Genomic DNA, 44,441 nt, shown 5'->3' with positions numbered 1-44,441 from the left:
CTGCGCCGTTTCGATGCGAGCAACAGTGTGGAAACCATCGATGGCGGTTTAGGCGCGAATATAATTGCCGGCACCAGCGGTTATGACACTATTGATCTGAGTGCGACCACGGTACTGAATATCGACCGCATTGAGGGTGGGGCAGGCAATGACACCCTGACTGGCACCGGTAACGATGATTTGATGATCGGTGGGTCCGGTCGCGATGTACTCAATGGCGGTGACGGTAACGACACCTTCCGGGTTGATGGTACAGATTCGGCCTACGACACGTTCAATGGCGATGCTGGCTTGGATACTATCCTCGGTGGTGACGTTGATGACACCATCCGCTTGCGCCGTTTCGATGCGAGCAACAGTGTGGAAACCATCGATGGCGGTTTAGGCGCGAATATAATTGCCGGCACCAGCGGTTATGACACTATTGATCTGAGTGCGACCACGGTACTGAATATCGACCGCATTGAGGGTGGGGCAGGCAATGACACCCTGACTGGCACCGGTAACGATGATTTGATGATCGGTGGGTCCGGTCGCGATGTACTCAATGGCGGTGACGGTAACGACACCTTCCGGGTTGACGGCACGGATTCAGCCTACGACACGTTCAATGGCGATGCTGGCTTGGATACTATCCTCGGTGGTGACGTTGATGACACCATCCGCTTGCGCCGTTTCGATGCGAGCAACAGTGTGGAAACCATCGATGGCGGTTTAGGCGCGAATATAATTGCCGGCACCAGCGGTTATGACACCATCGATCTGAGTGCTACCACCGTGCTGAATATTGACCGTATCGAGGGTGGCAGAGGCAATGACAATCTGACCGGAACAGGTAACGATGACCTGATAATCGGTGGGAGTGGTCGCGATGTACTCAATGGCGGTGACGGTATCGATACCTTCCGGGTTGACGGCACGGATTCAGCCTACGACACCTTCAATGGTGATGCGGGTCTGGACACCATCCTTGGTGGTGATGGTGACGATACTATCCGCCTGCGCCGTTTCGATGCGAGTAACAGTGTGGAAACCATTGATGGAGGTGCTGGTACGAATGTTATTGCTGGCACCGGCGGTTACGACACCATAGATCTGAGTGCAACCACCGTGCTGAATATCGACAGCATCGAGGGTGGCGCAGGCAATGACACCCTGACCGGAACAGGCAACGATGACCTGATGATCGGCGGTTCCGGTCGCGATGTGCTAAACGGCGGTGATGGTAACGATACCTTCCGGGTTGACGGCACGGATTCAGCCTATGACACGTTCAATGGTGATGCCGGGCTGGATACGATCCTCGGTGGTGACGGGGACGATACCATTCGCCTGCGTAGCTTCGATGCGAGTAACGGAATCGAGACTATCGATGGCGGCGCAGGAGTCAATGTTATTGCCGGCACCAGCGGTTACGACACCATTGATCTGAGCGCAACCACGGTACTGAATATCGACCGTATCGAGGGTGGCGCGGGAAATGACTCGCTTGTGGGGACTGTCGGCGCTGATACGCTTATTGGTGGCGCAGGAACTGATCAGCTTAACGGTGGTACAGGCGATGATACCTACCGGTTATCGCGTGGCGATGGCCGTGATACGATCTCGGACTATGAAGCAGTGCCAAACACAGACCGAATGGAGTTCGGTGGTGCGGTGGCCCATGACCAGCTTTGGTTTAGCCAATCGGGCAATGATCTGAAGGTACAGGTTATTGGCACGACTGATCAGATATCGATTCAGGACTGGTATCTTGGGTCAGATTATCAGCTTGAGATCTTTCAGGCGGGTGACGGTCTGACTTTATTCAGTGACCAGGTGGATCAACTGGTTCAGGCCATGGCTGCGTTTTCCCCGCCTGCCAGCGGTGAGCTGGATTTGTCTCCCGATTTGCAGAGTCAGTTAGAACCTGTGCTGGCAGCAAACTGGCAGAGTGCCTGAAGTAAGAGGTAAATGAGAAGGGGGCTCAGAATTAATTCAATTCTCGTTATTCTGGCGTGAGCCAGAATCTAGTGGTTTCAACAACATGGATACCGGCATGCGCCGGTATGACGAATTAGTCCGGGTTTGCCTAATGCGCAACGCGCGTATTCTGACCGCTGTAGATAACGCGTACCCGGTCACCCACGGAGAAGCGCTCATTGGGTGACAGCGCCTGAACGATAGCGACCGTCCGGCCATCTTCCATTCTGATGGTGAATTCCACGCCCTGGGTGCGCGTGACACCTTCTTCAATTGCAGCACCGGCTAACCCGCCTGCCACGGCGCCGATAACGGCCATCACCTGGCCGGTCTTGCGACCACCGACACTGCTGCCTGCAATGCCGCCGACGATGGCGCCGGCGCCGCTGCCGATCGGGGTTTTGGTGCCTTCGATCTGGACAGGTCGTAACGATTCTATAACGCCGTATTCAACCTGCTGGACGGTTCGGGCTTCGGCGCGGCTGTAGCTTTCGCCGGACAGGTTCGAGGCACAACCGGCAAGACCGAGTACGGAAATCAGGAATATTAATATCAGGCTGTTTTTCATGGGGTTTGCTGGCCTCCGGCCGTTCATTTCTGTCCAGTATGTGTATGACCTAATCATAGATCTTTCTGCTATCGCCCGCCAGTTTATGCGGCTCAGTCTTCCAGAATTTCAAGGTGTACCGGCTCGGGCTGGCCGTTCTCGAACCGGTATCCCCTCAGTTCCAGTACACCTTTTGTATTCAGTGACACGATCAGGTACAGCACATCCGGGTAGCCCGCCTGTTCGATATCGATGGCGGACGGTTCCGCCGGGCTGGTCGGGTGGGAATGGTAAATGGCGAACAGCGCCTCACCCTGTTCCCGCATCTGGCGCATGGCATCGATTTGCTGTTTGGGGTCCATGGCGAACAGCTTCCCGGGTTCGTCTGCGACATTGGCGACCGGGATACAACGTACGGGCAGGCCGTCGCGAGCACTGACCAGTCCACAGACTTCACGTTCCGGTTCGCGTTGCGCCAGGTGGAGTATCTGGTTGACGATGGGTCGGGGCAGGGTGACGTGTTTCATGTTGTTTGATTTCCACACACCGGGCAGGCCGGGTCGCGGCGCAGTTTCATGCTGCGCCATTCATTGTACAGGCCGTCGAACACCAACAGGCGGCCGCTCAGGGTTTCGCCCAGCCCGGCCAGGACCTTGATGGCTTCCAGTGCCTGGATGCTGCCGATGATACCGACAACGGGTGACAGGATACCGTTGTCGGCACAGGTCTGCTCCGGGTCTTCGCCTTCGCGGTACAGGCAGCGATAGCAGGGACTGTCCGGGGAGCCGGGCAGGAACACCGAGACCTGGCCTTCCAGGCGAATGGCGGCGCCGGAGACCAGCGGGGTTATCGTTTCGACGCAGGCGCGGTTGACGGCAAAGCGGGTGTCGAAGTTATCGCTGGCGTCGATGACAAGATCGGCCTGTGCAACCTCGGCGCGTAATGTTTCACCCTCCAGTCGGGTGTGCAGGGCAGTGATGTCCGTATCCGGGTTGAGTGCTGTCAGGGTATCTTTGGCGGACTCCACCTTGGGTTTGCCAATGTCGTTCTGCTGGTGAAGGATCTGGCGCTGCAGGTTGGAGAGATCGACCTCGTCATCATCGGCAATGACCAGCTGCCCGACACCGGCTGCTGCCAGGTACAGCGCGGCAGGTGAGCCGAGACCGCCGGCTCCAATGACCAGCACACGGGTATCCAGCAGGGCCTGCTGGCCTTCGGTGCCAAATCGGGGGAGCATGATCTGTCGGCTGTAGCGAAGTAACTGGTCATCGTTCATAGCGTGACGATACCGGCCGTGTGGCTAAAAAAACAGGGTGCAGGGATTTACAGGTAGCGGCGCCAGTGTTCGGGGCGTGCGTCACGGCAACCGTGGCGTTGGCAGACATAGCATTGCATGAAGATGTCGCGGGTGCTTTGGCCCTGGTCGCGGCGGGCAGAGATGTTTTCCAGCTCGATGCCTTCCGTATAGTAATACAGGGCACGCTTGATTTTGGTGAGCAGGTTATTTTCGAGATGGAAGCCAAGCTCGAACAGCAGGGCCTCGATCGTGGATAAATCAATCTGGCGCAGGTCGTAGCTGACACGAATGGCATTGCGGGAGGGGCCGGCCAGGGTGACATCCACTATGCCGTCGATATCCGTCAACGCCATGATGGCGTCGAGAGCCTGCTGCTGCCCCGGGAGTGGGTCGCGGAATGCGACTTCCCGGTGCTTTATGGTGTCCGGGTCGGGATGTTCCATGAGGAAATCCTATACCAAATACAGGGGAGTCGCGAGTCGGTTTTCAGGCGATTTTCAGGCGGTTTTCCTGGCGTGACTGACGCGTTCGTGTCCGGCCAGGTCGCGGATGCTACTGATTTCCGATAATTCGTTGTCTTTCAATAGTATGCGAACTGCTTCGGCTTGCTCGAAACCGTGTTCCAGCAGAATGTGTCCACCCGGTTTCAGTACGCGGGTGGCCGCGGCTGCCAGTTGTGTCAGGTCGTCCAGGCCTTCGCTGCCGGCACTGAGTGCGCTGCGTGGCTCAAAACGGACGTCGCCCTCACCCAGGTGCGGGTCCTGTTCGGCGATATAGGGCGGGTTTGAAACCAGTGCGTCGAGGCGCTGCCCGGCCACGGCATCACACCAGTGACCGGTAAAAAAGTGAATGTTACCCAGCCCCAGTCTTGCTGCATTGTGACAGGCCACCACCAGGCATTCCGGCGAACGGTCACTGGCGAAAACCTGCCAGTGCGGACGTTCGTGAGCCAGTGCCAGGGCGATGGCGCCACTGCCGGTTCCGGCATCGAGAACCTGTAACGGCTCGTCGGCGGGCAGCAACGCCAGTGTCTGCTCGACCAGCAGTTCCGTGTCCGGTCGCGGGATAAGGGTGTGTTCGCTGACCTCGAGTTGCAGTGACCAGAACTCGCGCTGGCCGGTCAGGTAGGCAACGGGTTGACCCGCGCTGCGCGCCTCCACCAGTGCAGTGAACTGTTCCAGTTGTTTCGTATCGAGTTGTGCTTCCGGCCAGGCGTGCAGATAGCTGCGGGGTTTGCCGAGTACGTGCATCATCAGGACTTCGGCGTCCAGTTGCGCAGTATCGCTGGTTTGCAGTTGCGCGCGGGCCTGCTGCAACGCTTGTGCGATGCTGGTCACCGGGCGTTCAACTGTCCTGGGCGCTGAGTTCCGCCAGCCGGTCGGCCTGGTCTTCACTCAGCAGGGGTTCAATGACCGGGTCGAGTGCGCCCTGCATGACGTCGTCCAGCTTGTAAAGTGTCAGGTTGATGCGGTGGTCGGTGATCCGGCCCTGCGGGAAGTTGTAGGTCCGGATACGCTCCGAACGGTCGCCGCTGCCAACCAGACTGCGGCGTGTCTCGCTTTCTTCGCTGTGGCGTTTCTCGTCTTCTGCTGCCTGCAGGCGTGAGGCCAGCAATGACAGTGCGCGGGCGCGGTTCTTGTGTTGCGAGCGTTCGTCCTGGCATTCCACCACCACGCCGGTTGGCAGGTGGGTGATGCGTACGGCCGAGTCGGTCTTGTTGATATGCTGGCCGCCAGCGCCGGACGCCCGGTAGGTGTCGACCTTGAGGTCTGCCGGGTTGATGTTGATGGCTTCGGTTTCTTCGGCTTCGGGTAATACTGCCACAGTGGCGGCCGAGGTATGGATACGCCCCTGCGATTCCGTTTCCGGTACCCGCTGCACACGATGAACACCGGATTCAAACTTGAGCCGGGCATAGACGTCATTGCCGCTGATGCGGGCAATGATTTCCTTGTAGCCACCGTGCTCACCTTCACTTTTACTGAGAATTTCGACATTCCAGCGCTGTGTTTCCGCATAGCGCGAATACATGCGAAACAGATCGCCGGCAAAGATGGCTGCTTCATCGCCGCCGGTTCCGGCGCGAATTTCCAGGTAGACGTTCTTGTTGTCGTTGGGGTCTTTCGGCAGCAGGTGTTTTTGCAGTTCCAGTTCGAGTGTTTCGCGGCGCTGGCGGGCATCTTCCAGTTCCTCGCCGGCCATGTCGCGCAGATCGGGATCCGGGTCTTTCAGCATCTCCTGTGCGGTGGCTTCGTCATTACGCGCCTGCTGCAGGGATTCGAAACAATTCACTACCGGGGTAATCTGTGCGTACTCCTGCGACAGTTCACGAAAGCGGTTGTTATCGGAGATGATGTCCGGGTCAGAGAGGAGTGCCGAGACTTCCTCTGCGCGTTCGACGACGGTTTGCAGCTTGTTTTCCAGTGAGGGGTTCACGGTTTGTCTTTGTCCAGATTGAACAGCGCCAGCGCCGCATCGAGCAGGTCGTTATCGCCGTTCTCGGCAGCTTCCCGAATGCGTACGCTGGGTGCATGAGTGAGTTTGTTGGTCAGTGTGTTGGCCAGATATTCCAGCACCTGCTGCGGATCCTTGCCACCCTCGAGCATGTGTTGTGCCTTTCGGAATACCTCATCACGTTGCTGTTCGGCATGTTTACGGTAGTCGCGGATCGTGGCCACGGCGTCCTGTGCACGCAGCCAGCTCATGAAGCGTTCTACCTGCACATCAATAATTTCTTCAGCCTGCAGTGCGGCCTGTTGGCGAGACTTGAGGTTTTCCTGAATGACATCCTGCAGGTCGTCGACCGTGTACAGGTAGATGTCTTCCAGTTCCGCGACCTCGGCGTCGATGTCGCGCGGAACGGCGATATCCACCATGAATACCGGTCGGTGTTTGCGATTTTTCAGCGCTTTTTTCACCATCGCCTTGTCGAGGATAGCCGTTGGGCTGCCCGTCGCCGTAATCACAATATCCGCTTCGGCGAGATGGGCCGGGATTTCGTCAAGCCCGATACCATAGCCATCAAAGCGTGCCGCCAGCCGGTGGGCATTTTCCGGAGTCCGGTTGGCAATCACCAGCCGCCCGAGTTGCTGATCGCGCAGGTGGCGGGCCGTCAGCTCAATGGTTTCACCGGCGCCAATCAGCAGTGCGGTTTGTGAGGTGAAGTCTCCAAAGATTTGCTTCGCCAGGCTGACGGCGGCGAAGGCCACCGAAACCGGGCTTTCGCCGATCGCCGTATCGGTGCGGATTTGTTTGGCCACAGAAAATGTGTGCTGGAACAAACGGCCCAGCGCGCTGTCCAGAGTTCCGGCATCAGTGGCTGCCTGGTACGCCTCTTTCATTTGTCCAAGGATCTGCGGCTCACCGATGATCATGGAGTCCAGGCCCCCGGCTACGCGTAACAGGTGCCGAACAGCGCTGTCGTCGGGAAAGCTGTACAGGTAAGGCTGGATCAGCGCCGGGTCGAGGTTATGGTAACTTGCCAGCCAGTTTGTGATGTCATCCAGCCCTGGCTCCTGCAGGCCGCAGTACAATTCGGTGCGGTTACAGGTCGACAGGATGGCAGCTTCTTTGACCGAGGGCAGCGCAGTAAGTCCGCGCAGGGCATCACTGATACGCTCGCCACTGATGGCGACCTGCTCCCGCAATTCAACGGGCGCGGTGCGGTGATTGATGCCGAGCGCGATCAGGGACATGATGTAACAAATAGCAACGGAAACAAAAAATTGTGCGGGATAGGCGGTTTGAATACAAGCATTGAACGGACAAAGTCGGCCAGCGGTAGTGCGTTGTAGCTTCCCGCGGCTTTGCCGTATAGTGACACGAATCCACTAATTTAAGGTTGAAAACCTGAAAAGATGATTGGTTTTACATGTAAAAATACCTTTTCCCGGGGTGGCGCAGCGGTTTTGGGCGCCCTGTTGTTGACGGCTTGTAGTACGGCCTTACTGAAGCCATCTGGTGAATCCACGGAACCTGAGGGAAAACAACCTCCCGGGGCCGAATCGGCGATACCTGCGCAGACAGACGAGCAGGCAGCCGTACCGGAACACACCGAGTCGCTGACGGCTGATTTGCTCTACGAGGTTCTGTTGGGCGAGATTGCCGGTCAGCGAGGCGTGCTGGACGTATCGGGCGCCAGTTACCTGCAGGCAGCCCGGGACAGTGATGACCCCCGTATTGCCGAGCGAGCACTCAGTATCGCCGTATACGGGAAACGTCCGGATATCGCACTACAGGCCGCGCGCCGCTGGGTGGAACTGGCACCTGACAAGCTGGAGGCACGTCAGGCACTGGCGGCACTGGCATTACGTAATGGCAAGATGGGGGAGGCTGTAGAGCAGTTTGATTATCTGCTTACGCAGCAGGAAGCCAACAACGGCAGCCCTTACCAGACATTGTTGACCCTGCTGGCACGTGAGCCGGATAAAAAACGTGCCCTGGCGGTGATGGCAGAACTGGCAAGTGCGCGGCCGGATGATGCCGATGCGCAATTCGCCTATGCCCGTCTCGCTGTACATGCCGAGGACTGGCTATTGGCTGCACAGCAGATAGATCGCGTACTGGCATTGCAACCGGGGCGTACCGATGCCCTGATATTACGTGCGCAGATTGCGCTCAAGCAGGGGCAGGGAGCGCTGGCCCGACAGCAGTTCACTACCGCCTTGCAGGAAAAACCGGATGATATTTTACTGCGTCAGGCCTACGCGCGGTTGCTGGTTGATATGGATGACTTCGATGCTGCGCGTGAGCAGTACAAGTTGCTCCTCCGGAAACAGCCGGATAATGCTCAAATTGTCTATTCGCTGGCCCTGTTGTCACTGGAAGCCGGCCAGATCGATGATGCCGTGGAAATGTTCAGGAAGCTGCTTAAGCTTGGTGTACAGGAGCAGCAGGCTTATTACTACCTGGGTGCTATTGCCGAAGACAAGGGCCGGCGCAAGGAAGCCATCAAGTGGTACAGCAAGGTGTCAAAAGGGGAGCACCTGTTAGAGGCACAGGTTCGCATTGCCAACCTGGAGGCGCTTGAAGGTGATGTCAGTGCTGCGCGCGAACGTCTGCGCAAGCTGCGTCTTGCCCAGCCTGAGCAGTCACAGCGGCTGTACCTGGTAGAAGGCAGTATCCTCAGTCGCATTGACTGGAATGAAGAGGCTTACAAGCTCTACAGCGATTATTTGCAAACCCGTCCTGACGATATCGAAATACTGTATGCGCGTTCACTGGTAGCAGAGCGGCTGGGTCGTATTGACCAGGCCGAAGCAGATATGCGCCATGTATTGAAGATTGAGCCGGATAACACCCGTGCACTGAATGCGCTGGGATACACGCTGGCCGATCGCACCAATCGCTATGATGAGGCATTGAAATTGATCGAGCGTGCCTATGCGCAAACACCGAACGACCCGGCCGTAATCGACAGCATGGGCTGGGTCATGTACCGCCTGGGCCGTTTGGCGGAGGCGCGTGAGTACCTGCAAAAAGCCTACGATATGACGCAGGATACCGAGATTGCCGCTCACCTTGGCGAAGTGTTGTGGACGATGGGCGACAAGGATGCTGCACTGGCACTGTGGAAAAAAGCACGTGATGCCAGTCCTGGCAACCGTCTCCTTGAAGATACGGTTCGGCGATTTTCGCCCTGAATGGGTGGAAGCTTGATTTCCCTGAAGTGGTTACATCTGTTCAGACTTTACCCTCTCCTGTTGTTGTCGGCGTGTGCCACACAGGCACCGCTACATCAACCTGCCGATAGCGGGTCCTGGGAAGCACACAAGGCGTCCGTTGCCGCCCTGCGGGACTGGCAGGTGCGTGGAAGGCTGGCCGTGCGCACCGACGAGGAAGGCTGGAGTGCGGCCTTTGACTGGAAACAGGATGATGATAATTACCGTATACGCTTGCGTGGCCCGTTCGGTCAGGGCGCCATAGAGCTGGAAGGTGGTGATACAGGTGTCTGGTTGAAGCGCGCCGGCCGGCCGGCAGAATTTTCAACGCGCCCGGAAATATTACTGGAACAACAAAGTGGCTGGCGGCTCCCGGTGGCAGGGCTTGATTACTGGTTGCGGGGCTTGCCGGACCGTGAGGGCGATGCCAGGACGCGGCTGGATGCGGCGGGTCGGCTGGCCTCCCTGCAGCAACATGGCTGGCAGATCGAATATCGGGATTATCGGGACTATGGCGGGTACGCGTTACCCGCACGCCTTGATTTGCAGCGCGACGGGGTACACGTCAAGTTGCTTGTCGATGAATGGGAGCTGTAGTGCGTTTTGCCCGTGAGGGAGAAGGTTGGCCGGCACCGGCCAAGATAAACCGTTTTCTGCATGTAACCGGACAGCGCGCCGATGGTTACCATGAGTTGCAGACCGTTTTCCAGTTTCTCGATTACGGTGACCGGCTCTGGTTTGAGCGTCTGCCGGGTGGCTTGCTCGAGTTGACTGGCGGGTTGCCCGGTGTTGCAACAGAAGATGACCTGGTGTTCCGTGCAGCACGTGCCTTGCAGCGGCTGAGCGGCTATCCGGGAGGGGTGCGCATCACACTTGACAAGCGGCTGCCGGTCGGTGGCGGCCTTGGTGGTGGCAGTTCGGATGCAGCCACCACACTGGTGGCGTTGAATCACCTGTGGCAACTCGGCCTCGATGTGCATGACCTGGCTGATCTGGGCCTGCAACTGGGCGCTGATGTGCCGGTATTTGTACACGGCCAGGCGGCCTGGGCCGAGGGGGTGGGCGAGCGGCTGACGCCTCTCGATCAACTCGATAGCCCCTGGTTTCTGGTGCTGGATCCGGCGCTAAGCATATCTACTGCCGAGATATTTTCCGACCCGCAATTGACACGCAACACGCGCCCCCTCAAAATACCCGCCTTTCTCTCGGGTGCGGGCGCCAACGACCTGCAAGCGGTGGTTGTGCGACATTATCCGGAAGTAGCTAACGCACTGAATTGGCTGTCTAAATATCAGCCTGCACGCATGACGGGCAGTGGAGCCTGTGTGTTCGCGGCGTTCCCGGAAGAAGCCGAGGCGCGCGCCGTACTGGAACAGCTGCCAGCGCCCTGGACAGGATTTGTGGCGCGCGGCTGTAATCGCTCCCCCTTGATGGAGCGTCTGGCGCGCGCCGGATAAAACGATTTTTGGGGCGTCGCCAAGCGGCCAGGCACCGGGTTTTGATCCCGGCATACGCAGGTTCGAATCCTGCCGCCCCAGCCAATAATTTTTGACTTCGACCGGAACAGGATGGCGACAGCATGATAGGCATGCCTTCAACGGATGCAGAAAACCGTCTGATGGTGTTTTCAGGCAATGCCAACCCGCCACTGGCGCAGGCAATTGCCAATCATCTGAGGCTGAACCTGGGCAAGTGCGTTGTCGGCAAGTTCAGCGACGGCGAGAGCATGGTCGAGATCATGGAGAACGTGCGTGGTCGCGATGTATTTGTGATCCAGCCGACCTGTTCTCCAACTAACGACAACCTGATTGAGCTACTGGTCATGGTTGATGCGCTGCGCCGCGCTTCGGCTGCACGCATCACCACGGTGATTCCGTACTTTGGTTATGCGCGTCAGGATCGTCGGCCACGTTCCTCACGGGTACCGATTACGGCTCGTGTGGTGGCGCAGATGATCGGCAACGTCGGTGCCGACCGGGTGCTGACGGTAGATTTGCACTCGGAGCAGATCCAGGGTTTTTTCGATGTGCCGGTGGACAATGTATACGCCTCACCGATCCTGTTGGGTGATGTGTGGCGCAAGAAGACCCCGGACCTGATGGTGGTATCACCGGATGTTGGAGGCGTCGTGAGGGCGCGTGCGCTGGCCAAACGGCTGGATGATGCCGACCTGGCGATTATCGACAAGCGTCGCCCCAAGGCCAATGTGGCCAAGGTGATGCACATCATCGGTGAAGTCGAGGGTCGCAGTTGCGTACTGGTCGATGACCTGGTGGATACTGCCGGCACACTGTGCCAGGCAGCGAAGGCGTTGAAGGACAACGGCGCAATAAGGGTGGCGGCGTACTGTACGCACCCGGTACTTTCGGGTGATGCCATCAAGAACATCAGTAATTCGGATCTCGATGAACTGGTGGTGACGGATACTATTCCGTTGCGCCCGGATGCGCAGGCCTGTACGCGTATCCGGCAGCTGAGTATTACCGAGATGCTGGCCGAAGCGATTCGCCGCATCAACAATGAAGAATCTGTCAGCACCATGTTTATGGACTGACGAGCGGTTCGGCGTGAGTACGCCGGGCTGAACGGTCTCCCCTGGTCGCGGGGGAGTTATTTATTTGAATCTGGAGTTAATGTTATGTCTATTTTTGAACTCGAAGCCGAGTCGCGTACAGACGAGGGGAAAGGTGCGAGCCGCCGCCTGCGTCGCGAAGGCATGGTGCCGGCTGTGATCTATGGTGCGGATCAGGATCCGCAATCCATCAAGCTGAAGCACAGTGAGATCCTCAAACGCCTGGATCATGAAGCCTTCTATTCCCATATCCTCGCCGTGAACATCGATGGCAAGGTCAGCAAGGCTGTGTTGCGTGATATGCAGCGCCACCCGGCCAAGCCGGTTGTCATGCACATGGATTTCATGCGTATCGACGAGAAAAAGCCAATCCGTGTCAATGTGCCATTGCACTTTACCGGTGCGGACATAGCGCCGGGTGTGAAGGCCGGTGGTCTGGTTACACATGATGTGGTTGAAGTAGCGGTCGATGTTCTGCCGAATCATCTGCCTGAATATATCGAAGTCGATGTATCCGGGCTGGAGATCGGTGATTCCGTCCACCTGAGTGAACTGACACTGCCGGAAAGTGCGAGTCTGGTCGAACTGGGACGAGGTGAAGGTCATGATCTTGCCATTGCCGCAGTTCATGCACCCAAGGGTGGCGGTGATGAGGAAGAAGCCGATGAAACCGCAGCTGCCGAAGGTGGTGAAGAAGCCGCCACCGACGGCGAAGGCTGATCGAACCGGCCGGTGCCGGCGATTCAGCTCATCGTGGGACTGGGTAACCCCGGTTCCGAGTACGAACCAACCCGGCATAACGCCGGGTTTTGGTTTGTGGATGATCTGGCACGGCGTTGCCGGCAGGAATTTCATGCCGAGCCGCGTTTCCACAGTGAAGTTGCGCGCTGCCAGCTGGACGGGAACGAATGCCGGTTGCAAAAGCCACTGACCTTCATGAACCGCAGCGGGCAGGCTGTTGGCGCCCTGATGCGTTTCTTCAAGATTCCCGTCGAGCAGATACTGGTGGTTCATGATGAGCTTGATCTGGAGCCGGGCACCGTGCGGCTGAAGAAGGGGGGCGGTCACGGAGGCCATAACGGTTTGCGCGATCTTATCAGCCATCTTGGCAGCAAGGATTTCTATCGTCTGCGTATCGGCATCGGTCACCCGGGGCACCGTGACCAGGTGGTTGACTATGTACTGAAGAAACCCTCTGTGAGTGACCGACGTCTGATCGAAGACGCGATCTGCGATGCGCTGGACGTGATGCCCGGTGTGGTGGAAGGTCAGATCGAAAAAGCCATGCATACACTGCACACACAAAAGTGATGTTGCATTCAGTTGAAGTGAGACCTTATGGGATTTAAATGTGGAATCGTCGGTTTGCCAAATGTGGGTAAATCGACACTGTTCAACGCTCTGACGCGTGCGGAAATCCAGGCGGAAAATTACCCGTTCTGTACCATCGATCCAAATGTCGGTGTCGTGCCCGTGCCGGACACACGGCTTGATGCGCTGGCAGAAATCGTAAAGCCGGAACGTGTGCTGCCCACAGCTATGGAATTCGTCGACATCGCCGGGCTGGTGGCGGGCGCTTCAAAGGGCGAAGGCCTCGGCAACAAGTTCCTTGCCAATATCCGTGAAACCGACGCTATTGTGCATGTAGTACGCTGCTTCGAGGATGATAACGTGGTACATGTCGAGGGTAAGGTCGACCCCTTGTCGGACATTGAAGTGATTAATACTGAACTGGCGCTGGCGGATCTCGACACGGTAGAGAAGGCGCAACATCGCGTTGGCAAGCTGGCCAAGGGCGGTGACAAGGATGCAAAGGCCAGGCTCGCCATACTGGAGCCACTGAAAGCCCATCTCGACGAAGGGCGCATGGCACGTTCCATGTCGCTGGATGATGACCAGCGTGCGCATCTCTATGACCTGCACCTGCTGACATTGAAACCCACCATGTATATCGCCAATGTAGCGGAAGATGGCTTAGAGAATAATCCCCTCCTTGACACGGTACGCAAACTGGCTGAAAACGAGGACGCAGTGGTCGTGCCGGTCTGTGCTGCGATTGAGGCAGAGCTGGTGGAACTGGATGAAGATGAGCAGCAAGTGTTTCTCGAAGAACTGGGGCTGGAAGAACCTGGCCTGAACCGGGTGATTCGCGCCGGTTACCGCCTGCTCGGCCTGCATACCTATTTCACGGCGGGGGTTAAGGAAGTGCGGGCCTGGACGGTGCGGGTTGGCGCCACGGCGCCGGAAGCGGCCGGGGTGATTCACACAGATTTCCAGAAAGGCTTCATCCGTGCCGAGGTGACATCTTATGAGGATTTCATTGCCTGTGGCGGTGAGCAGGGCGCCAAAGAGGCCGGTAAGCTGCGCCTGGAAGGCAAGGACTATGTGGTGCAGGACGGCGATGTCATGCATTTCCGCTTTAACGTCTAGGAAGCCTGATTTCGCGCTGGCGGCTGGACAGCGCGGCGTGAAATCCCTACAATTTCGCCTCTTTCGCGGCCTGCGGGCCGCAGACAGCTAATGGCAAGGTAGCTCAGTTGGTTAGAGCACAGCACTCATAATGCTGGGGTCGGCGGTTCGAATCCGCCCCTTGCTACCATATCCCTTTATTGTTGTATGACACGCAGCTCCGATGTGCCGTACAAGAACCCGAACTGAGAGGTTTCAGCATGACCATGGCACCCCTTACCCTGATGGACTTCGTCAAGGCGGCGAAAGCACAGATCGAAGAAGTCACACCGGAACAACTGGAGGGCATGCTGAGTGAAGTCGAGGAGCTGCTGATTCTTGATGTGCGTGAGCCCAGTGAACACGAACAGGGACATATCAAGGGTGCGATGCTGGTCCCGCGCGGCATTCTGGAAGCCGCAGCGGATACGGAGTATCCAAAGCATCAGCCTGAACTGGTAGAGGCGCGAAGCCGCCCGGTTGTAGCGTATTGTGCAACGGGCGGGCGCTCGGCCATGGCAGCAGCCACACTCAGGCAGATGGGGTTCGAGAATGTCATCAGTCTTGCTGGCGGCATCATCCGCTGGCAACAGGAAGACCGGCCAATGGTGCGCGAGGCGCGGTACGTCTGAGACAGTTCCGACTGACGATGAATCCGGAAGCCGCAGATATGCTCCCACTCACATCAGGGCACGCTCCATTATATCTGTGAAATGGACATGTCGCTCCCCGTCTCCGTCCCGATGATCGTTGCAGGGCTGGTGATACGACCACAAGGACTGTCCGGGTAGCTGCTGGTATTGGCGCTTCTGGCGGGCACTCATACATCCATCAGCCAGTTGCTGGTAGAGTTTCTTCGTGTTTCAGGTGGCGGGCTTGCGGTAGGCGGCATCATAGGTTTGCTGGTTGCGCAGGCCTTGCGACGCATTGATGATGCGATGGTCGCCATTACTCTCACCATGGTTGCTGCCTACGGTTCTTTCCTGTTCGCCGATCAGATGGACTTCTCAGGTGTTATCAGCACTGTGGCTGCCGGTTTGATATGCGGCAACTATGGTTTGGGGCACGGCATGTCACCTTCCCGGCGGGTGGCAGCAAATACCTTCTGGGAGTACCTTGGCTTTGCGCTCAATTCATTGGTATTTTTACTAATGGGTTTTGAGATTCGTCTTGATGCGCTGTGGGCAGTCTGGCCACTGATCCTTCTTGCATATCTGGCAATGACGCTGGCACGCGCCCTGGTAGTGGCAGTAACCAGCGGTGCCCTGGCCTGGACGTCGGCGCGTATTCCGCATAGTTGGGCCCTCGTGCTTAGCTGGGGTGGACTGCGTGGCGCACTTTCCATGGTGCTGGTATTGAGCCTGCCTACCTGCCCTTGCGCGAGACACTTGTCAACCTGGTGTTCGGTGTTGTCCTGCTATCAATTTTTGTACAGGGTCTGAGCATGACGCCGTTGGCGCGATATCTTGGCCTGCTGGGCCAGTGTGAATCTATGGCAGCCTATGAACTGGCGCGTGCCAGCCTGCAATTTTCTGCTGACGTGCTGATTGAAATCAGCCGATTGCGTGACAAGGGTTTCATCGATGCGCGGGTGCTTGATAGGGTCGAATCGGAATACCGGAAGCGTATGGGTGAGGCGAACGACCGTCTGGACGCTATTGACCTGGATCCTCAACTGCATTTTCATGAAGCGCTTGTCCAGTTGCGCCGTCGAATGCTGCAATTCGAGAAATCGCAGTTACTGGAAATCTGGCAGCAAGGTTCGATTGGCATCGATACCTACCGGAAGTTGATGTCAGACATTGATGCGCGCTTGCTGGAAGTTGAATCAAGCGATGATAGTATACCCTTGCCTGCCAACGAGGAAGATGCCACAGACTGAAGTAAGCCACAGTGATACTATACGGTATCAACGGCACCAGATTTCATTTGGAATTGACCACAAGATTCAGGGCATGACTCATGACATCACGTTCTCAACACTTTTTAATCTGTCAGGTCTGTCACAAGAGCAAGCCACAACGTGAACTGTTGCCAGGCCACCTGGTGCGCGAAGAATTACTGCCACTGATTTGTGAAAAAGCACCGGACTGGTCTTCCTCCGGTTATATCTGTTACGCCTGCCTTAACCAGATTCGCACGAATTATATTCGCCATCAAATGCGGAAGGATCTGGGTGAACTGGATGACCTGGAGCAGGAGGTAGTAGCGAGCCTGGAGAACAAGGCGTTGTTATCAGAGAACATTGACGAGGAATATGATCAAACGCTGAGCTTTGGAGAGTGCGTAGCGGATAAGGTCGCCGAGTTCGGTGGCAGCTGGCGTTTCATAATTTCATTCAGTACCCTGCTTGTCGTCTGGATTATTCTCAATACTGTTTCCATTTTACTCAACCCATTCGATCCCTACCCGTATATCCTGCTTAACCTGGTACTTTCGTTGCTAGCGGCATTTCAGGCGCTGCAGGCGGAAATGCTAAGTGATATGCAAAAGAAGGGATGATGAATGCTTTTGTTGACAGCTTTGTAAACTGGCTGACGAACAGCCCCTGGCCCTGTCCGACCATCGCATTTTTGATCTTTCTGGAATCCAGCCCGGTCATCGGTTTGCTGCTTCCAGGAGTCATACTGGTTCCTGTTATTGGTTCGTTGTCAGGCCATGGCTTGATCGATTTCTGGCAGGTGCTGTTTTGCGCCATGACAGGCGCTGTCCTGACTGACAGTATCGGCTACTGGCTTGGCCGGCTCGGTTACACCGAGTGGCAACACAAGCTCGGCTGGAGCGGCTCCAGGGATTTGCAGAACCGCGCCAAAACGCTTTTCAAACACTATGGTCCCGTTGCCCTGTTTGTCGGGCGTATTATGTTCGTGATCCACCCGATGGTACCGATAACGGCCGGTGTGCTTGGCGTTCGCCTGTTCACCTTTTATCTGATCGATACCGCTGCAATATTCATCTGGTTATTACTTTACCTGAGCGGCGGACACTGGTTGACGATCCTGTGGTATAACCTTAATAGCGAACAGCGCATATGGCTGAGTGCCGGGTTCGCGCTGTTGGCAATGTTACTCATACTATGGCGTGGGCGTAAACATCATCACGTGTAATGTTGAAGATTACAGGTGGCTTGCCAGACATGGCGGGTTACCTGATTCAAGATGATAAGGTTCGAGCGCAATGGAGGAAATCACCTTTCGTGGATAACGCGTCACTGATCAGCGAGCTGTTGTCCCAGATCTGGTTTCGCTTTGCCCTGGTGGCCCTGTTTGGTTTTCTAACGGGGCTGGAGTTTCGTGAATATATTCTGCTCAGAAGCAAGGAACGTCCCGAGATACCGGCTATCAGCCTGGGAACCAGCCGTACCTTTACCTTCATCGCAATACTCGGTTACCTGCTGTTCATCCTTGACCCTGAATACCGTCTTTATCTGGCAGGTATGGCGGGCTTGCTGTTGTTTTTCAGCCTGTTCTATCACTATAAACTGAAGAGTGGACAAACCGGTTTGCTGCAACCGTTGATTGCACTCATTGTCTATACCTTTGGCGCCATTATTTCCCTGCAACCCCCCTGGTTCCTTGTTCTTGTATTTGTCTCCCTGGTTTTCACACTCAGCACATGGAAACAGACCCATCGTTTTGTCGAGCATATAGATCCCCGGGAGATGCCTGTCCTGGCCAAGTTCATGCTGCTATCCGGAGTCATCCTGCCGCTCCTGCCTGATACGCCGATTTCTTCCTATGTGCCCGCCACACCGTTCAAGATCTGGCTGGCCGTAGTAGTGGTGTCCAGTATTTCCTATATCGGTTATATCCTGAGAAAGTATCTACTCACCCGACAGGGTTACCTGGTTACCGGTCTGCTTGGTGGACTTTACTCCAGCACAGCAACAACAGTGGTGCTGGCCCGCAAGAGCAAAGGTCTGGGCAAAGCTGACCCATCATTGAATGCAGGTATTATTTCAGCTACTGGCATGATGTACCTCAGGCTGTTGATTCTTGTTGCCATTATGAATCCACAGCTGTTGCTCCAGGCTGCACCGCCACTGCTGATTTTTGGTTTCCTGTCAATTGCTGTTGCGGTATACGTTGATAAAAAGGCCACTGCAGATCCTGGTATGCCGCCAGACCTTGAGCGTTCCAATCCGCTGGAACTGGGCATTGCCCTGTTATTTGCCGTATTGTTCGTGGTCATGATTGTTGTCACACACCTGGTCATCAGCCATTTCGGCAGAACCGGCCTTGATGTGCTCTCCATTATTGTCGGGTTTACAGATATCGACCCCTTTGTGCTTTCAATTCTCAGCGGTCACTATACCTCTATGACAGGGCAGCAGCTCGCTGGCTCTATTGTGGTGGCTGCTGGCAGCAATAATCTGCTAAAGGCAGTCTATGCACTTGCTCTTGGGGAACGGAAAAATATCCGTAGCGTGTTTCTGTTCCTGCTATTGCTGGGACTTTTAACCATAGCCAGTGGTCTTGTCCTGTCCCGCATGGGGTAGATCTGAATGTCATTCGACACCGTTATTTCCGGTTCAGTATGGTTCTATATCAGTGAATGGCTGGTGAGACTTGTCATGCTTGGCGTTGTCGTCGAACGTCATCCGCCACGTACGGCAATGACCTGGTTGCTGGTAATTTTCTTCCTCCCCTGGCCGGGGCTGGTGCTGTATTTTCTGATTGGAGAAAACCGGTTGCCTCGCCATCGTCTGGTCCAGCGCAAGGCCATACTGGACAGGCTGGAAGACATGCGCAATCGCTATATGCCGCATATGGAGAATGCGGGTGAGCATCTTGAGAAGAAATTCCTTCCTACGATAACGCTTGCTGAAAAACTTGGTTATATGCCGATCATGTTCGGTAACCGGGCCGACTTGCTGACTGATACCGACGCATTTATCAATCGACTTGTCGAAGATATCGATGCTGCACAAGGTCATGTGCATTTACTGTTTTATATATTTGCAACCGATGAGACCGGTCAGCGGGTGTGTGCCTCGCTTGAGCGTGCTGCTGCGCGTGGCGTCAAGTGCCGGCTGCTGGTGGACGGGCAAGGCTCAAGGCGATTTGTACGGAAAATGTCACGACGTATGCGCAAGTCCGGCATTGAATTATACCGGGCGCTGCCGGTAAGTCTGCTTCGAGCGGCTGTGTCACGAATTGATTTGCGTAATCACCGCAAGATCGCAGTCATCGATGGACGTGTTGCCTATACCGGTTCGCAGAATATTGTTGACGTCGGTTATGGGCACAAGGATTTGCGCTGGTATGACCTGATGGTGCGCCTGAATGGTCCCGTTGTGCTGGAGCTGCAGGCGGTGTTTGTCGGTGACTGGTTTACCGAGAGTGGCGAGTTGCTGGATGGACCAGATATATTCCCCGATGCCGGGGGCAATACCGGGAATGGCATTGCCGTGCAAACCATGCCCAGTGGCCCATTGTTTGCCGAGGAGAACTACCAGCGACTGGTGGTAGCGGCACTGTATGCAGCGCGCCAGAGTGTAACGATTACTACGCCGTATTTTGTACCCGATGAGGTTTTCCTTGAGGCGATGGAAACCGCGGTACTGAAAGGTGTCGAGGTCGAGTTGCTTGTTCCGTTGCGGTCTGACCAGCTACTGGTGGGTAACGCTGCCCGCGGGTATTACGAACGGTTACTTAAAAGCGGGGTTACGATTCATTTGTTTGTCGATGGTTTGCTGCATGCAAAAAGTATCACAATTGATGAGTCACTGGCTTTCCTGGGGTCGAGTAATTTCGATATCCGGTCTTTCGCGCTGAATTTCGAGATCAATATGATCTTTTACGATGCCGGTGTGGCCAGAGCGCTACGACAGCAGCAGGGCTGGTACCGTGACCATTCCCGTCGGCTTACGCTCGAGGAATGGCGGCGTCGTCCAGGTTATCAGCGATTGATGCAGAATGTTATCAAGCTGATGAGCCCGCTTCTTTAGGAACGTTCCGCGCGGTTCGTTTTCCTGCCAGCCTGGCGTATCGACGGGGATTTGACAGGTATACCTTATGTCTGACGCGGCTCCCAGCCACCATTGAATGTGGCGAGATCTTTTTCAGACAAGCGGCGTTTGACATAGAGCCTGTCCAGCGTGTCCTGGTCAAGCTGTTGTTCATTGCCGGATGCATCGGTGTAGCGCCATTTATTATTTATAACCAGCAGGAACACGGTTTCCATGATGTCATCCAGACGGATCGCGTGCCCGGCAGCCAGTTGATGAAAGTCGTCGAGTGTCAGTGGCGCGGCTTTCTGTTTACAGGCATCGCTGGCCATGGCCGCCAGAGCGACATCCCATTTTGGCATTGATTCTTCTGATGGCATATCCATCTCTCCTCGTTATCCAGCCGTTATTGTAGTTGAGTGACTGACGGATTTCCTGTTGATTTTAGCTTTCCGGAAACGAATTTCCTTTTTGATTACGAAAGCTTATAACGATAGTCTATACTTGTTGAACTGCCTGGTACATCGAATCATAACGTCAGGCATCCCGTGACTGGAGCGGTGTGTCGCGTCAAGGATTGGTGCATTGAAGAAGATCAGGGATTTCAGATATGACCTCTAGCAAAAGAAGCAGATTGCCCGGGTTTACCGGGTCCTTGAAACACATGGTCACACGTGGACCTTGCTGCTAACTCCCCGCTTACCAATAGAAAATAATGTCCTGGACAAGCGCAAACCTGCGGAATCTGTACCGGATTAATGACTTTATTTGAAAGAATAGTGGATTACCTGCAGCGAGTTTCTGTACGAAACCGTTTAATCCTTGCGATTTTCTCGGCTTCCCTGATTGTTGCTGTCGCCATGTCTGCAATGATGATCTACCTGGGTAGTCGTGCAATCCAGGATGAGGCGGAAAATGGACTGACATCCGTTATCGAAGTGTTGAGTCAGGATTTCATCAAGGTGCTTTTGCTGGATTCGCCGGATGTTGCAGCAGACACTGTTTCTCGGCTTGAAGCCTTTCCCGATGTGCTGGCCGCATATCTCTATGACCAGAACGAGCAGTTTCGCTTCGGCTATATGAAGAAAGGCGTCGAGCCGGTTCCGGTGCCAAGCTACCAGATTATGGATATCCGTTATCACCCTGACTACCTGGAAGTGTTGTCTCCCGTACGTTACAGCGGCAAGCCGTATGGTGCGGTTTATGTGCGTTTTTCGTTGCTCCCGTACAAGGCGAGAATACAGGGTTATTACAAGCTGATATTCCTGCTCGCTCCGATGCTGGTGTTGTTGATGCTCCTTGTTGCTGTGCGCTTCCAGCGTGCTTTCAGTGAGCCGGTACAACGCCTTGCGCAGGCGTTCGAGAGAGTTTCGGTGACCGGCGACTACACACTGCGTGTCGGAACACGCGAGAAAAACGAGATTGGCCAACTGTTCGAGGGTTTTAATCGAATGATGGAGCGGGTTCAGGAATCCAGTGAAACCCTGGAGGAGACTCTCAAGCATTTCCACGTGACACTGGAATCAATTATTGATGGGGTTGTTGCCTGTGACGAGAAAGGACGGGTCTCCTACATGAACAGCAGCGCCGAGCAATTGTTGCAGCTCAGGCTTGAGCAGGCCAAAGGGCGTTCGATGATCGATATAGTGAACCTGGTAAAGGAGGGTGATTCAAAGATACGCATGCCAATTTGCCAGCGTGCCCTGTGGGAAGCAAGGGCAATACCGGCCGAGCCGGGAGTTACCCTGATAAATACATCCGGTGAACAGATTCCCGTGTCAGTCAATGCGGCACCTATGTGGGACCGCAGTGGTTCGGTTGCAGGTGCTGTTATGGTGATTCGTGATGTGACGGAAGCGCGACGCATGGCAAAAGAACTATCTTTCCAGGCGAAGCACGACAGCCTCACCGGACTGGTTAATCGTACCGAGTTCGAGCGTATTGTCAGTCTTGAGATAGCAAGAGCGAGCGTCAAGGAACAGACCTGTGTATTGCTGTACCTTGACCTTGACCAGTTCAAGGTGGTGAATGACACCAGTGGTCATGTTGCAGGTGACCAGCTCCTCAGGCAGCTGGCTGTTATCCTGGCAGAAGAATTGCGCAACAGTGATGTGCTGGCTCGCCTCGGTGGAGACGAGTTCGGTGTCTTCCTTGTCGGGTGTGACAGCAAGGTGGCTTATCAGATAGCCGAAAACCTGCGTCGTGCTGTGACGGATTTCCGTTTTGTCTGGGACAGTAATACTTTCGTTGTTGGTGTCAGTATTGGCATGGTCGAGGTGGACGAACATAACAGCTCTGTAATGGATCTTCTCAGTGTGGCGGATATAGCGTGCTATGCAGCCAAGGATGGCGGGCGGAATCGTATCGAAATGTACCGGCATGATGACACCGATGCACAACGCCGCTACAGCGAGGTTCAGTGGGTGTCACGCATAGTGCGTGGCCTGGAAGAAAACCGCTTCCGGTTGTACCGACAAAGAATTGTCCCGCTTGATGCCGAGGCAGAGACGGGGGAGCATTTTGAAGTGCTGATTCGTATGCGTGATGAGGAAGGCCGGTTGGTACCACCCGGCGCATTTTTGCCGGCAGCAGAACGTTATGGTGTTTCGCCCAACATCGACCGCTGGGTTTTGCGTAATGTACTGACATGGCTGGACGAGCACCCTTCCGAACGCAGATCGCTCAGCTTGTGCAGTATAAATGTATCTGGCCATACGCTGGCAGATGAGCATTTTCTGGATTATGTCGAGTCACAGCTTGATGCTCATCCATTACCAGCAGATAAACTGTGTTTCGAAATCACAGAAACAGCGGCAATTTCAAATCTTGCCGTTGCCAGGCGTTTTATCTCCACGCTCAAGGCGCGTGGTTGCAGGTTCGCACTGGACGATTTTGGTTCCGGGTTGTCATCGTTCGCCTACCTGAAAAATCTTGATGTCGATTTTTTGAAGATTGACGGAATGTTCGTGAGAGACATGGTCGACGACCCTATCGACCGCGCCATGGTAAAATCGATTAACGAGATCGGCCAGGTGATGGGTATGAAGACGATTGCAGAATTTGTCGAAAATGACGAGATACTTGAACAGTTGAATCACATTGGTGTGGATTATGCCCAGGGCTATGGTATCCACAAACCCGAGCCCATGCTGCCTGACGCAGACAACAAATCCGGTTCGCAGATTGCCTGAAGGTGGTTTACTGAACAACTGCCCGGTTGATCATGATTGATGTTATAAAACAAGATATTACAACACTGGAAATAGATGCAATCGTAAACGCTGCCAATGAAACTCTGCTCGGCGGCGGTGGTGTCGATGGTGCAATTCAGCGTGCAGCCGGGCCCCGGTTACTGGAATTCTGCCGAAACCTTGGCGGGTGTCCTGTTGGAGAGGCGCGTATCACACCGGGGTTTTCCCTGCCGGTAAACTGGGTGATTCATACTGTGGGTCCAGTATGGCAAGGCGGTGATTCAGATGAGGCCTTGTTGCTGGAGCGCTGCTATGAAAACAGTTTTCGACTTGCGCTTGAGTATGGCGTTCGCTCGATTGCATTTCCGTCGATCAGTACGGGTGTATACGGTTACCCTTTCGGAGAAGCGGCACAAATTGCTGTATCTGTGATGCAACGCCATGAAAAACAGTTCGAGCGAATTGTGGCTTGTTGTTTTTCCCGGTCAGATGCCGGGTATTATGGCAAATTACTGGCTTCAGGCGCTTGAAGTAATGTATGCAAACGTTTCATTAATTCTCTTGCATAGCGACGCATTCCGGCCCGTGCCATCCAGTGAGGTACATGACCTCCCGGATCCAGTCTGATGTGATACAGCGCATCCAGCCCACCTGCACTGCCCGGCTGGATACTCCAGCAACCGGAGAATTCAGCGGGTCGTACTAATTGACTTGCTGGCAGCTCGAATCGGTCACTTAATTGCCATGTAACCCGATAGCGTTGAAGTGCCGGCTGGCTATCATTATTGGCACTTTCCAGTATGTAGTGCCGGTCCTGCATGGGGCCGGGTAAATCCAGTTGTTGGTAGATCCATTTGCGGTGCCCTGTACTCAGCAGGACTTCACTTTTCCTGACGTGGGGTACGTGTTCACGAAACGAAGCATAGTCCCAGATGATTTTATACAGATGTTCCGGTTTGGCTGGCCAGGTGATTCTGGCCACCAACTGAGGACTCTCTGAGGCCCTGGCAGGCGTAAAAATTGTCAAAATATCGTCGGAAAACACACTTCGCCAGCCCGGGTCAGCAGGGAGACTGGTGCAGGGGGCGCGCGCGAAAACACTTGCTGACAGCATAACTGTCGCTAAAACCAGACACCTTTTCGCACTTTCAGCAAACATCGGTTGAACCCGGCAGGACTTTGCGATAAACCGTATACAACGGGAACAAGGCAGGACTGTCCCCGGCCGTTGATTTCAGACTACGGCGTTATATTACAGGAGTTTGCTCTCACTAATTACCGCAAGGAGCAAGAAATGGATCACTATAATATCAAGAGTCGTATTTCTGCGCTGTTCATTGCTTCCATTGCATGGGTGCTGTTCGTTACGGCACTCATGTCTACAGGCGGTTAACGCTCTGGCGCAATAATCTGTGTTCCCGGCCCCGACTCAATGTCGGGGGTGTGTTAGTTGCTGGTCTGCATTAATCCCAGGAGAACGCATATGAATACTATCCACTATGACCCGGCATATGCCCGTGCAATGGGGCATTTGCTTGTACTCTACACTCAGGTTGATCAATTCATCATGGAAGTGTGTGCGGCGCGTATTGCCACGGCGCCCGATACTGAGGCGCGTATGGGTCTCGCAAAGCAGGTCGGCGATGAATGCCGGCATGTCAGTATCCAGAATGACTGGATAAGCAAGCTTGGGATTGACCCTCAACCGGTTATACCTTCCGTAGAGCTTGATCGCCTGCATACCCGTTTTCGTGAGCTTGAGTGGGTGGATTTTCTTACCGACCTTTACCTGGTGATCGAGGCACTCGGCTCGCAGGCTGTAGAACAGGTTGTTCCACTTGCAGACCCCGGCACCCGTGAATCATTACGTATCCCGCTTCAGGATGAGCTTGATCACGTTGCCTTTGGCCTGTCTGAGTTACGTAAGGTGCTCAATGCGATGTCACCATCGAAACGTGCAGCAACGCTGGCAAATATGCCCCGGCGTGTCGATAATCTTGTTGCGCAGCTGGAGGCATTGCAGTTGCCGGTAATGGATTGGTTTGAGGCAGTGGGTACCCGGCGTGAACAGATGATGCAGGTACTTGATTCGCGACAGGATGAACTGATCGCACAGCTTGCTGCCTGAAGCCTTTGTCTGTTTCAGAGCTGCTGGAAGAAGGCGGACTCTTCATCACTCAGTGGCGGAAGTTCATTACCCGTGGTGAGCGGTGGTGACGCTGGCTCTGCCGGCACTGCAGACGGAGTGCTTTCAGAAATAGCCCGCGGTGCTGCATTGCCTGTCGACGTATTGACGGGCGGACTGTTGGCTTGCTCCAGCCAGAGTCCGGTTTCACCATTGATGCTGAGCGTCCGGTAGCGGTACAGGGTAAGCTGTGGGCAGTCTGAGAGAATGGTCTCGCAACCGGGCGGGTAGTCCTGGCTTACAATAATCAGGCGCACAGGCAGTTGCTGATTTCCCAGCGCCTCATAGACCTGGTTGACCCAGGGAAGTGCATTGGAGAGTTGTTCACTGGTTTTCAGACCATTCAACAGCGCCGCCTGACTTTGTTCCGGATCGAAGCTGACCAGCACCGGGTGTCCCTCGGCATCGGCGAACATGACAGGATGTCCATCCCACGGCAGTTTTGCTTCCAGCAGGGTATTACCCGTACCCAGTAGCTGCTCTGCTGCATCGATAATCAGTGTGCGCAGTTCTTCGCAGTCACAGGTTTCAGCGGTCTCGATGCATAACTTCATAAGGTCTTATCCTGTTGCAGAACGATCTGACGCTGTCAGGTAGAAGCCGATGCGAACCAGTCGCTCACTGATGCGGGCAAGGAAATTCTTGCGGTGGTGATTGACCGGACCATGCTGTGGCATGACCTGTTCGGGCAGGAAGCCCAGGTTCAGGAGCGGTACATCAAGGTAGCGTAACGAAGCGACGGCCAGTTTTCGGAAGTAACGCCAGGCGGCATGCTGGTCACGTGGGCCTACGATAACTATGCCGGTTTCAACGGGCTGCTCCTCGTTCAGAAGCTTGATGCGCCGGTAGGCTGCACGTACACCCTCGAGGCTGGCTGGCACCAGCAATACTATGTGGTCAAAGCGTGCTGCCCTGACGGTTTCTACCGATGTTACGGGTACCAGGCAGTAACGGTTTCCTTTTGTGCGAGCGCCAGGCTCGCTCGATAAATCGCGTGGTTCCCCGGTCCATGGCTCATCCAGATGGCATAGCATACTCTTGTGTCCACGCTGGCTGAGTACCTGGCAGAGGTCATGAGTCACCCAGCTCTGACCGGCATTGTCGAGAAGAAAAGGGATCGTCTGGCAAGTGCCCTCGCTGCCCGGGGTTTCCGGGATGTCACTGAGAAAGCGTGCGCTGATGCGTGCCAGACGATCGGAGGAAGCGGCTTTGCGTTGCCACACAGGGCTGAGATGAGTGGTCATCAGTGGTGCACCGGTACCTGGAGCAGCGAGTTGATGCCGCCCAGTTCGTTGGGAATTTCAGCAGGGTTGGTCGGGTCAGCCTGCCATTTTCCATCGATAACCAGCCGGTATTCATAGACGCCGGGTTCAGCGGTAAAAACCTTTTGCCAGTGCCCGTTGATATGGCGGGTTTCGATATCCCGGTCGGGAATCCAGTCATTAAAGTCACCTGCAATCTGCAGTCGATGGCATTCAATATCATCAAAGGTCAGCACGACCATCTGGAGCCTTATCTGTTCGGCATGTTCTTTCATGGCCATATCCTCTGTCAGAGTGACTGTTGCTATGGGGGAGGTTGGTTTCACTGTCATTATGTGTCTTTGTGGGTTACGCGGTAGCCTGCATGAGTGCTTCTGCCAGTCGCCGGTAGTACCTTGACGGGCAGGTCGATTTGGCGATAGTCATAATATTCATGCGTCGTCTCCCGTCCTGATGCGCCGTAGCGCACACTAAGCGACAAGCGTGAAGTGTCCGGGCACTCCACTACCAGGCCTGTATTGCTGTTATTGGTTCAGGCGTATTTCTCCGGTTTCTCTGTAGCAGCAGGAAACAATTCCCCTTGTTGTGGCTGAATCCGCTGCAACTGCTCCACTTCCTTCACCAGCTCGGCGATAGGAAAGACCCATTCCTGACCCGTCAGCGCATCAAAAGCGCGCTCACCGTGAAAAACCAGAACCACGTCGCCGGTGACCACCAGCGACAGCTCCACCAGCGGCTGGTCCGCCGTGGGTAGAAAATGCGTAAGGGACTGCAGGCATTTACGAATGCGTTGCAATGAGATGCTGGCATCAAGCAGACGTTTTGCAGCACGTAGTGCAATAAGATCGGTAAAGGTGTAGCGGGCATGCCCCCCGCGGGTACGAGCAGCGGGAGCCACAAGCCCGGTTTTGCGCCAGTAACCCAGTTGGCGCGCACTCAGGCCGGTAATGGCGGTAGCCTGCAGACGAGTGAACGAGTCTTGCGTCAAGGATACTCCTTGCCCGTTTGGGCCATATTTAGCCAAGTCTCGCAGGGTTTCGGGATATGTCAAGAAAAAAGGGACAAAAACTTGAGTTTTTGTCCCTTTTGAAACAAATTTTCAGTCCGCAGGAATCCTGCAGCGAAAAAATGATTATTCCTGGACCGTTTTCGGTTGTACGGGAGTGAATACGCCGGGCTGGCTGGCAAACCAGGCGCCAACATCTTTCATATTCTGCCTGGAAAGGCCGGCGGCGAAACCTGACATTATCGGGTTAGAGCGGGCGCCGCTCTTGTAGTCGAGCAGGGCGCGTTCTATGTAGTCAGCCCATTGGCCAGCCAGGCGTGGAAATTGTGGATCAGTGCTATTGCCATCTGCGGCATGGCAGGATGCGCATTGCTGTGCAGCGATTGTCTTGCCGGCATCGGCGTGGCCACCAGCCTGTGCATTCAGGGCCATGGCACTGAAAAATGTATAAGCAACTATCGGGATCAGGCGTTTCATTAATCGTTCCTCAACTGGATTATCTGCAGGTTACTTGCCGGTGTTGGCAAAAAAAACGGCAATATCTTCCATGTCCTGATCACTCAGTGAACTGGCCTGGGCCTGCATGGTTTTGTGAGACCGCTGCCCGGCTTTATAGGCCTGGAGGGCGGAAACCAGGTACTGCGCATGCTGTCCGCCGAGCCGGGGCACGTGGTAGGTCGGGTAGACATTGTTGTAGCTGGGTACGCCGTGGCAGCCCATACAGGTTGCGGCCTTTGCCTTGCCTGCTGTTGCGTCACCGGCGGCCAGGCTGACGTGAGGCAGCGTGCTCGCTGATGCCAGCAGTACCAGTGCTGATAGATAAGTTGTCTTCATACGTCCTCGCTTCGATGGTAGTTTTTCTGGTTGAGCGCTGCGAAATATTCAAGATACAGCGCAACCCTGAATGACGCTGAATGCGCCTTCTACGGGGTCAGGGCGAGGGGCATTATATCGTAAAGTTTACCAGCTGATATAGCTGTATCCCTGTTCCTGCAACAACATCAGGTCATCGGCGCCAATTTCAACGATTTCTGCAAAATCAAGAATATCGTCTTTCGTCCAGCCGAGTGACTTCATGGTATTGCCGCAGGCATGAAAGGAAACGCCATAGGCTGCCAGACTGGCAACACGCTTCTGGATGATCTCGGGGACAGGTCGTTCAGGGTCTTCTGCCAGGATATGGATGCCCGGCCCGATGGCGGTAACCACGATATGAATATTGTCGCCGTATTTACGTAGTAACGCACCGACAGAAAACAGGACATGTGCCATATAGTCAGGGTCAGCCTGGTTGAACTGGTAGACCACTTTGTGCTCGGGATCGTCAAACAGGGGTTCTGCCATGATCTGCGAGCTTGCTGCAAGCAGGGCGATGAGGCCTGTCATGAAGCAGTTGGTGAAGAAGTCGCGTCTTGTTCCTGGAGTTCTCATGGCAATTCCGGATGTTGTGGGCCTGTGTCATACGACAGTAGCCAGCCGTTTAACGTTCAACCTGTATCACGCACGCAGTGTACAATGTACCCCGAAATAGCGCGGGTAACCATTTTGTGAGGTTATTGCTGCTGTCTCTTGTTATAACACACAGGTTTGAGATGAAAGAGTCAACCGTTCGTCCCGGGAGAGAGCGCCTGGACGAGTTGCAACATGAACTTGATGATTGTCTGGCCCGGGATATTCCCGGGCTGACAAAAAAAATTGCCGGTCTGCATCGTCGCCTGCAGCGTTGTCAGCCGATCGATCATGGACTCCTGGCGCTGAACAGGGCGATTGAAATGTCCCGGCAGCAGGTTGTTCAGCGGCATAAAACATTGCCCAAACCCGAATATGCGCTGTCGCTACCTGTTGTCGAACAGCGCGAAGCCATTCTGGAAAAACTGGACAGGCACCAGGTCGTTATCCTGTGTGGTGAAACCGGGTCAGGTAAAACCACCCAGCTGCCCAAGCTTTGCCTGGAGCTGGGACGCGGGACCTACGGCAAGATCGGTCATACCCAGCCGCGAAGAATTGCTGCGCGCAGCCTGGCGGCACGCATTGCAGAGGAACTGCATTGTCCGTTGGGAGAGGCGGCAGGGTACAAGGTACGCTTCCAGGACCGTGTACGTGACAGCAGTTTTATCAAGATCATGACGGACGGCATTTTACTCGCCGAAATACAGTCAGACCCGGAACTTCGCGAATATGATACGTTGATCATCGATGAGGCGCACGAACGCAGCCTCAATGTGGATTTCATGCTTGGCTACCTGCGACGGTTGTTGCCGAAACGACCGGACCTGAAGGTTATTATCACTTCGGCTACGATCGATCCGCAGCGGTTTTCCCGTCATTTCGGCAATGCTCCGGTGGTCGAGGTGTCAGGGAGAACATTCCCGGTGGAGATGCGTTATCGTCCCGTCACAGGTGAAGATGAGGACCAGCGTGACCGCAGTCGTGGCCAGGCGATTATCGAAGCCGTTGATGAGCTGGCGAGAGAAGGGCCAGGCGATATCCTGGTGTTCCTGCCGGGCGAACGTGCCATTCGAGAGACCAGTGAACTGTTACGCAAACATCATCCTGCGCGCACTGAAATCCTGCCCTTGTATGCGCGCTTGTCGGCCCGGCAACAAGGCGAAGTGTTTCGTTCTCACAAGGGGCGACGCATTGTGCTTGCCACCAATGTGGCTGAAACGTCGTTGACAGTACCGGGGATTCGATATGTGATCGATACCGGGCTGGCGCGTGTCAGCCGCTACAGCTACCGTACCAAGGTGCAGCGTTTGCCAATAGAAGCCGTATCACAGGCTTCGGCCAACCAGCGGTCAGGACGGTGCGGGCGTGTGCAGGCGGGGATCTGTATTCGCCTGTACAGTGAAGAGGACTTTCTTTCCCGCGCGGAATTCACTGCCCCGGAGATACATCGCACCAACCTTGCGGCGGTAATCCTGCAAATGGCGTCCCTTAAACTGGGTGATGTCGATGCCTTTCCTTTCGTGGATCCGCCGGATACACGCCTGGTACGTGATGGTTACAAACTGCTTCACGAACTTGGTGCCGTGGATGTGCAACAGCAGCTTACGCCATCTGGTCGCGAGTTATGTCGTCTGCCGCTGGACCCGCGTCTTGCGCGTATTATTCTTGCGGCGAACGAGCAGAACTGCCTCAGCGAAGCGCTGGTTATTGCGGCAGTGCTTGAAGCGGCCGACCCGCGCGATCGCCCTCTTGACAAGGCGCAGGCTGCGGATGAGAAACATGCGCTGTTCCGTGACGACAAGTCTGACTTTCTTTCCTACCTGAAATTGTGGCGTGCCTGGAAGGCGCAGTCGCGCCACCTGTCGCAGAACAAGTTGCGTAAATGGTGTCGGGAGCATTTTATTTCCTGGTTGCGCATGCGCGAGTGGGCGGATATTCATCGCCAGTTGCACGAGCAGGTCACCAGTATGGGAATGCGCTGCAACAGCGGCGAGGCGGATTATCAGGCGATCCACCGCGCATTGATCAGTGGTCTGCTTGGAAACATCGCTTTCCAGGTTGAGCCGGGAGAATACCAGGGGGCGAGAAATCTGCGTTTCAAGCTATTTCCAGGATCCACTTTGGCCAGAAAGAAACCGGGCTGGGTGGTTGCCGCCGAGTTGGTCGAAACCGGCAGGCGTTACCTGCGTACCGTGGCAGTTATTGACCCGGCCTGGGTAGAGCCCCTGGCAAGCCCATTACTGAAGCACCATTACTCGGATCCCCACTGGGAAAAGAAGCGTGCCCGGGTTACCGCATTCGAACGTGTCACTTTGTATGGTCTGCCACTGGTCAACCGGCGCAAGGTGGACTACGGGTCGATTGATCCTGCCATCGCGCGCAGCCTGTTTATCCGTCACGCACTGGTAGAGGGCCTGTTCAATACGAATGCGGCGTTTGCAGAGCACAATCGTACCTTGCTTGCCGAGCTGGGCCAGCTCGAATCAAAAGCTCGCCGACGTGATGTGCTGGTGGACGAGGAAGATCTGTTTAATTTCTTCGATGAGCGTTTGCCGGAAGATGTGTATGACGGACCCCGTTTCAATCGCTGGTGGAAAAAGGTCATTGCCACTAATCCCCGGTGTCTGCACCTGGATCGTGAAACGGTCATGCGAAAGGGCGCTGAAACAGTAGACGAGCAGGAATTTCCGTCACAGATCAATGTACATGGCCTGCAGCTGGGAGTGAGGTACCATTTCTCACCTGGCGATGAAGATGACGGTGTGTGCATTCAGGTTCCCCTGGCGATGCTTAACCAGCTTGAACCTGATGAGTTCGACTGGCTGGTTCCGGGGCTGCGTCAGGAAAAAGTGACCCTGTTAATCAAATCCCTGCCAAAAACACTGCGACGTCACTTCGTGCCTGCGCCGGACTTTGCTCGCGCCATCCTGCAGGCTGTAACACCACCGAAGGGAGACCTGCTGGATGCACTCGCGACGCAGCTGAAACGCATGACACAAATCGATGTGCCTCGCTCAGCCTGGCATATGGATCTGCTGCCACGCCACCTGTTCGCCTGGTTCGAGCTGGTCGATGAGCAGGGCAAGCGAATTGATGCAGGCCGGGATCTTGTTGCCTTGCAACAGAGATACGGCGAGCAGGCGCAAAGCCGGTTTACAAGCCTGACAGATTCGGAGTTTGAACGCAGCGATATACTCGACTGGGGCTTTGGTCGTTTGCCTGAGACTGTCGAGATTACGCGTGCGGGCATCACATTGCAGGCCTGGCCAGCGCTGGAGAAACGGGATGGCAGTATTAACCTGCGCCTTTTCGATAATCCGCAAGCGGCAGCCGAGGCGCATGAGCAGGGTCTGTTGGCGCTGTTCCGCCAGAATGCCGGACGTCGCCTGCGTGACATCCATCGTAGTGTGCCGGAAAGACAAAAACAGGCGCTGTGGTTTGCCCCGCTGGGACCGGTCGAAGTTTTGCAGGCAGATATGGAGCAGGCTGTATTGCAGGCTGCTTTTATGTCTGCCGGAGAGCCGGTGCGTGACGAGACGGCGTACCGTCAGCGTCTCGAATCGGGGCGAGCGCGGTTGCTGGAACTGGCTGTGGAGATTAGTCGCAGCAGTTACGAGGCGTTGCAGGCTTTCCACCAGCTCAGTCGTGGTCTGAAAGGGTCTGTATCACCACAACTGCTGTTGGCCATGAGCGAATTGCGTCAGCAGGCCGGCGCGCTGGTGTACCCCGGCTTTCTTTCGGCAACGCCCCTGTCGCGTCTGCCGCGGCTGGCGATTTACCTGCGCGCGGCGGTCGCCAGGCTGGAAAGACTGCCGGGAAACGTGGAGCGCGATCGAAAACATGCGTTGCAGGTGCAGGAATATCAATCCCGCTTCGAGCAGGCACAGAACAAGGGCGGTGTGGATCCCGAACAACTACAGGTGTTCCGGTGGCTCATCGAAGAACTGCGGGTTTCCCTGTTTGCGCAGGAGCTGGGGACCGTCGACAAGGTATCACCTCAACGACTGGACAAGGCCTGGAAGGCGCTTGTCATCAGCTGAACCCGGTTAAGGTTTCAGTTTTCCAGCTTTTGCAGGATCAGCGAGGCATTGGTACCGCCAAAGCCAAAGCTGTTGGACATAACTGTGCGCAGGCCGGCATTGTCCTTGCGTTCGAGCTGTATCGGGAAGCCTTCCGCTGCCGGGTCAAGCTGTTCAATATTGGCCGAGGCGCACACAAAGTCGTTCTGCAGCATGATCAGTGAATAGATAGCTTCCTGTACACCGGCTGCACCGAGCGAGTGACCGGTCAGTGACTTGGTGGAACTGATGGCGGGAATGTTGTCACCAAAAACTTCCTTGATAGCCTCCAGCTCGCGGGTGTCGCCAACCGGTGTGCTGGTACCGTGTGCGTTGATGTAATCAATGCTGACATCGCTGTCACCCATGGCCTGCTGCATGCAGCGTACGGCGCCTTCACCCGAGGGCTGAACCATGTCGTAGCCATCGGAGGTTGCGCCATAGCCGATGACTTCTGCATAGATTTTGGCGCCACGGGCCTTCGCATGCTCCAGCTCCTCCAGTACCAGCATGCCACCACCGCCGGCGATGACAAAACCGTCACGGGTAGCATCATAGGCACGTGATGCAGTCTCCGGTGAGTCATTATACTTTGACGACAGGGCTCCCATGGCATCGAACAGCAGCGTCAGTGTCCAGTGCAGCTCTTCACCGCCACCGGCAAACACGATGTCCTGCTTGCCCATCTGGATCAGCTCGCAGCCATTGCCGATGCAATGTGCACTGGTCGAGCAGGCGGAACTGATAGAATAGTTAACGCCCTTGATCTTGTAGGCCGTGGACAGGCATGCCGAGTTTGTGCTGCCCATGGTGCGTGGCACCATGAAAGGGCCGACTTTTTTGGCACCTTTTTTCTCGAACAGGTCGAGTGCCAGCGCAACATTGGATGTCGAAGTGCCACCGGAACCGGCGATCAGGCCGGTGCGCGGGTTGGAGATCTGCTCGTCTTCCAGCCCGGCATCTTCGATGGCCTCCTTCATGGCCAGGTAGTTGTAGGCGGCACTATCCCCCATAAAACGTCTTAATTTCCGGTCAATAAGACTGTCCAGGTCAATATCAACAGCACCATGAACATGACTGCGGAAACCACGTTCCGCATATTCAGGCGCAAAGACAATACCGGATTTGCCCTGTCTCAGGGATTCCAGAACCTGTTGTTGTGTGGTGCCGATACTGGACGTAATGCCCATGCCTGTAACTACTACGCGTCGCATATCAATAAATCCTAGAAATTTTCAGTAGAGGTGAACAGTCCGACACGCAAATTCTTTGCGTGATAAATTTCCTTGCCATCGACATCCATGCAGGCGTCGCCGATGCCCATATACAGTTTTCGCTGGATAACACGCTTGAGGTCGATGCGGTAGGTCAGCTTTTTTGCATCGGGCGTTACCTGGCCGCTGAATTTGACCTCACCGGAACCCAGCGCCCGACCGCGCCCCGGGCCGCCGAGCCAGCCAAGGTGAAAGCCGATCAGTTGCCACATGGCGTCCAGACCCAGACAGCCGGGCATCACCGGGTCGGTTTCGAAGTGACACTCGAAAAACCACAACTCCGGTTTGATATCGAGTTCGGCAATGATCTCACCCTTGCCGTTTGCACCGCCTGTTTCACTGATATGTGTTATGCGGTCGAACATCAGCATGGGGGGCAGGGGCAAACGGGCATTGCCGGGGCCGAACAGTTCGCCGTGCCCGCAGGCGATGAGTTCTTCGTAGCTGAAGCTGGATTGTCTGTCTTGAGTCAAGGTGGATGCCGTCACTGTAGTCATGGCCGGAAAAATGGCGTGGCTGGATAGTTGCAGGCGCGTATTCTAGCGGTTTGGGTGAAAATTTGCATGGTGTGCCGGCGTTATTCTGCCACGGCTTTCAGGTATGGCGCCGGGAAGGCATCCCGCGGGTCTTTCAGGGAAGTGGAATGGCGGATTTTCTGACAATATCCTGGCTGTATTCCACGTTCTGGGTCAGGTTGATAATTCTGTCAGCAGGCCGGTTTATTGCAGGATTTCAGGGGGTGGCGGTGGCCAGCCTGTGTTGTCAGTCGACCAGTTCGGGTGGTTGCTGCGGGCGTGTGGTCGCCGTTTCCACGGTTTCCGCCTCTTCAAGTGCAGTACGCAAGGCAGTAACAAGCCCGTCGTAGCGTTGTCCATTCGCAAGGTTCCAGTTATCCAGTATGGGCAAAATGCCACGCACAAGTGTATCTGCCGAGGTGTTGGTCCGGCTGTTATTTACGAGAGCATCAAGTGCTTTCTGTACCTCTGCAGGTGTTGCGACATCAGGTTCCTGTGGGCTTTCGGTAGCTGCAGCGGGCGGGGTCATCACTACAGCTGTTCTGACCTGGTTCGGGCTTTCAGTCGCGGGTTTGACTGGCGTCGACATAGCAGCTGGCGGAGAAGACAGGCGGGTTTCTGCCTGAGTAATAACTTCATCAGCACTAATCCCCGGTCGAATATCCGGGTTACACAGGCCAAAACGTACACTGAAGGGTATGGAAACACCTTCAATACTGATTTCCAGCTGCTCGATGGCTTCTGTGAGCTGGTTGACCACACGTTTGGAGCCTGGCAGGTTGGCAGAAGGAAGAAGAACTCCGAAGGTGTCCAGCGCAATATGTCCAACGGTGTCCTCACGGCGACGGCCATTAGCCAGAATCCTTGCAACTTCTCTGGCCAGTTGTTCCGCAACCTGCTTGCCGCGGCGCAAAAACAGCACCTTGTATTTCTCTATGCGGACCAGAATCAGCGAAAGTTCGGTGCGGTGTCGCGTAGCATAGGCCAGATTTTCTTCCAGATGATTGATAAAGGCACGTTTGTTGGCCAGACCGGTCATGGGTTCAACCTGGCTGGTTTCCTGTAATTGTTGTTTCTCGGCTTCGCTTTGTTGTAGCGCTTCCTGTACATTTTTCTGGCGTGCTTGTGCCTTTGCGCGCGCCAGCAGTTGGACGGATTCGAATGGCTTGGTTATAAAGTCGCTGGCGCCTGCAGCAAGGGCTGTCTTTTTACTGCCGTCATCGTCTTCCGCACCGGTGATTATTATGACCGGTAGCTCACTGAATCGGGATTCACGAATGCGTTTCAGTAAGCCGAGACCATCGAGATTTGGCATTGAAAGATCTGACATCACCAGGGCAATATCAGGGTGCTGCTGGAGAGTTTCCCAGGCTTCCTCGCCATCTGCGGCTTCAATAATAATGAAGTCGTTTTTCAGAATTTTGCGGGCCGCCACACGCATGAGACGTGAATCGTCCACAACCATCAATGTTGTCTTGTCAGTATCTGAATCCGTCATACCATCAACCCGGTTGTTTTTGAAAACGAGGTTACAGGGTCGGTTTCGGCCAGTCATTCCAGATCTTTAGTAAGCCACTGTCATCTAAGGTATTTAAGTGAGCATCCGGTTCCGGGGGGGAGGTGCTGGCCACGTTTATACAGGACAAGTGGTTTTTGCCAGGGAAGCGGGCGGCAGGGTCTGTTTCTGTCCGGGATTGGGGGAGGGCGTCATGAGGAGGGGCGCGGTTTGCAACTACAAAACGGATGTGAAGTTAAAATTTTAAGCTTTATAAACAGTCAGTTAAAAAAAAGGCCTGCATTCGCAGGCCTTTCTTACAGGAGGTGCCGCTTAACGACGGCGAGCCTTCTTCCTGGTAGCCTTTTTCTTGGCTACGCGCTTCTTCGAAGCTTTTTTCCGGGTAGCCTTTTTCTTGGCCGCCTTTTTCTTCGAAGCTTTTTTCCGGGTAGCCTTTTTCTTGGCTACGCGCTTCTTCGAAGCTTTTTTCCGGGTAGCCTTTTTCTTGGCTGCCTTTTTCTTCGAAGCCTTTTTCTTGGCTACGCGTTTCTTCGAAGTTTTCTTCTTCGAAGCTTTTTTCTTGGTGGCCTTTTTCTTGGCTACCTTTTTCTTCGAAGCTTTTTTCTTCGAAGTTTTTCTCTTTGCAACTTTCTTCTTGCTTGCAGCACGCTTCTTCTTCGGTGCTACCTTTCTCTTTTTAGCAACTACCTTTTTCTTTTTGGCGGTTGCCTTACGCTTAACAGTTTTCTTTCTCGCTGCCATGAGGAATACCTCCTTCAAGATATGATTCGCGCAACGTAACGGCGTTTACATTTAAAACTTTAATGAAAAAAGAACAAATTACAACACCTAGGTAATATTTGGCTCTATGATTACGGTGTAACTTATGAGTCCGTTTTGAGTGAGTATATGTATTCATAACTCGTTGGCAGGGCAAGAAAACTCTTTGCCAATATCGGTTTCGTAAGTAAATAACAGTGTTTCGTTGCATATTGAAAAATTCAGCTGATATGTGATCATAAAGAGACATATCCTCCTGCAAACCGGATTTCAGGGTTATATATGTCGTAAATATTTTTTTGCCAGACGTTATATTTCCGGCATTGAAGGCGGTTTTGTTTTGTTAATCGTTGCGTATGTGCAACATTTCTATAACAGGGATTCAGTACATGACCAACCGGCTATTTCATTTTTACTCGCGTTTTACGGACGGGTTATGGCGTCAAGACCTGCGTGAAATGGAACGCACGAAACGCTGGGTCATACTCCCTGTTCGTATGTTGGTTGTCGTGTTGCGTCAGTTACTCGGAGGTCAGTTGAATCTCAGGGCAATGAGTCTCGTGTACACGACGTTGTTGTCGACCGTGCCACTCCTGGCCGTCAGTTTTTCTGTGCTCAAAGGTTTTGGTGTACACAACCAACTCGAACCCATACTGGCGAATGTTCTTGCGCCATTGGGTCCGCGTGGAGCAGAAATATCCAGCAACGTCATTGGTTTTGTAGAGAATATCAAGGCAGGTGTGCTGGGTTCGCTGGGGTTGGTATTTCTTCTCTATACCGTTGTTTCTCTTACGCAAAAAATCGAATCATCATTTAATTATGTGTGGCAGGTTGACCGTTTGCGAGGTATGGCGCAGCGCTTTTCCAGCTATCTCAGTGTCATTCTGATCGGGCCTGTGCTGATGTTTGCAGCGGTAGGGCTGACCGCGACAATCACCAGTCACAGTGCAGTGCAAAGCCTGATGGGCGTGGAGCCGATTGGTCGTATACTGGTACTGACCGGCAAACTGATTCCCTACTTGCTGGTCATTGTGACATTCAGTTTTATCTACCTGTTTATACCCAATACGCGGGTGAAAATGGTGCCTGCCCTGGTTGGTGGCGTGGTTGCGGGCGTGTTATGGCAAACCAGTGGCTGGATATTTGCTGCATTCGTGGCAACCTCGCCAAATTATGCGGCGATTTATTCGGGTTTTGCCATCCTGGTGTTATTGCTTATCTGGCTGTACCTGAGCTGGCTTATTCTTTTATTGGGTGCCCAGGTCGCGTTTTATGTGCAGTATCCCCAGTACCTGACGCGCGAACCGGTAAAATTACAGCTGAGTAACCGCCTGCAGGAACGACTCGCTCTGCAGGTGATGTATATGGTTGCGGCACACCATTTCAACAACCGGGAGCCATGGACGCTTGATGCGCTTGTGCAGTATCTGGGGTTGCCTATGCAGCCGGTACACAAAGTATTGCGGTTAATGCTGGAAAGCGGATTTCTGTCAGAAACCTGTGATGATGAACCGGCCTACCTGCCGCGGCGTGATATCGACACCATCCTGGTGTCGCAATTATATGATGCGGTACGAAGTGCAGGAGAGAACCGTTTGTTGACCATCAGTACCCTGCCCGGCGAGAGCCATGTTGAGCAACTCCTGGTGGCGGTGAACACGGCTGCTCACGAAGCGATGGGAGACCGCACACTGAAAGACCTGGTAGGTGACAAGAGTCTAACGAGCGGCTAGCGGGTGTTGGCCACCGGTAAATGCCTGCCCGAGTCTGAACACTGTTATCTGTCCGGCAGGTCGCACGCTTATCCAGGCCGGCAGATGGCGGCTCATTTCCAGGAAATACTCTGCTCGGGTGGTGTCAGGACAAGCCAGGTTTACAGGGCTTCGGAAGGTTTGCACAAGCCATGACCCTGGCTTGTTTCCACTTGTGTGTGGGCGCGTGTCTGCCTCTCCCGGGATGTATTGGTAAAGCAGAGCGCCACGGGGCGTCCATTTCCCTTCACAAAGTCGCTGTTCGGTCAGATGTTTTGCCCGGTAGAGCACAATATTGAACTTCGCAAGCGCGACAGAAGGTGTTTCCGCGAGGTGGCGGGGAATGTGTGCAATAACCTCGTCATGTGCCAGGCGCCCGTCGCTGTTGGTGAAATTTGGCAGGCTGGATTCAGCGGATGCTGGCGCGCAGGCGGTCATCAGCAGTATCCCGCACCCCCAGGCTGAAAACTGTTGAAAAAGTGATACCATCACTATGACCCCACTGACCGGATTCCAGACTAGGCTTTCGCGCCATTGGATTCTGTGAACCAGTCACCAAAGTGCTGTATGAAAAACCCGGAACCCGCTTCAGATTCAAAAATTTCACGGAAACGGCACTGGCTGCGGTATGCCTTCGAGGCGCTGTTGTTCGTGCTTGCCCTGACGGCGATACAGATGTACCAGACCAGAGAGGTCGTGGAAGGTCCGGCGCCTGCTTTCGAAGGCGTTTTGCTGGATGGAAAGGCTGTTTCTCTGGAGTCTGTGCATGAGCGTCCCCTGTTATTGCACTTCTGGGCCAGCTGGTGCCCGGTATGCAATCTTGAGCAGGGGAGTATTCAGCGCATCTCGGAAGATTACCCGGTGTTAACCGTTTCGATCGATGACATGCCAGCGGATAAGTTGCTTGAGTGGATGGCCGCAAAGGGCGTCAGTTACCCGGTTGTGACCGATCCGTCTGGCGCAATAAGCCGGCGCTATGGCATCAAGGGCGTTCCGGCCAGTCTTGTTATAGACAAGGACAACCAGATCCGGTTTTCCGGGGTGGGGTATACCACGGAAACCGGTTTAAGGTTACGCCTCTGGTGGGCCGGGCAGTAAGCAGCGTTAGCTGGCGCGTGCCGCACGCTTGCGCTCGTGTTCCAGTAACAGTTTTTTGCGCAGGCGGATATTCTGGGGGGTGACCTCCACCAGTTCATCATCGTCGATGAACTCAAGTGCCTGCTCGAGCGTCATGCGAATCGGTGTCGTGAGTACCAGGTTCTCATCGGTACCGGCGGCACGAATGTTGTTCAGCTGTTTGGCCTTCAGCGGGTTGACGACAAGGTCGTTATCGCGCGTGTGTATGCCGACCAGCATGCCTTCGTAAACCGGCTCCGCATGTTCGACAAACAGACGGCCGCGTTCCTGGAGGTTGAACAATGCGTAGGCGAGTGCCTTGCCGGCGCCATTGGCGATGAGCACACCGTTGATGCGCTGGCCGAAGGTGCCTTTCTTCTCCGGGGCATAGTGGGCGAAAACATTGTAGATCAGGCCGCTGCCCTGGGTAGCGGTGAGGAATTCGGTACGGAAACCGATCAGCCCGCGCGACGGGATGATGAACTCCATACGTACCCGTCCGTTACCATCAGGGGCCATGTCGCGCAGGTCGGCGCCGCGCTCGCCGAGTTTTTCCATCACCGTACCCTGGTGCTGTTCCTCGACATCGACGGTCAACTGTTCGTAGGGTTCCTCCACTACGCCATCGACTTCCCGATAGATGACCTCCGGACGTGACACGCCAAGCTCATAGCCTTCGCGGCGCATGGTTTCGATCAGGATTGAAAGGTGCAGTTCACCACGACCAGAGACGCGGAACTTGTCCGGATCCTCGGTATCATCGACCCGCAGCGCAACATTGTGCACCAGCTCCCGGTCGAGGCGTTCGCGAATCTGTCGTGACGTGACAAACTTGCCTTCACGGCCGCAAAACGGTGAATTGTTGACCTGGAAGGTCATACTGATGGTGGGTTCATCAATACTCAGTGGCGGCAGGGCTTCCACGCAGGTCGGGTCGCAAAGTGTGTCGGAGATGCCGAGACCGTCAATACCGGTAAAGGCAATGATATCTCCGGCGCGCGCTTCAGGTACCTCTACGCGCTCCAGTCCGAGGAAGCCGTTGATTTGCAAAATACGCGCATTACGTTGTTTGCCTTCCCGGTCGACAACCGTAACCGGTGTGTTGGTTTTGACACGCCCACGCGTGATACGGCCAATGCCGATGACGCCAACATAGCTGTTGTAATCAAGCGAGCTGACCTGCATCTGGAACGGGCCTTCAGTATCGACGTCTGGCGCTGGAACGGTGTTAACGATAACTTCGAACAGCGGGGTCATATTACCCTCGTGCATATCGGCTTCCAGGCCGGCAAATCCCTGCAGGCCGGAGGCATAGACAACGGAGAAATCCAGTTGCTCATCAGTGGCGCCGAGGCGGTCGAACAGGTCGAAGGTCTGGTCAAGCACCCAGTCCGGTCGTGACCCCGGGCGATCGATCTTGTTGATGACGACAATCGGTTTGAGTCCCCGCTCAAGCGCTTTCTGGGTAACGAAGCGGGTTTGAGGCATGGGGCCTTCCACGGCGTCGACCAGCAGCAGTACCGAGTCGACCATCGACAATACGCGTTCTACCTCACCGCCGAAATCCGCGTGTCCGGGCGTATCGACAATGTTGATATGGTAGTCATTCCATTCGATTGCAGTATTTTTGGATAGAATGGTGATCCCGCGCTCGCGCTCGAGATCGTTTGAATCCATCACCCGCTCGGGTGTAGCAGCCCGGTCACCGAGTGTGCCGGACTGTGAAAGCATCTGGTCGACAAGGGTGGTTTTTCCATGGTCGACATGGGCGATGATGGCAATATTACGTAGACGTTCGATCACGGGATTTTCTCGCGAGTAAAAGAGCGGAAATTATACATGAATTAACCCGCTGGAGGGAGAAAACATGATCTTTCAGACGTGTTTCACGGTCGATACACCGGGGCGGGGCAGCCTGCCAATTGTTAGGCAAATCAATGCCAGACTGGCCGAATCCGGCATTTCAACCGGCATGTGCCTGATTTTTGTGCACCATACCAGTGCTTCACTGATGTTATGTGAAAATGCCGATCCGGAGGTCAGATCAGATCTCGAGCGCTTTATGCAACGACTGGCACCGGATGGTGACCCTTTGTTCCATCACGTTGACGAAGGCCCTGACGATATGCCGGCGCACGTACGCAGTATGCTGACGGGTAACGCTCTGACGGTGCCGGTATCGGGAGGGCATTGCGATCTTGGCGTCTGGCAAGGTGTTTATCTCTGGGAACACCGGACATCCGCGCACCGGCGCAAGGTCAGTGTGACCCTCTGCGGAGAGTAGTTGTGCTGGTATGTTCAGTGGCGCCGGGTCGATCCAGGGGTGGCCTTCGCCAACCTTTGTCCAGTATCAGCTTTTAATGACCTGTCCTGAAGTACAGGTTGGCGGTGCTTGTCTGAACGCTTGTTCAGGCTTTAATGGCAGCCAGTCTGGTCTATACTTTTTTTGTTACCCCGTTTCCCGGGTCTGGTTTACAGGTATGTGCGGGCGGGTGTTTCGATATGGAGGTTCGTTGAAGTTTGCAGTGGCCGGAGATACGCGGCAGCAGGATATTGCAAATGGCAAAGGAGGGTGGAGAAAAAAAATGAAATCAATCTATGTGGGTAACATTGCTTTTGACACAACATCTGACCAGTTGCGTGAACTGTTTTCAACACATGGCGAGGTCAAGTCAGTCAAGCTGGTGAGTGATCGCTACACGGGCAAGCCGCGCGGGTTCGCTTTTGTGGAAATGGATGACGAGGCCGTTGAAACTGCGGTCAACGCCATGGACGGAGTAGAGTTCGAGGGGCGCAATCTCAAGGTAAACCTGGCCAAGCCCAGAGGGGTCTGGCGAATGCGACGTCCCAGGCACTAGCCTTTCAGTTTACGAGGTTGCGCGGCCTGCCGCGCAGGAATGCAGTGATGTTTTTTGCCAGTTCGTCAATGAGCTGTTGTCTGGCTGTTTGACTTGCCCAGGCGACGTGCGGCGTGACAATAAGCCGAGGTGACTGAAGGTTAAGCAAAGGATGGTCTTTTTGCGGTGGCTCATCGGCAAGTACATCGATAGCAGCAGCGTGGATAGCCTTTTGCTGAAGGGCATCAACCAGGGCCTGTTCATCGACTATGCCGCCGCGCGCGGTATTAATGAGTATTGCGCCGGGTTTCATGCTGCTGAGTTCGGCTGCGCCGATCAACCCGCGGGTTGTATCGCTGAGCGGGCAGTGCAGACTGATGACGTCCGAGGTTGCCAGTAATGATTCCAGTGCCACGCGACCGGGCTGTGCTGTACCCTGCAGGCTTTGTGCAACCTGTACGTTCATGGAAAATGCCTGCGCAGCCTGCGCGACCGCCTTGCCCAGTGTGCCGTAGCCAATGATCCCCAGCGTCTGGCCGGACAGTTGTCCGATGGGTTCGTCAAAGACACAAAACTCCTGGCTTTTGTACCAGTCACCCCGGCGTACGCAATCGCGGTAGCGATCGAGCCGGCGCGTCAGGGTAAGCAGTAGCGCAAAAACATGTTCGACAACTGACGCAGTGGCATAATCCCTGGCATTACAGACCTGGATTCCGGCACGTGTTGCAGCCTCGAGGTCTATATTATTGGTGCCGGTTGCGGCAACACAAATCAGTTTCAGTGCCGGGCTGGACTGTATATGGTCTGCCGTCAGCGCGACCTTGTTGGTGATAACGACCTGTGCGCCGGTAATGCGTTCCTGCACCTGTTCCGCGTCGGTATGCGGGTACAGGTGGCAGGGGACAAGCTGTGTGCACACGGGCTGCAGGTCAAGGTCCGGTGGATGCAGACTGTCCACGTCGAGCACAACGCCGTGCATGTTATTTTCCGAGCAGACCTTTTTTCAGTGACTTGTCGGCAGGGTGCCTGCCTATCCAGACCTGGAGTAAGGCGTTAAAAAAATCCTCACCTTCTATTACGCCAAGG

47 protein-coding genes and 2 tRNA genes (1 of these 49 running past the window's edge) are annotated in these 44,441 nt (G+C 54.9%); 25 read left to right on the top strand and 24 right to left on the bottom strand.

Annotated elements, in window-relative coordinates; genetic code table 11:
- A partial coding sequence (locus DFR30_RS14370) for a calcium-binding protein (RefSeq protein ID WP_165869203.1) occupies positions 1-1,941 on the top strand: 1,941 nt, incomplete at its 5' end.
- A gap of 130 nt (positions 1,942-2,071) precedes the next feature.
- On the opposite strand, the gene DFR30_RS12405 is transcribed toward DFR30_RS14370, so the two are convergent.
- The 7 genes from DFR30_RS12405 to hemA all read right to left on the bottom strand — a co-directional run bounded on the left by DFR30_RS12405 (position 2,072) and on the right by hemA (position 7,501).
- On the bottom strand, positions 2,072-2,530 hold the full coding sequence (locus DFR30_RS12405) for an outer membrane lipoprotein (protein ID WP_132973701.1): 459 nt from the start codon (positions 2,528-2,530) through the stop codon (positions 2,072-2,074).
- A gap of 92 nt (positions 2,531-2,622) precedes the next feature.
- Positions 2,623-3,036: a M67 family metallopeptidase gene (locus DFR30_RS12400; protein ID WP_132973699.1), complete on the bottom strand. Its 414-nt coding sequence runs from the start codon at positions 3,034-3,036 to the stop codon at positions 2,623-2,625.
- Positions 3,033-3,785 carry a HesA/MoeB/ThiF family protein gene (locus DFR30_RS12395; protein WP_132973697.1) on the bottom strand — a complete coding sequence of 251 codons (753 nt, stop codon included), beginning with the start codon at positions 3,783-3,785 and terminating at the stop codon, positions 3,033-3,035. The genes DFR30_RS12400 and DFR30_RS12395 overlap by 4 nt, the downstream gene beginning before the upstream one ends.
- 47 nt (positions 3,786-3,832) lie before the next feature.
- Positions 3,833-4,249, bottom strand: coding sequence for a hypothetical protein (locus DFR30_RS12390; protein WP_132973695.1), 417 nt, complete (start codon positions 4,247-4,249; stop codon positions 3,833-3,835).
- Between the two features lie 54 nt (positions 4,250-4,303).
- Positions 4,304-5,143, bottom strand: a complete 840-nt coding sequence (prmC, locus tag DFR30_RS12385; RefSeq protein ID WP_132973693.1) for a peptide chain release factor N(5)-glutamine methyltransferase — start codon at positions 5,141-5,143, stop codon at positions 4,304-4,306.
- Positions 5,144-5,150: 7 nt separating this feature from the next.
- Positions 5,151-6,242, bottom strand: coding sequence for a peptide chain release factor 1 (gene prfA / locus DFR30_RS12380; protein WP_132973691.1), 1,092 nt, complete (start codon positions 6,240-6,242; stop codon positions 5,151-5,153).
- The gene (gene hemA / locus DFR30_RS12375) at positions 6,239-7,501 is read right to left on the bottom strand and encodes a glutamyl-tRNA reductase (RefSeq protein ID WP_132973689.1); all 1,263 of its coding nucleotides are present in this window, start codon (positions 7,499-7,501) and stop codon (positions 6,239-6,241) included. The genes prfA and hemA overlap by 4 nt, the downstream gene beginning before the upstream one ends.
- Before the next feature lie 162 nt (positions 7,502-7,663).
- Here hemA and DFR30_RS12370 point away from each other — a divergent pair, with 162 nt between their 5' ends.
- The 16 genes from DFR30_RS12370 to cls all read left to right on the top strand — a co-directional run bounded on the left by DFR30_RS12370 (position 7,664) and on the right by cls (position 20,436).
- Positions 7,664-9,448, top strand: coding sequence for a tetratricopeptide repeat protein (locus DFR30_RS12370; RefSeq protein WP_132973687.1), 1,785 nt, complete (start codon positions 7,664-7,666; stop codon positions 9,446-9,448).
- Positions 9,449-10,063, top strand: a complete 615-nt coding sequence (gene lolB / locus DFR30_RS12365) for a lipoprotein insertase outer membrane protein LolB (protein ID WP_132973685.1) — start codon at positions 9,449-9,451, stop codon at positions 10,061-10,063. It abuts the gene before it with no gap.
- Complete coding sequence (gene ispE, locus DFR30_RS12360; RefSeq protein WP_132973683.1) at positions 10,051-10,923, top strand: 4-(cytidine 5'-diphospho)-2-C-methyl-D-erythritol kinase; 873 nt, start codon at positions 10,051-10,053, stop codon at positions 10,921-10,923. The genes lolB and ispE overlap by 13 nt, the downstream gene beginning before the upstream one ends.
- A 9-nt stretch (positions 10,924-10,932) precedes the next feature.
- Positions 10,933-11,007: transfer RNA gene (locus tag DFR30_RS12355), tRNA-Gln, on the top strand.
- A 47-nt stretch (positions 11,008-11,054) separates the two neighbouring features.
- Complete coding sequence (locus tag DFR30_RS12350; RefSeq protein ID WP_132973681.1) at positions 11,055-12,020, top strand: ribose-phosphate diphosphokinase; 966 nt, start codon at positions 11,055-11,057, stop codon at positions 12,018-12,020.
- 84 nt (positions 12,021-12,104) lie between these two features.
- Positions 12,105-12,758: a 50S ribosomal protein L25/general stress protein Ctc gene (locus tag DFR30_RS12345; RefSeq protein ID WP_132973679.1), complete on the top strand. Its 654-nt coding sequence runs from the start codon at positions 12,105-12,107 to the stop codon at positions 12,756-12,758.
- 30 nt (positions 12,759-12,788) lie between these two features.
- Entirely contained in the window at positions 12,789-13,349 is a 561-nt protein-coding gene (pth, locus tag DFR30_RS12340; RefSeq protein WP_207891968.1) for an aminoacyl-tRNA hydrolase, read from the top strand.
- A gap of 27 nt (positions 13,350-13,376) precedes the next feature.
- A complete protein-coding gene (gene ychF, locus DFR30_RS12335) occupies positions 13,377-14,468 on the top strand; it encodes a redox-regulated ATPase YchF (protein WP_132973675.1) in 1,092 nt (363 codons plus the stop codon).
- A 92-nt stretch (positions 14,469-14,560) separates the two neighbouring features.
- Positions 14,561-14,637 (top strand) — tRNA-Met (locus DFR30_RS12330).
- Positions 14,638-14,707: 70 nt separating this feature from the next.
- Entirely contained in the window at positions 14,708-15,118 is a 411-nt protein-coding gene (locus DFR30_RS12325) for a rhodanese-like domain-containing protein (RefSeq protein WP_243640736.1), read from the top strand.
- 168 nt (positions 15,119-15,286) lie between these two features.
- A complete protein-coding gene (locus tag DFR30_RS14490; RefSeq protein WP_207891897.1) occupies positions 15,287-15,928 on the top strand; it encodes a cation:proton antiporter domain-containing protein in 642 nt (213 codons plus the stop codon).
- Complete coding sequence (locus tag DFR30_RS14485) at positions 15,862-16,368, top strand: cation:proton antiporter (protein ID WP_207891975.1); 507 nt, start codon at positions 15,862-15,864, stop codon at positions 16,366-16,368. Before DFR30_RS14490 ends, DFR30_RS14485 begins: the two co-directional genes overlap by 67 nt.
- An 80-nt stretch (positions 16,369-16,448) precedes the next feature.
- Positions 16,449-16,988 (top strand): DUF1003 domain-containing protein, encoded by a 540-nt coding sequence (locus tag DFR30_RS12315; RefSeq protein WP_132973673.1) that lies wholly within the window; start codon positions 16,449-16,451, stop codon positions 16,986-16,988.
- Entirely contained in the window at positions 16,988-17,593 is a 606-nt protein-coding gene (locus DFR30_RS12310; RefSeq protein WP_207891896.1) for a DedA family protein, read from the top strand. The genes DFR30_RS12315 and DFR30_RS12310 overlap by 1 nt, the downstream gene beginning before the upstream one ends.
- An 89-nt stretch (positions 17,594-17,682) precedes the next feature.
- Positions 17,683-18,984: an MgtC/SapB family protein gene (locus DFR30_RS12305; RefSeq protein WP_165869202.1), complete on the top strand. Its 1,302-nt coding sequence runs from the start codon at positions 17,683-17,685 to the stop codon at positions 18,982-18,984.
- A gap of 6 nt (positions 18,985-18,990) precedes the next feature.
- Positions 18,991-20,436 carry a cardiolipin synthase gene (cls, locus tag DFR30_RS12300; RefSeq protein ID WP_132973667.1) on the top strand — a complete coding sequence of 482 codons (1,446 nt, stop codon included), beginning with the start codon at positions 18,991-18,993 and terminating at the stop codon, positions 20,434-20,436.
- 65 nt (positions 20,437-20,501) lie between these two features.
- Here cls and DFR30_RS12295 read toward each other — a convergent pair whose 3' ends face one another.
- Positions 20,502-20,816 carry a hypothetical protein gene (locus tag DFR30_RS12295; protein ID WP_132973665.1) on the bottom strand — a complete coding sequence of 105 codons (315 nt, stop codon included), beginning with the start codon at positions 20,814-20,816 and terminating at the stop codon, positions 20,502-20,504.
- A 378-nt stretch (positions 20,817-21,194) separates the two neighbouring features.
- On the opposite strand from DFR30_RS12295, the gene DFR30_RS12290 reads away from it, so the two are divergent.
- Positions 21,195-23,627 (top strand): EAL domain-containing protein, encoded by a 2,433-nt coding sequence (locus DFR30_RS12290; protein ID WP_132973663.1) that lies wholly within the window; start codon positions 21,195-21,197, stop codon positions 23,625-23,627.
- Between the two features lie 32 nt (positions 23,628-23,659).
- Positions 23,660-24,157, top strand: a complete 498-nt coding sequence (locus tag DFR30_RS12285) for an O-acetyl-ADP-ribose deacetylase (protein WP_132973661.1) — start codon at positions 23,660-23,662, stop codon at positions 24,155-24,157.
- Here the strand turns inward: DFR30_RS12285 and DFR30_RS12280 are convergent.
- The gene (locus DFR30_RS12280) at positions 24,127-24,786 is read right to left on the bottom strand and encodes an SRPBCC family protein (RefSeq protein ID WP_132973659.1); all 660 of its coding nucleotides are present in this window, start codon (positions 24,784-24,786) and stop codon (positions 24,127-24,129) included. The two genes, DFR30_RS12285 and DFR30_RS12280, sit on opposite strands and share 31 nt — an antisense overlap.
- A gap of 324 nt (positions 24,787-25,110) precedes the next feature.
- Here DFR30_RS12280 and DFR30_RS12275 point away from each other — a divergent pair, with 324 nt between their 5' ends.
- Positions 25,111-25,755, top strand: coding sequence for a ferritin-like domain-containing protein (locus DFR30_RS12275; RefSeq protein WP_132973657.1), 645 nt, complete (start codon positions 25,111-25,113; stop codon positions 25,753-25,755).
- Between the two features lie 14 nt (positions 25,756-25,769).
- Here the strand turns inward: DFR30_RS12275 and DFR30_RS12270 are convergent, their stop codons facing one another.
- The 7 genes from DFR30_RS12270 to DFR30_RS12240 form a co-directional block, all read right to left on the bottom strand.
- The gene (locus DFR30_RS12270) at positions 25,770-26,366 is read right to left on the bottom strand and encodes a hypothetical protein (protein WP_132973655.1); all 597 of its coding nucleotides are present in this window, start codon (positions 26,364-26,366) and stop codon (positions 25,770-25,772) included.
- Positions 26,367-26,372: 6 nt separating this feature from the next.
- On the bottom strand, positions 26,373-27,056 hold the full coding sequence (locus tag DFR30_RS12265; protein WP_132973653.1) for a MinD/ParA family ATP-binding protein: 684 nt from the start codon (positions 27,054-27,056) through the stop codon (positions 26,373-26,375).
- On the bottom strand, positions 27,056-27,349 hold the full coding sequence (locus tag DFR30_RS12260) for a glycogen-binding domain-containing protein (RefSeq protein WP_165869201.1): 294 nt from the start codon (positions 27,347-27,349) through the stop codon (positions 27,056-27,058). The genes DFR30_RS12265 and DFR30_RS12260 overlap by 1 nt, the downstream gene beginning before the upstream one ends.
- A gap of 257 nt (positions 27,350-27,606) precedes the next feature.
- Complete coding sequence (locus DFR30_RS12255) at positions 27,607-28,062, bottom strand: MerR family transcriptional regulator (RefSeq protein WP_165869200.1); 456 nt, start codon at positions 28,060-28,062, stop codon at positions 27,607-27,609.
- 144 nt (positions 28,063-28,206) lie between these two features.
- The gene (locus DFR30_RS12250) at positions 28,207-28,557 is read right to left on the bottom strand and encodes a c-type cytochrome (RefSeq protein WP_132973646.1); all 351 of its coding nucleotides are present in this window, start codon (positions 28,555-28,557) and stop codon (positions 28,207-28,209) included.
- 30 nt (positions 28,558-28,587) lie between these two features.
- Positions 28,588-28,914: a c-type cytochrome gene (locus tag DFR30_RS12245; protein ID WP_132973644.1), complete on the bottom strand. Its 327-nt coding sequence runs from the start codon at positions 28,912-28,914 to the stop codon at positions 28,588-28,590.
- 126 nt (positions 28,915-29,040) lie between these two features.
- The gene (locus DFR30_RS12240; RefSeq protein WP_132973642.1) at positions 29,041-29,511 is read right to left on the bottom strand and encodes a DsrE family protein; all 471 of its coding nucleotides are present in this window, start codon (positions 29,509-29,511) and stop codon (positions 29,041-29,043) included.
- 161 nt (positions 29,512-29,672) lie between these two features.
- Between DFR30_RS12240 and hrpA the strand changes: the two genes are divergently transcribed.
- On the top strand, positions 29,673-33,569 hold the full coding sequence (hrpA, locus tag DFR30_RS12235) for an ATP-dependent RNA helicase HrpA (RefSeq protein ID WP_132973640.1): 3,897 nt from the start codon (positions 29,673-29,675) through the stop codon (positions 33,567-33,569).
- Positions 33,570-33,583: 14 nt separating this feature from the next.
- On the opposite strand, the gene fabB is transcribed toward hrpA, so the two are convergent.
- From fabB to DFR30_RS12215, 4 genes are all read right to left on the bottom strand, one after another.
- On the bottom strand, positions 33,584-34,801 hold the full coding sequence (gene fabB, locus DFR30_RS12230) for a beta-ketoacyl-ACP synthase I (RefSeq protein WP_132973638.1): 1,218 nt from the start codon (positions 34,799-34,801) through the stop codon (positions 33,584-33,586).
- A gap of 11 nt (positions 34,802-34,812) precedes the next feature.
- The gene (gene fabA, locus DFR30_RS12225) at positions 34,813-35,334 is read right to left on the bottom strand and encodes a 3-hydroxyacyl-[acyl-carrier-protein] dehydratase FabA (protein WP_243640735.1); all 522 of its coding nucleotides are present in this window, start codon (positions 35,332-35,334) and stop codon (positions 34,813-34,815) included.
- A gap of 289 nt (positions 35,335-35,623) precedes the next feature.
- Positions 35,624-36,874 (bottom strand): GGDEF domain-containing response regulator, encoded by a 1,251-nt coding sequence (locus tag DFR30_RS12220; protein WP_165869199.1) that lies wholly within the window; start codon positions 36,872-36,874, stop codon positions 35,624-35,626.
- A 330-nt stretch (positions 36,875-37,204) separates the two neighbouring features.
- Positions 37,205-37,633 (bottom strand): histidine biosynthesis protein HisIE, encoded by a 429-nt coding sequence (locus DFR30_RS12215; RefSeq protein ID WP_132973632.1) that lies wholly within the window; start codon positions 37,631-37,633, stop codon positions 37,205-37,207.
- Positions 37,634-38,040: 407 nt separating this feature from the next.
- On the opposite strand from DFR30_RS12215, the gene DFR30_RS12210 reads away from it, so the two are divergent.
- Positions 38,041-39,384, top strand: a complete 1,344-nt coding sequence (locus tag DFR30_RS12210; RefSeq protein WP_132973630.1) for a YihY/virulence factor BrkB family protein — start codon at positions 38,041-38,043, stop codon at positions 39,382-39,384.
- On the opposite strand, the gene DFR30_RS12205 is transcribed toward DFR30_RS12210, so the two are convergent.
- The gene (locus DFR30_RS12205; RefSeq protein WP_132973628.1) at positions 39,370-39,840 is read right to left on the bottom strand and encodes a hypothetical protein; all 471 of its coding nucleotides are present in this window, start codon (positions 39,838-39,840) and stop codon (positions 39,370-39,372) included. The genes DFR30_RS12210 and DFR30_RS12205 overlap by 15 nt on opposite strands.
- A 129-nt stretch (positions 39,841-39,969) precedes the next feature.
- Between DFR30_RS12205 and DFR30_RS12200 the strand changes: the two genes are divergently transcribed.
- Positions 39,970-40,500 (top strand): protein disulfide oxidoreductase, encoded by a 531-nt coding sequence (locus DFR30_RS12200; RefSeq protein WP_132973626.1) that lies wholly within the window; start codon positions 39,970-39,972, stop codon positions 40,498-40,500.
- A 6-nt stretch (positions 40,501-40,506) separates the two neighbouring features.
- On the opposite strand, the gene typA is transcribed toward DFR30_RS12200, so the two are convergent.
- A complete protein-coding gene (gene typA / locus DFR30_RS12195; protein ID WP_132973624.1) occupies positions 40,507-42,321 on the bottom strand; it encodes a translational GTPase TypA in 1,815 nt (604 codons plus the stop codon).
- 64 nt (positions 42,322-42,385) lie between these two features.
- Here typA and DFR30_RS12190 point away from each other — a divergent pair, with 64 nt between their 5' ends.
- Both DFR30_RS12190 and DFR30_RS12185 read left to right on the top strand, forming a co-directional pair.
- Entirely contained in the window at positions 42,386-42,802 is a 417-nt protein-coding gene (locus DFR30_RS12190; protein ID WP_132973622.1) for a secondary thiamine-phosphate synthase enzyme YjbQ, read from the top strand.
- Positions 42,803-43,103: 301 nt separating this feature from the next.
- A complete protein-coding gene (locus tag DFR30_RS12185; protein WP_132973620.1) occupies positions 43,104-43,376 on the top strand; it encodes an RNA recognition motif domain-containing protein in 273 nt (90 codons plus the stop codon).
- A gap of 4 nt (positions 43,377-43,380) precedes the next feature.
- On the opposite strand, the gene DFR30_RS12180 is transcribed toward DFR30_RS12185, so the two are convergent.
- Together DFR30_RS12180 and DFR30_RS12175 are read right to left on the bottom strand one after the other, a co-directional pair.
- A complete protein-coding gene (locus tag DFR30_RS12180; protein ID WP_132973618.1) occupies positions 43,381-44,334 on the bottom strand; it encodes a D-2-hydroxyacid dehydrogenase in 954 nt (317 codons plus the stop codon).
- Position 44,335: 1 nt separating this feature from the next.
- A protein-coding gene (locus tag DFR30_RS12175) for a chalcone isomerase family protein (RefSeq protein WP_132973616.1) crosses the window boundary here: on the bottom strand, positions 44,336-44,441 show its 3' end. 464 nt of this gene lie beyond the right edge of the window; the window shows 106 of its 570 coding nt (coding positions 465-570); its start codon lies off the right edge, out of view — the gene reads right to left on this strand; its stop codon occupies positions 44,336-44,338.

The organism is Thiogranum longum, from assembly GCF_004339085.1.
Lineage (GTDB): Bacteria > Pseudomonadota > Gammaproteobacteria > DSM-19610 > DSM-19610 > Thiogranum > Thiogranum longum.
The sequence above is the reverse complement of the archived record's forward strand: the minus strand, read 5'-3'. Positions and strand labels throughout refer to the sequence as shown.

Excerpts from the sequence above, each read along its gene's own strand:
- DFR30_RS12405 (WP_132973701.1), bottom strand. The coding sequence starts at position 2,530 with ATGAAAAACAGCCTGATATTAATATTCCTGATTTCCGTACTCGGTCTT.
- DFR30_RS12400 (WP_132973699.1), bottom strand. The coding sequence starts at position 3,036 with ATGAAACACGTCACCCTGCCCCGACCCATCGTCAACCAGATACTCCAC.
- DFR30_RS12395 (WP_132973697.1), bottom strand. The coding sequence starts at position 3,785 with ATGAACGATGACCAGTTACTTCGCTACAGCCGACAGATCATGCTCCCC.
- DFR30_RS12390 (WP_132973695.1), bottom strand. The coding sequence starts at position 4,249 with ATGGAACATCCCGACCCGGACACCATAAAGCACCGGGAAGTCGCATTC.
- hemA (WP_132973689.1), bottom strand. The coding sequence starts at position 7,501 with ATGTCCCTGATCGCGCTCGGCATCAATCACCGCACCGCGCCCGTTGAA.
- DFR30_RS12370 (WP_132973687.1), top strand. The coding sequence starts at position 7,664 with ATGATTGGTTTTACATGTAAAAATACCTTTTCCCGGGGTGGCGCAGCG.
- lolB (WP_132973685.1), top strand. The coding sequence starts at position 9,449 with ATGGGTGGAAGCTTGATTTCCCTGAAGTGGTTACATCTGTTCAGACTT.
- ispE (WP_132973683.1), top strand. The coding sequence starts at position 10,051 with ATGGGAGCTGTAGTGCGTTTTGCCCGTGAGGGAGAAGGTTGGCCGGCA.
- DFR30_RS12350 (WP_132973681.1), top strand. The coding sequence starts at position 11,055 with ATGCCTTCAACGGATGCAGAAAACCGTCTGATGGTGTTTTCAGGCAAT.
- DFR30_RS12345 (WP_132973679.1), top strand. The coding sequence starts at position 12,105 with ATGTCTATTTTTGAACTCGAAGCCGAGTCGCGTACAGACGAGGGGAAA.
- ychF (WP_132973675.1), top strand. The coding sequence starts at position 13,377 with ATGGGATTTAAATGTGGAATCGTCGGTTTGCCAAATGTGGGTAAATCG.
- DFR30_RS12325 (WP_243640736.1), top strand. The coding sequence starts at position 14,708 with ATGACCATGGCACCCCTTACCCTGATGGACTTCGTCAAGGCGGCGAAA.
- DFR30_RS12315 (WP_132973673.1), top strand. The coding sequence starts at position 16,449 with ATGACATCACGTTCTCAACACTTTTTAATCTGTCAGGTCTGTCACAAG.
- DFR30_RS12310 (WP_207891896.1), top strand. The coding sequence starts at position 16,988 with ATGAATGCTTTTGTTGACAGCTTTGTAAACTGGCTGACGAACAGCCCC.
- cls (WP_132973667.1), top strand. The coding sequence starts at position 18,991 with ATGTCATTCGACACCGTTATTTCCGGTTCAGTATGGTTCTATATCAGT.
- DFR30_RS12295 (WP_132973665.1), bottom strand. The coding sequence starts at position 20,816 with ATGCCATCAGAAGAATCAATGCCAAAATGGGATGTCGCTCTGGCGGCC.
- DFR30_RS12290 (WP_132973663.1), top strand. The coding sequence starts at position 21,195 with ATGACTTTATTTGAAAGAATAGTGGATTACCTGCAGCGAGTTTCTGTA.
- DFR30_RS12285 (WP_132973661.1), top strand. The coding sequence starts at position 23,660 with ATGATTGATGTTATAAAACAAGATATTACAACACTGGAAATAGATGCA.
- DFR30_RS12280 (WP_132973659.1), bottom strand. The coding sequence starts at position 24,786 with ATGTTTGCTGAAAGTGCGAAAAGGTGTCTGGTTTTAGCGACAGTTATG.
- DFR30_RS12275 (WP_132973657.1), top strand. The coding sequence starts at position 25,111 with ATGAATACTATCCACTATGACCCGGCATATGCCCGTGCAATGGGGCAT.
- DFR30_RS12270 (WP_132973655.1), bottom strand. The coding sequence starts at position 26,366 with ATGAAGTTATGCATCGAGACCGCTGAAACCTGTGACTGCGAAGAACTG.
- DFR30_RS12265 (WP_132973653.1), bottom strand. The coding sequence starts at position 27,056 with ATGACCACTCATCTCAGCCCTGTGTGGCAACGCAAAGCCGCTTCCTCC.
- DFR30_RS12260 (WP_165869201.1), bottom strand. The coding sequence starts at position 27,349 with ATGAAAGAACATGCCGAACAGATAAGGCTCCAGATGGTCGTGCTGACC.
- DFR30_RS12250 (WP_132973646.1), bottom strand. The coding sequence starts at position 28,557 with ATGAAACGCCTGATCCCGATAGTTGCTTATACATTTTTCAGTGCCATG.
- DFR30_RS12245 (WP_132973644.1), bottom strand. The coding sequence starts at position 28,914 with ATGAAGACAACTTATCTATCAGCACTGGTACTGCTGGCATCAGCGAGC.
- DFR30_RS12240 (WP_132973642.1), bottom strand. The coding sequence starts at position 29,511 with ATGAGAACTCCAGGAACAAGACGCGACTTCTTCACCAACTGCTTCATG.
- hrpA (WP_132973640.1), top strand. The coding sequence starts at position 29,673 with ATGAAAGAGTCAACCGTTCGTCCCGGGAGAGAGCGCCTGGACGAGTTG.
- fabB (WP_132973638.1), bottom strand. The coding sequence starts at position 34,801 with ATGCGACGCGTAGTAGTTACAGGCATGGGCATTACGTCCAGTATCGGC.
- DFR30_RS12220 (WP_165869199.1), bottom strand. The coding sequence starts at position 36,874 with ATGACGGATTCAGATACTGACAAGACAACATTGATGGTTGTGGACGAT.
- DFR30_RS12215 (WP_132973632.1), bottom strand. The coding sequence starts at position 37,633 with ATGGCAGCGAGAAAGAAAACTGTTAAGCGTAAGGCAACCGCCAAAAAG.
- DFR30_RS12210 (WP_132973630.1), top strand. The coding sequence starts at position 38,041 with ATGACCAACCGGCTATTTCATTTTTACTCGCGTTTTACGGACGGGTTA.
- DFR30_RS12205 (WP_132973628.1), bottom strand. The coding sequence starts at position 39,840 with ATGACCGCCTGCGCGCCAGCATCCGCTGAATCCAGCCTGCCAAATTTC.
- DFR30_RS12200 (WP_132973626.1), top strand. The coding sequence starts at position 39,970 with ATGAAAAACCCGGAACCCGCTTCAGATTCAAAAATTTCACGGAAACGG.
- DFR30_RS12190 (WP_132973622.1), top strand. The coding sequence starts at position 42,386 with ATGATCTTTCAGACGTGTTTCACGGTCGATACACCGGGGCGGGGCAGC.
- DFR30_RS12185 (WP_132973620.1), top strand. The coding sequence starts at position 43,104 with ATGAAATCAATCTATGTGGGTAACATTGCTTTTGACACAACATCTGAC.
- DFR30_RS12180 (WP_132973618.1), bottom strand. The coding sequence starts at position 44,334 with ATGCACGGCGTTGTGCTCGACGTGGACAGTCTGCATCCACCGGACCTT.